Origin of the sequence: Agromyces allii (assembly GCF_009749385.1) — a bacterium.
Classification (GTDB): Bacteria; Actinomycetota; Actinomycetes; order Actinomycetales; family Microbacteriaceae; genus Agromyces; species Agromyces allii.
Map to the genome: position 1 here is coordinate 288358 of NZ_WBIN01000001.1, position 55094 is coordinate 343451.

Genomic DNA, 55094 nt, shown 5'->3' on the forward strand with positions numbered 1-55094 from the left:
TGCTGCCGCTGCCGCTGCCGCTGCCCGGCTACTTCAGCAACCGCGACAGCACGCGGTCGGCGAGCGGCTTGCCACCCGTCTGGCACGTCGGGCAGTACTGGAACGTCGAGTCGGCGAACCGCACCTCGCGCACGGTGTCGCCGCACACCGGGCACGCCTCGCCCGTTCTGGCGTGCACCTGCATGCCGCGCCGCTTCGCGTCTTTGAGGTCTGCGGGCGGGCGGCCGGATGCCGCAGCCACCGCCTCGGCGAGCGTGTCGCGCAGGGCGGTGAACAGGGTCTCGACCTGCTCGGGCGTGAGCTTCGCGGCGAGCGCGTACGGCGACATGCGGGCGGCGTGCAGGATCTCGTCGGAGTACGCGTTGCCGATGCCCGCGAACACGGACTGGTCGCGCAGCACGCCCTTGATCTGCGTGCGGCGCCCGTCGAGCACGGCCTGGAAGTCGGCGAGCGTGAAACCGGGCGCCGTGGGGTCGGGTCCGAGGCGCGCGATGCCCGGGACATCGTCGGGGTCGCGCACGACGTACACCGCGAGCGACTTCTTCGTGCCGGCCTCGGTGAGGTCGAAGCCCGCGCCGTCGTCGAGCTTCACGCGCAGTGCGATCGGACCCTTGCCCGGCTTCAGGATCGTCTTCGGCACCTCGTCGAACCATCGCAGCCAGCCTGCACGGGCGAGGTGGAAGACGAGGTGCAACGGCTCGGCGCCGACGGTCAGGTCGATGAACTTGCCGTGCCGTGCGACCGCCGTGATCGTGCCGCCGGCGAGCGCGTGCAGCGGAGGATCGAAGGTCTTCAGTGCCGAGATCGCGGTGACGGACGCCGACGTGATCGCGTGGCCGACCGCGCGCTCGCGGAGGAACGCGGCGAGCGCATCGACCTCCGGCAGTTCGGGCACGACACTCATGCTGCCACCGACCGGCGACGTCGGCCAGCGCCCGCGCGGCCGGCTGTGCCTCGGGTCGCCCGCGACTGTTCCCCTCGCACGCCGCCCCGATTAGGGTCGGAGCATGCCGAACGAGCAGAGCAGCGACATCCACGTCTTCACCCTCGCCGTCGAAGGCGAGCCGATCTCGACCGAAGACGACGCGATCGACCTGATCGGCAGCGTCTGGTCGCACGATGCGAAGACCGCGGCGGTGCCCGTCGAGCGACTCGATCCCGCATTCTTCGACCTGAGCACCGGGCTCGCGGGCGCATTCACGCAGAAGCTCGTGAACTACCGCGTGCGGCTCGCGATCGTCGGCGACGTGACCGGGTACACCGAGGCGAGCCGTGCCCTGAGCGACTACGTGTGGGAGTCGAACCGCGGCGACCAGGTGTGGTTCGTGCGCGACGACGCCGAGCTCGCGAAGCGGCTCGCCGCCGTCGGGTAGCGGCCGGGGAACGCCTGGGTGGCCGCCGGATGGCCGCCTGTCGCCCCTGGGATCGCCCGCGGCATCCGTACGGATGTTCGAATGTCGGTGGTTGGTGAGAAGCTCTCACTATGAAGACGATCGAGCTGCGGCAGGCCCGCCACCTCGAGGTGGGCGACACCCTCGTGAACGTCGCCGGTCATGTCTACGAGGTCACCAAGGTGACCCGCATCGGCCGGGGCATCCGCGTGCAGTACCTGACCTCCGAGGGGCAGCCGGGGCGATTCACCGCCGCACCCGAGTCGCTCAGCCGCGTCTACGCGGGCTCGTCGCGCAGCACGCCGATCTCGGCCTGATCCGAAGGGTGCCGGCCAGAGGCGGCCGGGCGGCCCTCACTCGCCCTTGAGCGGCAGCACCTCGCCGCCGGTCTGACAGGTCGGGCAGTACTGCGCGGTCGTGCTCGCGAACGAGAAGTCGGCGATCGCGTCGCCGCAGACCGGGCACGGCTCGCCCGTGCGTCCGTGTGCGCGCATCGCGGCGACCTTCTCGGCCTTGAGCCGGGCGATCGGCACACCGCGTCGCTCGGCGATCGCGGCCCCGACCACCCCGACCGTCGCGTCGAACAGCCGGTCGAGCTCGTCGCCGCCGAGCGTCGCGGCGTGCCCCACGGGCGAGAGCTTCGCCGCGTGCAGGATCTCGTCGGAGTACGCGTTACCGATGCCCGCGAGCGACTCCTGCTCCTGCAGCACGGCCTTGACCTGCTTGCGACGCCCGACGACCGCCGCGTCGAAGTCGGCTCGCGAGAACTGCGCCGAAGCCGGATCGGGGCCGAGCTTGACGACCGCGGGCACCTCGAGCGGGTCGTCGACCACCCAGCATCCGAGCGAGACCCACCCGCCGGCATCGGTCAGTTCGAGCGCCGGCCCGTCGTCGAACACGAGCGTCGCGAGCGTGGGCGGAGGCGGGTCGGATGCCGCGGCATCCGTTTCGGCGACGGACCCGGCCCAGCGCGCCCACCCGTGACGACCGAGCGACACCACGAGGTGCCCCGCTGGGCCGAAGCCCAGGTCGAGGAGCTTGCCGTGCCGGGTCACGCCGCTCACCCGCTCGCCGACGAGCGACTCGGGCGGGCGGCCGCGCGTCTTCGCGATGCGGAACTCGATCACGTCGACATCGACGAGCCTTCGACCCGTCAGACGGGCGTCGAGTTCTTCGGCGAGTGCCTGCACTTCCGGTGACTCGGGCATGCGAGAAGCCTTGCACAAGCAGGCGACATCGGGCAGGCGACATCGCGGCGGAGGCGTCGCGATGCCGATCGCGCGTCCGGGTTGGTGCCGTGTCCGCGGCGACCACTACGATCGCCCCGTGGACCCGAACACGGCGCGGCAGCTGCTGCGCATCTTCCCCGACGCCCCGCTCACCGTCGCTCTCGTCGAGCGCGCCTACGCCGGCGAGGCGTGGGCCCGCCACCCCTCGCGATATCCCGATCCGGCGCAACGCCAGGAGGCGGAGGCGTGGGCGGAGCGTCTCCGGGCTGCTCGGAGCACGCTGCTCGCCGAGGCCGCCACGGTCGGCGCCACGGCGTCGACCGGCCGCGCGCGACTCGGCCCGCTCGCCGTGACCGGCATCGTCGTCGCATCGGTCCTGACCCTGACGACGATCGTGGGCGGCGTCGTCGGGCTGGGGATCATCATCGCGCGGGCCGCTCCCGGGATCGCGGAGAGTTCCAGCCGGTGGGTGCTCGACGACGAAGGCGACGAGGCCGGCCCCGATCATGGCGAACGACTCACGGCACTCGAGACCGACTTCGAGTTCCCGGCCGGACTCGAGCTCTACACCGACGGCCGCTACGACGACCTCTGCTCGAACATCTACGAACGCGGCTGCTGGCAGCTCGACGTGATCCCGATCGCGGCCTGCGACGAGATGAGGATCGAGTCCGGGTACAGCAACGACGAGGCATCACCGGATCCCGAAGAGACCCGCGTCAGCTACGTCGACGATGTCGAGCCGTTCGAACGAGTGCCGATCGTCTACGGCGACGACGCCTACGAAGAAAGCTGGATCGTCGACGTCACGTGCACGACCGACGAAACCTGAACGACGGGTCGCAGCGGTGGTCCGAACCGAGCGTCAGCCGGCGAGCGTGAGCCGAACGCGCCGACCCGCTCAGGCGGCGGTCCGCTGCGCGACCTCCACGAGGTCGTCGAGCAGCTCGCGACCCTCCTGCCAGTCGCCGAGGTCGCTCGCCGCGTTGATGTGCCCGAGCGGTCCGACCGACACGAAGCCCGCGCCGAGGCGCTCGGCGAGCTCCGCGGCGAATGCGCGGCTTCCGTACGGGTCGTCGTCGCTCGCCACCACGAGGGCGGGCAGTCCGAGCGGGCGAACGCCGTCACGGGCGAACTCCCTCGCCTGCTCGGGGTAGTGCTCGCCGTCCGGGTCGGGCGGCGCGACGAGCAGCACGGCCGATGCGCCGCCGGGGTTGCGCGCGAGCCATTCGGCGACCGCGAGACATCCGAGGCTGTGCGCGACGATGACGGCGTCGGGCCCGGCCGACTCGCTCGCACGGTCGAGCGCGGCGAGCCAGTCGTCGAGGCGCGGCTCGTCCCACGACGTCGGCGCGATGCGCACGCTCTGCTCGAGGTCGCGCTCCCAGAGCGTCTGCCAGTGGGTGGGCCCCGAGCCGCCGATGCCGGGCACGATGAGGTGGGTCATGCCCTCATGGTGCCAAGGAGTGCCGCCCGCGGCATCCTGTGTGACTGCCGGTGTCCGCAGATTTCCTGCCGTTGCGCTCCGGATTGCGTCGGGATGGCGCGAGCGGGAGTCCGCGGCTCAGGCCTCGGTGACGCGCCCGCCCTCGACGTGCCAGCGCCGGTCGAGGTTCACGTGATCGAGCATGCGGCGGTCGTGGGTCACGAGCAGGAGGGTGCCCTCGTAGCCCTCGAGCGCCTGCTCGAGCTGCTCGATCGCGATCAGGTCGAGGTGGTTCGTGGGTTCGTCGAGCACGAGCACGTTGACCCCGCGCGACTGCAGCAGCGCCATGCCGGCGCGCGTGCGCTCCCCGGGCGAGAGGTCGTCGACGGCTCGCAGCACGTGGTCGGCCTTGAGGCCGAACTTCGCGAGCAGGGTGCGCACCTCGCCTGAGCTGAGCTCGGGCACGAGCGCCTCGAAGGCGTCGGCCAGCGGCATCCGCCCTGCGAGTTGCGATCGCGCCTGGTCGATCTCGCCGATCGCGACCGACGAACCGAGGCTCGCTCGCCCGCCGTCGGGCTCGATGCGCCCGAGCAGCAGCCCGAGCAGCGTCGACTTGCCGGCGCCGTTCGGGCCCGTGATGCCGATGCGGTCGCCCGCCTGCACCTGCAGCGACACCGGGCCGAGCGTGAAGTCGCCCCGGGTCACGGATGCCGCGGCGAGCGTCGCGACCACGGCCGACGACCGCGGCGCCCGGCCGATCGTGAACTCGAGCTTCCACTCCTTGCGGGGCTCCTCGACCTCGTCGAGGCGTGCGATGCGGCTCTCCATCTGGCGCACCTTCTGCGCCTGCTTCTCACTCGACTCGCTCGCGGCCTTACGGCGGATCTTGTCGTTGTCGGGCGACTTCTTCATGGCGTTGCGCACGCCCTGGCTCGACCACTCGCGCTGCACGCGGGCGCGCGAGACGAGGTCGGCCTTCTTGGCCGCGAACTCGTCGTAGTCCTCGCGCGCATGGCGGCGCACGGTCTCCCGCTCTTCGAGGTACGCGTCGTAGCCGCCGCCGTAGAGCCGGTTGGAGTGCTGGGCGAGGTCGAGTTCGAGCACCTTCGTGACCGTGCGGGCGAGGAACTCGCGGTCGTGGCTCACGAGCACCACTCCCCCGCGCAGTCCGGCGACGAACGCCTCGAGGCGTGCGAGTCCGTCGAGGTCGAGGTCGTTCGTGGGCTCGTCGAGCAGTACGAGGTCGAAGCGCGAGCTGATGAGCGCGGCAAGGCCCACGCGCGCAGCCTGGCCGCCGGAGAGTCCGGTCATCAGCGAGTCGGGGGTGATGACGGGGGTGTCGGATGTCGCGGCGTCGCCGCTCGCGCCGACCGAGAGTCCGAGCTCCGCCAGCACCGCGGGCAGCCGCTCGTCGAGGTCGGCCGCGCCGGCGGCGAGCCAGCGCTCGAGGGCGACCGAGTACTCCTCGCCGGGGTCGACCCCGTCGGGCACCTCGGTCGCGCCGAGCAGTTCGGCCGCGGCATCCATGCGGGCGGATGCCTCGGCGCAGCCCGTGCGACGTGCGACGTACTGCGCGATCGTCTCGCCGTCGAGGCGTTCGTGCTCCTGCGGCAGCCAGCCGACGAAGGCGTCGCTCGGGGCGAGCGACACGGTGCCCGCGAGCGCCGGGATCGCCCCGCCGAGGATGCCGAGCAGCGTCGACTTGCCGGCGCCGTTCGCGCCCACGACGCCGACGACGTCGCCCGGCGCGACCGTGAGGTCGAGGTCTTCGAACAGCGTGCGATGGGCGTATCCGCCGGCGAGGCCCTGGGCCACGAGTGTTGCAGTCACCGGACAACCCTAGTCAGCGCGGGGCTGTGAGGTCGCCGCCGCACGACCCCGAGGTCGATGGCGGTTCGCAGCGCCGCTCAGCGCCGCCAGAGGTACGGCGTCGTCGTCGAGACCTTGACGAGACCCGAGCGCTCGAGGATCGGCCGGGAGAACTCGGTCGAGTCGCTGTGGATCAGCGTCTTGCCGTGCGCGAGCGCCGACCTGGCGCGCGCCGCGGTCAGGGCGCGGTAGATGCCGCGTCCGCGCCACGGTTCGCGCGTGGCCCCGCCCCAGATGCCCGCAAAGTCGGTGTCCGCGACCGGCTCGAGCCGCCCGGCGCTGACGATCTCGCCGTCGGACGTCTCGGCGACCCACAGCTCCATGCCGTCGTCGAGCGCGAGGCGTCGCAGGAGCGCGTCGGCCATCGCATCCGACACGGGATCGCCGAAGACCTCGTCCTGCATGGCGCTCATGGCGCGCACGTCGGACTCCTCGCCGATGCGTCGCAGTGCGATGCCGTCGGGCAGCGGAACCTCGGCCGTGAGCCCGGCGGCCTCGCCGATCATGATCGACTCGGGCTCGTCGGCCTCGAACCCGTGCGCGAGCAGGGTCTCGTGCAGGCCCGGCGCCACGTCGTGGCCGCGGGTCTTCCACTCGAACCTCGTGATCTCGGGCGCGGCCTCGTAGTGCGCGACCGCTCCGGCGACGAGTTCGGCGATGCCGGCGGCATCCGCCCCGCCGAGGTCGCGGTACGTGACGAACCCGCGGCCGCCCGCGAAGGTCACGAGCCGCAACGGCCCGAGGCGTTCGACCGCGATGGCACTCGGCGTCTCGGCATCCGTTCGCAACTGGTCGTCGTAGGCCTGCAGCAGGCGCGCGCCGTCGGTCATCGCGCGAGTCACTCGAAGACGGGCGCGAGGAAGCGGCGCTCGTAGCGGCGGATGCACTTCGTCTCGACGGCGAACCGGTAGGCCTCGACGCACTCGGCGTCGGTGGCCGAGGCGATGCGGTACTGCTCGTAGTCGGCGAGCGACGGGAACGTGAACAGCGCGAACGCCTCGTCGCTGTCGCCCTCGCTCGGCAGGAAGTAGCCGTGGTGCGTGCCGCCGAGGCGGTTGACGAGGCGGATCCAGCGCTGCCCGTACTCGCGGAACTCCGCGAGCTTGTCGGCATCGATCTCGTAACGCAGGTGCACGGTGACAGGGTTGCTCATCCGAGACATCCTGCCCTATCTCCGCGGGTGTCGCGCCGACGGGGACGTCGTCGCCTCGCCGCACCGCCTGGCGATTCCGCGAGCATTCCGAAACGGACATATGCGGTCGCATACGGTTGCCGGGTGCTCCGACGACTCCTCTCCCGCGCGTATTGGGCCTGCAGCCGATGGACGCTCGTGAGCGAGGCGGCGCCCGGCCGCCCCAGCGTGCTGATCGGCGCACCGCACACGTCGAACTGGGACTTCGTGCTCATGCTCGGCATCGCATGGCGGCTCGGCATCGAGTTCCGCTGGCTCGGCAAGAAGAGCCTCTTCACGGGCTGGCGCGGCCCGATCATGCGCGGGCTCGGCGGCATCCCCGTCGACCGCGACGACCCGAGCCGGGTCGTCGGCGAGGTCGTCGATCGCATCCGCGGCGGCGAGGTCTTCGGCCTCGTCGTGACGCCCGACGGCACGCGCGGCAACAACACGTACTGGAAGTCGGGCTTCTACCGCATCGCCCGCGAGACCGGCATGCCGGTCACCCTCGGCTACGTCGACCGCACCACGATGTCGGCCGGCCTCGGCCCGACGATCGACCTCACGGGCGACGTGGCGGCCGACATGAGCACGATCCGCGCGTTCTACGCCGACAAGGCGGGGCTCCGACCGGAGTTCCGAACGGAGCCGCGCCTGCGCGACGAGACGGCCGAGGGCGTCTGACCCGGTCCGACGTGCGAAACGGCCCACGTCGACGGATTCGACGTGGGCCGTTCGACTACTCGGTCGGCGTCGAGAAGTCGAGCTTCGACTCGGCGACGGCGATGACCGACCACGTGCCGCCACCGGCATCCGTGAACTCGTAGGCCGGAACGATCAGCACGCTGCCGTCGGGCTGCCACTGGCTGGCGAGGCCGAGTCGTGCGCTCACGATCTCGACCTGGTTCACCGGCCACGAGATCGAGGCGCCGGATGTCGGCACCGCCGGCGGCTCGGTCGGCGGCACCCACTCCGTCGCCGCATCGGCGACGGCGCCCTCGCGGTACAGGATCGGCAGGGCCGTCATCTGCGCACCGAAGCGCGGGTCGGAGAGGCGTTCGAATGCGTCCTGCTCGCTGACGATCTCGTACTCGCCGAGCGGGACGATGTCGGCGAGCGCGCCGTAGGCGTTGAGCAGGCCCTTCTCGGTGACCTCGGCCGTCCAGCTCTGGTCGACCCGCTGGCCGTCGATGACGGGCCACGCCTGCGCGGTGCGCGTGACCGATCCCTCCCACGTCTCCGACGTGTACTCGAAGGCATCGGCATCGCGGCCCGTCGAGGTGATGAGCGTGCGGAGCGCGTCGATCGCGGTCGCCTCGCTCGGCGCCGAGCCGGTCGGCTGGCACGGCTCGACGATGCCGGGCTCGATGCTCGGGTCGGTCGCGGGGTCGACGGCGTCGCCGCCCTCCGACCCGTCGGAGCTGCCGGTGCCGTCACCCGTCGCGGGGCACGACCACGGGTCGAGGCTCGGGTCGTAGAACGAGAAGCCGAGCGTGCCGTCGAGGCCGACGGTGAGGCTGGCCGCCGTGCCGTCCTGCGAGCCGACGGTCCAGGCTCCGTTCGCCAGCTCGGGTGTGCCCTCGACGCCGAGTGCTGCGGCGAGCGCCGCGACCGTCTCGACGTTCGACGCCGCACGGGCGTCGTAGCCGTACCCGGCCGCGGTGCCGGCCGTCGTGCCGAGGCCCGACGAGCTGAACTCGTTGCGCCCGAAGCCGCCGTAGGGATAGCTCATGTCGGCGGACATCTTGTTCGACGTGCCCGCTCCCGCCCGAGCGTCGGCGCCCGTCGCCATCTCGGGGGCGGCCGCACCGCCCGAGACGCCCTGCAGCGAGATCGCCGGGGCCGCGTCGCTCGCGAGGTTCGAAGGCCCGCCGTTCGCCGCACCGACCGCGTAGCCCGCACCGCCGAACACGACGAGGGATGCCGCGACCGCCGCGGCGGGGATCCAGCGCGGGCGACGGCGCACCCGCTCGGCGCCCAGGTCGGTGACGGGGGCCGCGGGTGCGGCGGTCTCACCGGGTGCGGCGGTCTCCGTGGATGCGGTCGCCTCGCCCGTCGCCGCGGCGACGACCTCGTCGACGAAGCCCGCGCGCGGCTCGACGCCGGCGGCGGGGTCGGCGGCGCGCAGCCGCGCCTCGGGATCGAGTTCGTGGTCGTCGTTCATGGGGATCACCCTCCGGAGTGCGCGGTGCTGGGGTCTGTGGCTTCGAACGCCGTGGTGCAGAGATCCGCGTTCACTGGGAGATATGTCGTTCGGGGTCCGAACCTTGCACGGCGGCCCGCTCGGCCGCTCCGGCACCCGGTGCCGCTAGAACGACAGCCGCTCGCCCCACGCCTCGCGCAGGCGCTTGCGGGCTCGCGACAGCGCGGCATCCGCCCCGGATCGGGAGATCTCGAGCACGGCCGCGAGTTCTTCGCCGTCGAGGCCCTCCCAGGCGTGCAGCAGCAGGATGCGCCGGTCGCGCTCGCCCACGCTCTCGAGCGCGCCGCGCAGCTCGGCGTCGAACAGCACGCTCAGCTCGGGATCTTCGCGCACGCGCACGGCACCCGACTCGGGCACCTCGTCGACGGGCAGGTCGACGTGCTTGCGGCGGTGGTTCGCGAGCGTGAAGCCCGCAGTGCGGTAGAGCCACGGCAGCACGGCCTCGGCCGGCACGTCGGCGCGGCGGCGCCAAGCCGTGGCGAAGACCTCGGCGGCGAGATCCTCGGCGTCCTGACGGGGACCGCGGCGGGCGAAGTAGCGCACGAGCGCGGTCGAATGCTCGCGCACGACCGCGGTGAACCACGCGCGATCGGTGTCGGAGTTCACGGGTTCGGAGCTCTCGGCGGCGCTCACGGGTTCGGGGCTCGCGGGGTCGGCCACCGCCACCTCCTCGGTCGGGTCGGTGCTGGCGTCGGTGCTGGCGGTCGTCACGACATGATTGTGTCGGCCTGGCCGCGAGTCTTGCACGCGCACGAACCGATTTCGGGCCCGGCGCGCTCGAACGCCCGTTCCGCCTAGTCTTGAGAGGTGCCGCCCGGCCTTCCCGTGCGGCGCGGGGCATCGAAGAAGGGGTCACCGTGAAGATCGCGCAACTCGAGCGATTCGTCGCCATCGTCGATGCCGACGTGCACGTTCCACGCGCCGCAGAGGCGCTCGGCGTGCCGCTCGCCTCGCTCTACTCGACCATCGACAAGCTCGAGGAGGAGACCGGGATGCCGCTCTTCACCCGCGCCAAGTCGGGCTGGGGGCTCACCGAGGCCGGCGCGCTGCTGCTCGACGAGGCGCACCGTCGCATCGCCGAAGCCCCGGCCGTGCCCGATTCCAAGCCCGCCGTGCCCGCCGGCGGCAAGGCGAAGGCTTCGAAGGGCAAGGGCCGCGCGCCGATCGTGAAGGGCGAGCCCAAGCCCTACAAGAAGCGCCAGGGCCGCTAGGCCGCCCGCTCCCAGCGTTCTCCCCGGCGCCGCACAGAGTCGCCCCATCCCGCCGCGGTATCGTCGCGGCATGCAGAACGAGCAGCCGGATGTCGCCGCGAGCGACGATTCGACCCTCGGACTCACGCTTAGCGGCGGCGCGTCGTTCGGCGCCGCACACGTCGGCGTGCTGCAGGAGCTGGCCGAACGCGGCATCCGCCCCGGCATCGCCGTCGGCACGAGTTCGGGCGCGCTCGTCGCGGCCGCCTACGCGGCCGGATTCGACGCCGAGCAGATCGCGCGGGCCACGCTGACGTTCCGCTGGCGCGAGATCGCGACGTGGTCGTTCGCACCCCGCCTGGCGCTGCTCGACACCGGCGTGCTCGACGCGTCCGTGCGTCGCGTGTTCGGCCGCGATCCGCTGATCGAGGAGCTGCCGCGCCGATTCGCCGCCGTCGCGACCGATCTGCGCGCGCGAAAGGCCGTCACGCTCGACACCGGCTCGCTGAGCGCCGCCCTGCGCTCGACCATCGCCGTGCCCGGCCTGCTCTCCCCTGTGCGCCGCGACGGCGTGTGGCTCGCCGACGGCGGCATGATCGACAACGTGCCGGTCTCCGCCGCGCGCGAGCTCGGCGCCGCACGCGTCATCGTCGTGCGCCTGCACGCGAAGTTCGAGAATGTTCGCATGATGCGCACCGTCAACCGCACCGCCGACCTCGTGCGCGACCCCTCGGTCGTGCTCATCCAGCCCGAGATGCAGGGCATGGCGCAGTGGACGATGGCCGACGCGCCCCGCCTCATCGCCGAGGGGCGGCGGGCGGCCGCCGCCGCGCTCGATGCCGCCGCGCTGCGCGACGTGCCGTTCGAGTCGCCCGCGATGCTCGCACCCGCCCTCGCCTGAGGTTCCCCGCGGCCGGTCGACCTGCGACCATGGGCGCATGACGCGATATGCCATCGATGCGGAGGCCGCGCTGCAGATCATTCGCGACGACCTCGCCGTTCACCCCGGCCACCAGCTCGTCGCCCCTTCCGTGCTGCGCTCGCACGTGCTCTCGCAGCTCTACCGCGACGTGCGCGAGGGCCGACTCGAGGAGCGCGCGGGCCGCGACCAGCTCGAGCGGCTCGCCGAGCTGAAGATGCGGCTCCTCGGCGACCGGGTGTCCCGCTCCACCGCGTGGAAGCTCGCCGCGCGCCTCGACTGGAGCGACACGACGCTCGCCGAGTACCTCGCCGTCGCGACCCTCCAGGCCGACGCGCTCATCACCGCCGACCCCCGCCTCATCGTCGCGGCCGAGGGCCTGGTGCCGCTCGCGACGCTCGACGACCTGAGCCGCGCCTGACGGCCACGTCCGACCCGCTGCTCCGCCGACGCCGGCGTGCGCAACTCAGGAGATCCGGCAGCATCCCCAGCGTGTCGCCGGCAACGCACGGCGCGCCGCCCGCTTCATCCGGAGTTGTGCACGAACACGTACCGCCGCTCTGACGGGCGGTCGCGTCCGTCACCCTCGACCGGCTTCATCTCGGATCGTCGCGTCGACGCGCGCGACCATTTCAGATACGGCGGCGCGGCACAACCCCTTGGCCGTCGGGCGACCCTGCGCGTTGAATGACGGGATCGCCCCCGAAAGGTGGAACACCCATGGATTCGAGCATCTGGATCTGGATCGTCGTCGCGATCGTCGTGATCGCGATCATCGTCGTCATCGTCGTGATCACCACGTCACGTCGCCGGACCGAGGCCAAGGTCGAGGCGGAGCGTCGACGCGCGGCTGAACTGCGCGAGAAGGCGGAGAACACCGCCCGCGACGCGCGTGAACAGGCGGCCGCCGCCTCGCAGGCGGAAGCCGACCGCCTCGCCGCGCAGTCGAACGCCGCGCAGGCCGAGGCCGATGCCGAGCGCGCCCGGCTGGACGCCGACCGTCTGGCCCGCGAGAGCGCCGACCGCCGCGAGCGAGCCGCGAGCCTCCAGGAGGAGGCCGACCGCCACGCGAGCCGCGCGGCCGAGGTCGATCCCGACAGGCCTGCCGCCGCCGATCATGCCGCCGCGACGACACCGGCTGCGGCTCAGCCCGACACCACGCCTCGCGCGACGGGCGGCCACGCCGCCCCGCCCATCGACGACGGCCGCACGGAGGCCCGAGCCGCGGCATCCGATGAGAACCCGGCCACGCCCGTGAGCGCGCGCCGAGCCGATCGAGACCCCCGGACCGACACGGACACGGGCATCGACACCGGCGCCGAATCCCGAACCGGGACGCCGCGCAGCACGGACGGCTCCGGCATCTGAGCCCGGCCATGCCGGGGCCCGGTCACGCCCCGAGGGCCGAGGTCAGACGTTGAAGCGGAACTCCACGACGTCGCCGTCCTGCATGACGTAGTCCTTGCCCTCCATGCGGGCCTTGCCCTTGGCACGGGCCTCGGCGACCGAGCCGGTCTCGACGAGGTCGGCGAAGGAGATGACCTCGGCCTTGATGAATCCGCGCTCGAAGTCGGTGTGGATCACGCCGGCCGCCTGGGGGGCCTTGTCGCCCTTGTGGATCGTCCACGCGCGCGACTCCTTGGGGCCGGCCGTGAGGTAGGTCTGCAGGCCGAGCGTGTCGAAGCCGATGCGGGCGAGCTGGTCGAGGCCCGACTCCTCCTGGCCCGTCGAGGCGAGGAGCTCCGCAGCGTCTTCGGGGTCGAGGTCGATGAGCTCGGACTCGATCTTCGCGTCGAGGAACACGGCCTCGGCCGGGGCGACGAGCGCTGCGAGCTCGGCCTTCTTCGCGTCATCGGTCAACACGCCCTCGTCGACGTTGAAGACGTAGATGAACGGCTTGGCCGTCAGCAGGCCGAGCTCCTTCACGGGCGCGAGGTCGACGGATGCCGCGGAGAGCGGCGTGCCCTTCTGCAGCACCTCCTCGGCGGCCTTCGCGGCCTCGAGTACCGACGGGTCGAGCTTCTTGCCCTTGATCTCCTTCTCGTAGCGCGGGATGGCGCGCTCGAGGGTCTCGAGGTCGGCGAGGATCAGCTCGGTGTTGATGGTCTCCATGTCGGCCTTGGGGTCGACCTTGCCGTCGACGTGCACGACGTCGCCGTCGCTGAAGCCGCGCACGACCTGCGCGATCGCGTCGGCCTCGCGGATGTTGGCGAGGAACTTGTTGCCGAGGCCCTCGCCCTCCGACGCACCGCGCACGATGCCGGCGATGTCGACGAACGACACGGCGGCGGGCAGGATGCGCTCCGAGCCGAAGATGCCGGCGAGCACCTCGAGGCGCGGGTCGGGCAGGTTCACGACGCCGACATTGGGCTCGATCGTCGCGAACGGATAGTTCGCCGCGAGCACCTGGTTCTTGGTGAGGGCGTTGAAGAGGGTGGACTTGCCGACGTTGGGCAGGCCGACGATGCCGATAGTGAGAGCCACGGGGGTCTATCGTACCGGTGCTGCGCTCTGCGGCCTCATTCCGGGCGGTCGCGGCCCGATCCGAGCGGATGCCGCGTGCAGGCGCCTCCGCTTCAGCGCCGCGTCAGCGCGCCCGGCGTCCGACCTCGGCCAGCCCCTCGAGCTCCGCGAGGAGCACGCCCGAGTCGATCTCGGCCCGGATGCGTTCGCCGAGCGAGGCGGCCGCCTCGCGGTACGACGGCTCGAGGAGCACGTCGAGCACGGCCGTGGCGATCGCCGAGGCATCCGATCTCGGGGAGATCACCATCGCGGCGCCGTGCCGCGCTGCACGGGCCGCGTTCTCGGGCTGGTCGCGGCCGAGTGGGATGCAGAGGGCGGGAACGCCCGCGGCGAGCGCCTTGATGAGCGTGCCGTGCCCGGCGTGGGTGATCACGAGCGCGGCCTTCGGGATCAGCTCGGCGTGGGCCGCAGATCGCACCACGAGGACGTTCGGCGCGGACGGGATCTCCGCGGGGTCGATCGCGGGGCCCGTGGTGATCACCGCACGCACGGGCAGCGACGCGAGGGCACGGGAGATCCGCGCGAGCAGGTCGGCCTGCCGCATGTACGAGCTCGAGAGCCCGACGACCACGAGCGGTGCCTCGCCCGGCGGCAGCGCCAGGCCCGGGCGGTCGGCCGGGATGTCCTCGAGCACCGGCCCGACGTAGCGCACGTTGGGCGCGTCGGGCGGCGGGTCGTCGAACGCCGAGCCCGTGAGCACGAGCACGCGGTCTGCGTGATCCCACTGCTCGCCGGGGTTGCGGACCGGCGCGAGGCCGAGCTCGGCGCGGGCCGCGTTGACCGGGCCCATCCCGGCACGGGCGGCCGCCGTCATGAGCGCGTACGCCGCGCGGTCGCGCGTCCGGCCCAGCGCGTTGTGCGCGGGCGCGAGGCCGAGGCCGAACGGCGGGCGCGCGCGCGAGGGCTGCAGGTACACGCTCCCGACGAGCAACCCGGTCGGCATGCCGCGCGCCTCCGCGCCGATGAGCGCGCCGAGGAGCAGGCCGTCGACGAGGACCGCGTCGAACGGCTCGGCGTCGAGCGCAGCCACGACGTCTGCGGCGAAGCGGGCGGCCGGGCCGGTCATGAGGCGATCGCGCACCCGGAGCAGCGCACCGAGCTGCGTGCGGCACTCCCAGTCCTTCAGCACGTCGTCTTCGAGGGCCGTCGACCTGCGCTGCGGCGCGGTCGGCCAGGTTCGATGCACGGCCCCGGTGGCGGCGATCGCGTCGGCGAGGGTCGGATCGCCCAGGACCACGACCTCGTGACCTCGTTCGACGAGCAGGCGCGCGACACCGAGGTTCGGCGGGGTCGCTCCCCCGCCGTCCCAGACGGCGAGCAGGTAGCGCATGGTCGTCCTCCTTCGCACCGCCGCGATTCAGCCCAGCCGCGCCCTGAAGCCGCGGGTGAGGTACGGCACCTCGAGGTCGACGGCGCCCGCGACATCCGGATGCGTGTTCAAGAGCACCTCGAGCGCGGCGATGGTCGCCGCCTGCTCGTCGGACGACGAGGTGATGAAGTACGAGCGCGAGCGCACGAGTTCGAGGAACCTCGCGCGCGACATCCGCTCGGACCAGGCGACCGTGTGCTCCTCGATCGGCCCGAACGGGGCGCCGATGTTCACGTACGCCTCGAAGGTCGCGCTCGCGTCGTGCCGCTCGTGCATGATCTCGCCCGCCTCGCGCAGCCAGTCGGCGCGCAGGTCGCGGCTGTTCCAGACGAGGCCGAGCACGCCGCCCGGGCGGAGCACCCTGGCGATCTCGGGCAGCGCGCGCTGCGGCTCGAACCAGTGCCACGCCTGCCCCGCGACGACCGCGTCGAACGAGTCGTCGTCGAGCGGGATCTCCTCGGCCGTGCCGAGGATGCGCGGTACACCGGGCACGGCCAGCTCCAGCTCGTCGAGCATCTCCTCGACCGGGTCGACCGCGATGACGTCGCGATCGAGCGCGACGAGCGCCTCGGTCAGCTTGCCCGTGCCGGCGCCCAGGTCGAGCACCTGCTCGGCATCGCCGATCAGCCAGGCGACGGCCTCGGTCGGGTAGCCCGGCCGCGAGCGATGGTAGACGGATGCCGCGGCGCCGAAGGATCTCGCCGCCTCGACGGTCGCCGGGGCCGCCGGGTCTCCGAGGGGCGGCGCAGCATCGGGAGACTCGGTCATGCCGCCATTCCACGCCCGCGGCGAGGCATCCGTCAACCGTCGGAGGCACATGGCACGATGCATTCCGTGCCAGTGGACTTCACCGCGATCGACTTCGAGACCGCCAACCCGTCGAGCGCCTCGGCCTGCTCCGTCGGACTCGTGAAGGTCCGAGACGGCGTCGTGGTCGATCGCCTGCACCGCTACATCCGCCCGCCGTTCCCCCACGACGAGTTCTCGGAGTGGAACGTGCGCGTGCACGGCATCACGCGCGACATGGTCGAACGCGAGGCAGGCTGGGCCGAACTGCTGCCCGTGTTCCGCGACTTCGCGGGTGCCGACGTGCTCGTGGCGCACAACGCCGGATTCGACATGCGCGTCATCGCGGCGACCACCGAGGCCGTCGGCCTCGACGTGCCGGACCACCGCTCGCTCTGCAGCCTGCAGGTCGCGCGCAAGACCTACCACCTCGAGTCGTACCGGCTGCCGGTCGCGGCGATGGCCGCGGGCTTCGAGGGCTTCTCGCACCACGATGCCCTCGCCGATGCCGAGGCCTGCGCCGCCATCATGGTGCACGCCGCGGCCCGCCACGACGTCGACGACCTCGACCGGCTCGCCCACGTGACGCGGGTGGCGTTCGGCGCGATCGGGCAGGCCGCGACCGCCACGCGCAAGGCGACGCACGGCCCCATGGCGCTGCAGTAGCGCCCACGCCGAGCGCTGCGACGGGCGATGTCGGCGGCCGCTGTCACACTTGGCGGCATGGAGATCCTGCTGCTGGTCATCGGCCTCGTCGTCGGCATCGCGCTCGGCGCGCTCGCCACGTGGTTCCTCGCATCCAAGCGTGCGACGGATGCCGCGGCCGGCGTCGTCCCGACCGAAGACCCCGCGCTGGTCGAAGCCCGACACCAGGCCGCGATCGCCGCCCTCCAGGCCGGCGGCTCGGCCGAGCAGGCGCGCATCCGCGCCGAAGAGCAGCACGTCCAGGCGCAGCTCCGCGCCGAGCTCGCCTCCGTCGAGGCCACGACCGTCGGCCTTCGCGAGCAGATCGAGTCGGCACGCGCCCAGTACCGCGAGATCGTCGAGCGCCAGCGCGCCGAGCAGCAGCAGCGCGAGTCGCGAGAGGCCGCCGACAGCAAGGTGCTCCAGGCGCTCGCGCCCGTGAAGCAGACCATCACCGAGATGCAGGCCAAGGTCACCGAGCTCGAGACCCAGCGTCACCGCCAGCACGGCGAGCTCAGCCAGCAGCTGCGCATCGCGGCCGAGAACGAGGAGCGCCTGCGCTCCACGGCCGAGACGCTCGCGTCGGCCCTGCGTTCGAACAGCACGCGCGGCGTGTGGGGCGAGACCCAGCTCCGCAGCGTCGTCGAGGCCGCGGGCCTGCTCGAGCGCGTCGACTTCGACACCCAGCACTCGATCAGCACCGACGCGGGCGCCGGCCGCCCCGACATGGTCATCCACCTGCCCGGCGGCAAGAACATCGCCGTCGACGCAAAGGTGCCCTTCAACGCCTACCTCGAGGCCAGCCAGATCCCGCTCACGGCGGTCGGCGCCGAGGCGGCCCGACGAGAGTCGCTCATGAAGCAGCACGTCAAGGCCGTGCGCGACCACATCACCGCACTCGGCGGCAAGACCTACTGGGCCGGGCTCGGCGCCTCGCCCGAGATGGTCATCGCATTCATCCCGAGCGAGTCGCTCGTCTCGAGCGCGCTCGAGACCGACCCCGCCCTGCTCGACTACGCCTTCTCGAAGCGCGTCGCGCTCGCCTCCCCCGTCACGCTCTGGTCGGTGCTGAAGACCGTCGCGTTCAGTTGGCAGCAAGACGTGCTCACGAAAGAGGCGAAGACGCTCTTCGACCTCAGCCGCGAGCTCTACGCGCGCCTGTCGGTCACCGCAGGCCAGATCGAGAAGCTCGGCCGCACCATCGAGCGCACCGTCAAGGACTACAACGCGTTCGTCGGTTCGCTCGAGACCCGCGTCATGCCCACCGCGCGCAAGCTCAAGGCGCTCGACGAGACCAAGGTGCTCGCGCAGCTCGAGGGCATCGAAGAGAGTCCGCGCGAGCTCACCGCCTACGAGTTCACGTCGGCCGCCACGGCCGAGACGGCGGCGATCGAGACCGGGGCCGGCGAGGCGGACGTGATCGATGCCGAGCTCGACCTCGGCACCGACGACGCGAGCTTCATCGCCGACATCGATCCCGAGATCCGCTCGATCTGATCAGTCGCGCCGGTCCTTCCCGCCTCGATCGGGTCGACCGGTCGGCAGTCGCAGCGGTCGCAGGCGCACGACGTCGTCGACGACCTCGAGCTCCGCGGGGCCGTCGGCACGCAGCACGGCGGGCGCATCCGCGAAGCGCAGTCGACTCGCGTCGCCGTCACCGACCTCATCGAGCAGCACCCTGCGACGGGCCCGCTCGCCTTCGTGCGCCGAGCGTTCGTCGTCCTCGCCGACGAAGGTGTGGCCGTACACGGCCCGTCCGGTGTCCGGATCGAACAGCACGCTCGTGCGCTGGCGTTCAACGGTGTCGTCGCTGCTTGCGGTCTCATCGAACATGGTCCGGCTCCTCACCAGAAGTTCCGCGAGACGCGCCCGCGAGCGTACGAGTTGAAGACGAACATCCGCACGCTGACGCTCGTGACGCCGTCGCGTGCGACCACCGGCGGTCCGTTGTCGCCGAAGTCCTCGACCCCCGAGTCGCTCACGACCTGCGAGACGCCGAACCGCGCGAACGTCCCGTCGTCGTCATCGATGCTGTTGACCGAGGTGAGGGCGACCTCGACGATCGTCCGACCGGGGTGCGTGACCTGGTACGTCCAGGTGTGCGTGTACACGCCCCCGCTCGACGCCCACGGCGAGTTCAGCTTCTGTCCCAACATGCGGCCGGTCTACGCCTGATTTCGGCCGTCCGGCTGAGGGCTGTCCCTGAGTTCCGGCACGAACCTCGCCCGAGGTCTGGGCTTCAGCTCTGGATCAGGCTCAGCACGTTGCCCGCCGGGTCGCGGAACCAGCAGATGTCGGGGCCCTGGCCGGTCTTCGAACCCCACGCGATGCCCCGCTCGTCGGTGCCGAACGAATGCGGATCCGCGTAGATCTTGGTGACGACGCCCTGTGCGTTCAACGCGTCGACCGCGGCGCCGATGTCGGGCACCACGATGTTCAGGATGGTGAAGGTCGCGGGCTGGTGCTGGTCCTTCGGGTAGACGAAGACGCCCTGCCCCGACGGCAACGAGAACTGCAGGCCGCCCATCTCCTCGCGCACGTCGAACCCGAGCACGTCGCCGTAGAACGCCCGTGCGACACCGACGTCGTCGACGCTGAAGCCGGGGAACGCGTCGTTGATCTCCACCATGAGAACCCTCCCTGTTCGCGCCCACCCTCGCATACCGGCCCGCCGCCCGTCGAGGGGGTTGCGCACGATACGCGCACCGGCCCGTCGCGCGGCCGTCAGTCGCGCGACGGCTCGCCGTCTGGTGCGCGTGGATGGGTCTCGTCGACGGGGGCGGCGAACCCGGCCGCCGCCTCGGCCCCGGTGACGACGCCCACCGCCTCGGTCGGCGGCGACGAGTCGAGCGGATGCGCGAGCTCGTCCTTTCCGAGGCGGGCGATCGCGAGCGTGGCGAACGCGATGAACGGCGGCACGAGCCCGGCGATGAGGAACGCGGGCGCGAGCCCGATGGCCTCGCCGACCGGTCCTGCGACGGCCATCGAGACGGGCATCAGCGCGAGCGAGACGAAGAAGTCGAGACTCGAGACCCGACCGAGCATCGACGGCGGCACCCGGCGCTGCAGCAGGGTGCCCCAGACGACCTGCGCACCGTCGAAGAGCACCCCGACGAGGAACAGCGCGATCACCATCACCCAGAGTTGCGAGGTGTAGCCGATGATCGCGAGCGGGAGGCATCCGACCCCCCACGCCAGGATCATGAGCGTCAGGTAGCGCCGCGGCAGGCGGAACGAGGCCACCGAGAGCGAGCCGACGGCGCCGCCCACACCGAATGCGGCGAGCGCGAGCGCGAACGCACCGGCTCCTCCGCCGGTCTGGTCCTTCACCGCGAAGGGGAGCAGCACCTCGATCGGCCCCATGATGATGAACACGAGGATGATCGAGAAGACGAGCGTGGCCAGCAGCCACTTCGTGCGCACGAGGTAGCTGAAGCCGTCGCGCAGGTCGATGAACGACTGGCGCACGGGGTGCCGCACGACCTCGTTCGGGTCGCGACGCACGGGGGTCGTGCGCATGATCGCGAGCACGACCGCGGCGACGACCTGCATCACCGCAACGGCTGCGAACGCCAGCCACGGCCCCTGCAGCGCGATGAACGCGCTCGCGAGCGCGGGGCCGGCGGCCTGCATGACGGCGGGCCGCAGCACGCCCTCGATGCCGTTCGCGGCGAGCAGTTGGGATGCGGGCAGGAGCGCCGGCAGCCACGCCGAGTAGGCGGGGTAGAAGAAGCCGTCGGCGACGCCGAGCACGAAGGAGATCACGGCGATGTGCCAGACCTCGATGACGCCCGTCGCGGCGAGCACGGCGGCGGCCGCGAACGCGAGCCCCCGCACGACCTCGACCGTGATGAGGATGCGGCGCTGCGGGATCCGGTCGGCCGCGACGCCGCCGATCAGCACCGCGAGCACCAGGCCGAGACTCGAGCCGACGGCGACGAGCGAGAGGTCGATGGGCGTGCCGCCGAGTTCGACGACCTGCCACACCGCCGCCACGAGCCATGCGCCCGCCGAGAGCAGCGACGCCGCGAGGGCGAGCGCGAGCAACCGGTACTGCGCCCCCTCGAAGGGGCGCAGGGCGCGCGGCAGCGATCGGCTTCGGTCGGTCATGCCTCCATTGTCGGCCGCACCACCGGCATCGGCGAGCGCCGAACGGTCAACGGTCGGCGTCGTCCAGCCACTTCTCCACGAGGTGGTCCGCCACGATGCGGCGGATGGTGCCCGACTTGCCGCGCAGCACGATCGACTCGGTGCGGATGATCGGGCCCTTCTTGCGCACGCCCTCGAGCAGTTCGCCGTCGGTCACGCCGGTGGCCACGAAGAACGTGTTGTCGCCGCGCACGAGGTCGTCGAGCTCGTACACACGGTCGCAGTCGAGTCCGGCGGCCTCGCCGCGCGCACGTTCGGCGTCGTCCTTCGGCGCGAGGACGCCCTGCATGAATCCGCCGAGCGCCTTGATCGCGCATGCGGTCGTGATGCCCTCAGGGCTGCCGCCGATGCCGACGCACATGTCGATGCGCGACTCGTAGCGGGCCGCGTTGATGCCGCCGGCGACGTCGCCGTCGCTCATCAGGCGGGTTCCGGCCCCGGCCTCGCGGATGTCGGCGATCAGCTGCTCGTGGCGGTCGCGGTTCAGCACGGCGACGCGCAGCTCGCCGACGTCCTTGCCCTTGGCCGCGGCGAGGGCCCGCAGGTTCTCGCCGATGGGCCGGCGGATGTCGACGACGCCGATGCCCGTGGCATCGGTCACGATCTTGTCCATGTAGAACACCGAGGACGCGTCGAGCATGGTTCCGCGGTCGGCGACCGCGATGACCGAGAGCGCGTTGTGGCGGCCCGCGGCCGTGAGCGAGGTGCCGTCGATCGGGTCGACCGCGATGTCGCAGGCGGGCCCGCGCCCGGTGCCGACGCGTTCGCCGTTGAAGAGCATGGGTGCGGCGTCCTTCTCGCCCTCGCCGATGACGACGACGCCGTCGAAGTTGACCGTGCCGAGGAAGGCCCGCATCGCGTCGACCGCCGCCCCGTCGGCGCCGAGCTTGTCGCCCCGGCCGATCCACGGGTAGGAGCGGATCGCCGCGGCCTCGGTGGCCCGCACGAGCTCGAGCGCGATGTTGCGGTCGGGGTGCAGGTAGAGGCTGTCGTCGGCAGGGGTCATCATCATCGGGCGGTCCTCCGGTTCGTGCGCCCGGCCCTGGGTGGCCCCTCGCGAGCCGAGGATCCGTGCGCGCTCACCGTCAAGCCTAGGCACGCACCCCCGGTTTCCGGCGGTTTCTGCACGAACGTGCGCCGAAAGAACCTCGATTCTTAACCGTCGGTCAAGGCCGCGGTCACCAGGTCGGGGCTCGCGCCGTCGACGAGCACGAGGTCGGTGCGGGCGGGCGCGAGCGCGCACGCGGTCACGGGCGAGATCACGACGAGGGCGGATGCCGCGCACAGCCCGGCGAGCACGACTCCCCCGGCAGCGACGAACCCGCGCTCGACGGCGTCCTCGGCGAGCCCGGCCGTGTAGCCGGCGATGCGCGCCCGCTCGGCCGTGGACTGCGGCGCGAACCGTGCGAGCATGACGCCGCCGTGCGCGCGCACGATCGCCGCCTCGAGCAGCCCCTCGGGCGCACCGCCGATGCCGAGGAGCAGGTCGAGGTCGCCGCCGGGCGCTGCGGCGTGCGCGACGCGCTCGATGTCGCCGTGCTCGAACTCGTGCAGGCTCGCACCCGCCGCGCGCACGGCGTCGGCGACGGCCGTGTTGCGGGGGCGCCGCTGCACCGCGACGCGCAGAGTCGAGACCGGGCGCCCGTGCGCGGCCGCGAGCCGGTCGAGGTTCTCCTCGACGGAGCGGTCGAGCGCGAGGCCCGGGTCCGCGCTCGCCGCGCCCGCGGGCCGCTCGGACCTGGCGTGCACGAGCTTGTCGAGGTAGAAGGCCGGCCCGGGGTCGGCGTACGAGCCGCGCGGGGCGACCGCGAGGATCGCCATGGCGCCCGGGCGCCCCGCCGCCGCGAGACGAGTCCCGTCGACCGGGTCGACGACGAGGTCGAGCGCCGGGCCGACGCCGGTGCCGAACCGCTCGCCCGGGTGCAGCATGGGCGCGTCGTCCTTCTCGCCCTCGCCCGAGACCACGCGGATGTCGGCGGGCACGCCCGCGAGCGCGATGCGCAGCGCGTCGACGGCCGCAGCGTCGACCGCGTCGCCGTCGCCGCCGCCCACGAGCGGCCGGGCCGCATCGGCCGCGGCACGCACGGCCACGAGCAGTGCGTCGCGCAGGGCGGAATCGAACGGCGAGGGCGGGGAGAACCGGGTCACCGACCCATCATCGCCCAGCCCGCGGCATCCGCACGCCTCGTGACGCACGTGAGCACTCCTCGCGACCTCGGTAGACTCAGCATGAATCCTGTTGCCTTCCGAAGGAGCGCCATGCCCATCGCAACCCCCGAGCAGTACGCACAGATGCTCGACACCGCCAAGGCGAAGGCATTCGCCTTCCCGGCGTTCAACGTCTCGTCGACGCAGACCCTCAACGCGGTGCTGCAGGGCCTCACCGAGGCCGGCTCCGACGGCATCATCCAGGTCACTACCGGCGGCGCCGACTACTTCGCCGGCCACACGGTCAAGGCCCGCGCCACGGGCGCCCTCGCGTTCGCCGCCGCCGCGCACGAGATCGCGAAGAGCTACCCCGTCACGGTCGCCCTGCACACCGACCACTGCCCGAAGCCCGCGCTCGCCGACTTCGTGCTGCCCCTGCTCGAGGCGTCCGAGGCGGCCGTCGCGGCCGGCGGCAACCCGATCTTCCAGTCGCACATGTGGGACGGCTCGGCCGTGCCGCTCACCGAGAACCTCGAGATCGCGCAGGAGCTCCTGCCCCGCATGAAGGCGATCAACGCCGTGCTCGAGGTCGAGATCGGCGTCGTCGGCGGCGAAGAAGACGGCGTGAAGCACGAGGGCTCGAACGACGCGCTCTACACGACGCTCGACGACGCGATCGCGACCGTCGAGGCGCTCGGCCTCGGCGAGCAGGGCCGCTACATGGCCGCCCTCACGTTCGGCAACGTGCACGGCGTCTACGCGCCCGGCAACGTGAAGCTGCGCCCGTCGCTGCTGAAGGACATCCAGGACGGCCTCGCCGCCAAGTACGGCACCGGCCCGAAGCCGCTCGACCTCGTCTTCCACGGCGGCTCGGGCTCGACCGACGCCGAGATCGCCGAGGCCGTCGCGAACGGCGTCGTGAAGATGAACATCGACACCGACACGCAGTACGCGTACACGCGCGCGGTCGCCGACTACATGCTGAAGAACTACGACGGCGTGATCAAGGTCGACGGCAGCGTCGGCAACAAGAAGCTCTACGACCCCCGCGCCTGGGGCAAGGTCGCCGAGACCGCCATGGCCGCTCGCGTCGTCGAGTCGACCCGCCAGCTCGGCTCCGCCGGCAACTCGATCTCGGCGTAGGGCGCGATCAGATGACGCACGACGAGGCCGCTCGCACGACCGGAGCCGCAGGGCAGGATTCGCCCACGACTCCCCCGATCGACGAGCGGCCTCGTCCGCGGTACGGCGAGTACGCGCCCGAAGGGTGGACCTGGCAACCGCCGGTCGACCCGAAGGCGGTTCCGGATGCCGCGGCCGACGCCGCGACGACCGGACCGTCCGCGGCATCCGCCCCCGCACCCCTCGCGGCCCCCGTCGCGGGGCAGGCGACCGCCGCCGCCCCGCCGCGGGATCGCCTCTGGACCATCGCGCTGCTCGTCTTCGGCGTGTTCGGCCTGTTCTACAACATCATGGCGCTCGTGCAGCTGCCCGCGACGGCGCTCGAATCGGCGAAGCTCTCGTCGCAGATGCTCGGCATCGACGGGCCGACCTCGTTCACGCCGGGCCCTGCGGTGCCGTCGATCATCGCGACCGGCGTCGTGCTGCAGATCGTCCTCTGGCTCGGCGCCCTGCTCTGGTCGCGCGCACGCCTGCGCGCCCGGCGGCTCTCGTGGTGGATCCCGCTGGTCGCGGGCGTCGCCGCGTTCTTCGTCGTGACGATCGTCGGCATGCTCGTGTTCGCGAGCGACCCCGACTTCCTGGCCTCGCTCAGCACGGCGAGCGTCTAGACCCGGCCCTCCGGGCCGAGCACCCCGAGACAGCACGACGCCCGCGGCAGAACGGATCTGCCGCGGGCGTCGGTGTCTCTGTCGACGGATGCCGATCAGGCCGGCGGTGCCGTTCGGGTGCGCCCGCCGAGCGCGCGCTCCTCGCGGTTGCCGGCGAGATCGCGACGCAGCTCCTTCGGGAGCGAGAACATCAGGTCCTCTTCGGCGGTCTTCACCTCGGTGACCTCGCCGTAGCCGGCATCTGCCAGGGCCTCGAGCAGTTCGTGCACGAGCTCCTCGGGAACGGATGCGCCGCTCGTGACGCCGACCGTGGCGACGCCGTCGAGCCACTCCTGCTTGACCTCGCTCGCGTAGTCGACCCGGTAGGCGGCCTTCGCGCCGTACTCGAGGGCGACCTCGACGAGGCGAACGCTGTTCGAGGAGTTCGCCGAGCCGACGACGATCACGAGCTCGGCATCCTGCGCGACCTTCTTGATCGCGACCTGGCGGTTCTGGGTGGCGTAGCAGATGTCGTCGCTGGGCGGGTCGGCGAGGTTCGGGAACCGCTCGCGCAGGCGGCGCACGGTCTCCATGGTCTCGTCGACCGAGAGCGTCGTCTGCGAGAGCCACACGACCTTGTCGGGGTCGCGCACGTCGATGTTCGGCACGTCGTCGGGGCTGTTCACGATGGTGACGTGGTCGGGCGCCTCGCCCGCGGTGCCCTCGACCTCTTCGTGGCCCTCGTGGCCGATGAGCAGGATCTCGAAGTCGTCGCGTGCGAAGCGCACGGCCTCGCGGTGCACCTTCGTGACGAGCGGGCAGGTCGCGTCGATCGCGTGCAGCCCGCGGTCGGAGGCCGCGTTCACGACGGCCGGCGAGACGCCGTGCGCGCTGAAGACGATGTGGGCGCCCTCGGGCACCTCGTCGACCTCGTCGACGAAGATCGCGCCCTTGGCCTCGAGCTCGGTCACGACGTGGATGTTGTGCACGATCTGCTTGCGCACGTACACGGGGGCGCCGTAGTGCTCGAGGGCCTTCTCGACGGCGATCACGGCGCGGTCGACGCCCGCGCAGTATCCGCGAGGGGCGGCGAGCAGCACGCGCTTGTGTCCGAGGACGGGGATATCCTTGAGCCGGCCGCGCAGGCCGGGCACGCGGGGCATGCCGAGGCCGATTCTGGGGGTGGTGGTCGTCACCCGCCCAGTCTACGTGCGCACGGCTGGGCACCCGCCGACCACGGCCCCGTCGATCGCACGAACCCGAGCCACGCCGACCGAACCTGAGGAGAACACGATGACGGATGCCACGGCGACCCGCGACGCCCCGTGGCCGGTCTCGACGCTCTCGAACAAGCTGAAGGACTGGATCGAACGACTCGGCATGGTCTGGGTCGAGGGCGAGATCACGCAGTGGGGCGGTTCGGGCGGCAACGTCTACGGCAAGCTGAAAGATCTCGAGGCCGACGCCACGATCTCGTTCACGATGTGGTCGTCGGTGCGCGCGAAGCTCACCGAGCAGTTCAAGCAGGGCGACCACGCGGTGCTGCTCGTGAAGCCGACGTGGTGGGTCAAGGGCGGCTCGCTCTCGTTCCAGGTGTACGACATGAAGCACGTCGGCCTCGGCGACCTGCTCGAGCGCCTCGAGCGCCTGCGCGCCACCCTCGCCGCCGAGGGCCTGTTCGCGGCGTCCCGCAAGCGACCCCTGCCGTTCCTGCCCGGAGTCGTGGGCCTCATCACCGGGCGCGACAGCGACGCCGAGAAGGACGTGCTGCGCAACGCCCGCCTGCGCTGGCCCGCGGTCGAGTTCCGCACCGCCTACGCGACCGTGCAGGGCGACCGCACGCCGACCGAGGTGGTCGCGGCGATCCAGAAGCTCGACGCCGACCCCGAGGTCGAGGTCATCATCATCGCTCGCGGCGGCGGCGACTTCCAGAACCTGCTGGGCTTCAGCGACGAGCGAGTGGTGCGCGCGGCCGCGGCGGCGACCACCCCGATCGTCTCGGCCATCGGGCACGAGGCCGACCGGCCGCTGCTCGACGAGGTCGCCGATCTCAGGGCCTCGACCCCGACCGATGCCGCGAAGCGCGTGATCCCCGACGTCGGCGAAGAACTGGCCCGCGTCGACCAGGTGCGCGCGCGCCTCGGCATGCGCCTCTCGTCGATCCTCACGCGCGAGATCGACCGCATCGGGCACCTGCGCATGCGGCCCGTGCTCGCCGACGGCACCTGGATCGTCGACCGCCGGGCCGAGGAGCTCACCCGCTGGGTCGCCCGCGGCTCCGAGCTCGTCGACCGCCACATCGAGCGGCAGTCCTCGCGCATCGGCGAACTCCGCGGGCACCTGCGCGCGCTCTCGCCGCAGGCGACGCTCGACCGCGGCTACGCGATCGTGCAGGGGCCCGACGGGCACGTGGTCAGGGGCCCGGCCGGCGCGCCCGCCGCGACCCGGCTCACGGTCACGCTCGCCGACGGCACGATCGCGGCCGACTCGCTCGGCGCGCTCGACGCGGGGGCGACGCCGCACGCACCCGACGACGCGCTCGACGACGCGCTCGAGCCCACGACCTCCACCGCCGCCCGGCGCGTGACGGCGGCCGACGAACCTGTCAGCGGCGCCGAATAGAATGGCGCCCATGCCCCCCACCACGGATGTCTCCGAGCTGAGCTACGAGCAGGCGCGCGACGAACTCGTGCAGGTCGTCTCCGAACTCGAGCAGGGGTCCGCGACCCTCGAGCACTCGCTCGCCCTCTGGGAGCGCGGCGAGGCGCTGGCCGCGCGCTGCGAAGAGTGGCTGGTCGGCGCGAAGGCCAGGCTCGACGCGGCACGCACTGCGGCGGCGACGGGCGCGAACGGCCGCGCCGCGGCATCCGACGAGGGAGCGCTCTGATGGCCGAACCCGGCCAGGGGCCGATCGTCGCCGAGCTCGGCCGCCCTGAGACCCCGCAGGAGACGGCCGCCCGCAAGGCGAAGAACTCCCGCGAGTACCGCGAGCGCAAGACGGTCAGCAACCTCGTGTACGCGCTCGTGGCGTGCGTCGCGGTCGTCGTGGTCATCGTGCTCGCGGTGCCGCGCGGCGATCAGCCCCTGCACCCCGACATCGACGTCCCGGCCATCGCCGCGCAGGCCCAGGCGGGCAGCGACGGGCCGCTCGCCGTGCCCGACCTGCCCGACGGCTGGAGCGCGAACGCCGCCGAGCTGCGCCGCAGCCAGACCGACGGCATCACCGCCTGGTACACCGGCTACCTGACCCCGAGCGACGAGTTCATCGGGCTGTACCAGGGCCTCGACGCGAACGCGACGTGGTCGGCCGAGCTGCTCGCGCGCACGCTCGCGACGGGCACCGTGCAGATCGACGGCGTCGACTGGACCATCTACGACAACCGCGATTCGACCGACGACCTCGGCAACGCACGCTACGGCCTCGTCACCGAGGCGGGCAGCACGGTGTTCGTGCTCGTCGGCACCGCGACCGACGCCGAGTTCGCGACCCTGGCCGCCGCGATCGCCGACACCGTGCAGGCGCAGCAGTGAGCTGCGCCGACGGCGCCCGCCGCGCGGCACCCCGCACCTCCGCACGCACCATCCGCTGAGCACCGCCCCATCTTCACGAGGAGCCGCTGTGACCGAATCCCCCGCTCGTCCCACCTCACCGGCCGAGACCTGGCGCGAACTGCGTCGCGGCAACGTGCGCTTCGTCTCGGGCAAGCCCCAGCACCCGCACCAAGACGTCGAGCGGCGCGCCTCGCTCGCCGAGGGCCAGCGCCCGCTCGTCGCGATCTTCGGCTGCAGCGACTCGCGGCTCTCGGCCGAGATCATCTTCGACGTCGGCCTCGGCGACGCCTTCGTCGTGCGCAACGCCGGCCAGGTGATCTCCTCGTCGGTCGTCGGCTCGCTCGAGTACGCCGTGGGCGTGCTGAACGTGCCGCTGATCATCGTGCTCGGCCACGACGCCTGCGGTGCGGTGGGCGCCGCGATCACCTCGCAGACGGCCGACGCCGAGCAGCTGCCGCCGCACATCGCGAGTCTCATCTCGAGCATCATCCCCTCGGTGCGGCGCGTCGCCGGCGGCGACCCGGCGGCACCCATCGACTCCTCGAAGGTCGACGCGGGGTTCGTCGGCCGTGAGCACCTGCGCTCGTCGGTTTCGCGCCTGCTCGAGGAATCCGAGATGATCAGCGACGCGATCGCAGCGGGTACGCTGGCCATCGTGGGCGCGAACTACCGCCTCTCCGAGGGACTGGTCGACACCGACGTCGTCGTCGGGCAGATCTGACAGCCGTCAGAACCGCCGAGTCCGACCAGACGCCCGCCCGAGGCATCCGCCACACACATCCCGCCCGCTGCACGAGCTCCACGGGCACGCGAACCGGAAGGAACACCTTGGTCGACAACACCGCCGACTACCGCATCGAACACGACACGATGGGCGAGGTGCGGGTTCCCGCGGCCGCCCTGTACCGTGCGCAGACCCAGCGCGCCGTCGAGAACTTCCCGATCTCGGGCAAGGGACTCGAGCCGGCCCAGATCGCCGCGCTCGCGCGCATCAAGAAGGCCGCCGCTCAGGCCAACGCCCAGCTCGGCGTGCTCGACGGCGCGATCGCCGACGCGATCGTCGCGGCCGCCGACGAGGTCATCGCCGGCACCCACGGGTTCGTCGAGCACTTCCCGGTCGACACGTACCAGACCGGCTCGGGCACCTCGTCGAACATGAACATGAACGAGGTCCTCGCGACCGTCGCGACGCAGAAGCTCGGTGCCGAGGTGCACCCGAACGACCACGTCAACGCGTCGCAGTCCTCGAACGACGTGTTCCCGACCTCGGTGCACATCGCCGTCACCGCCGCGCTCATCGACGACCTGATCCCCGCGCTCGACCACCTCGCCGTGGCCCTCGAGGCCAAGGCCGAGGCGTGGGCCGAGGTCGTCAAGTCGGGCCGCACGCACCTCATGGACGCCACGCCCGTCACGCTCGGCCAGGAGTTCGGCGGCTACGCCCGCCAGATCCGCCTTGGCATCGAGCGCGTGCGCACCGCCCTCCCCCGCGTGGCCGAGGTCCCGCTCGGCGGCACCGCCGTCGGCACCGGCATCAACACCCCCGCCGGCTTCCCGCAGCTCGTCATCGAGATCCTGCAGCGCGAGACCGAGTTGCCGATCACCGAGGCGGCCGACCACTTCGAGGCGCAGGCCAACCGCGACGGCCTTGTCGACGCATCGGGCGCGCTGCGCACGATCGCCGTGAGCCTCACGAAGATCTGCAACGACATCCGCTGGATGGGCTCCGGCCCCAACACGGGTCTCGGCGAGCTGCACATCCCCGACCTGCAGCCCGGCTCGTCGATCATGCCCGGCAAGGTCAACCCCGTCATCCCCGAGGCGGTGCTCATGGTCGCCGCGCGCGTCATCGGCAACGACGCCACGGTCGCCTGGGCCGGCGCCTCGGGCTCGTTCGAGCTCAACGTGCAGATCCCCGTGATGGGCACCGCACTGCTCGAGTCGATCCGCCTGCTCTCGAACGCGTCGCGCGTGCTCGCCGACAAGACCGTCGACGGCCTCGAGGCCAACCTCGAGCGCCTCACGGCCCTGGCGGGCATGTCGCCGTCGATCGTCACGCCGCTCAACAAGCTCATCGGCTACGAGGCCGCGGCGAAGATCGCCAAGCACTCGGTGAAGCAGGGCATCACCGTGCGCGAGGCCGTCGTCGACCTCGGCTACGTCGAGCGCGGCGACCTCACCGAGGAGCAGCTCGACACCGCGCTCGACCTGCTCTCGATGACCCGCCCGCCCCAGGCGAAGTAGTCGCACGGGCGATTCGATCGAACCGGATGCCTCGGGCCGCACGTCGGCCCGAGGCATCCGTCGTCTCGTCCGCTCCCGAGGGCAGGCAGGCTCGAACCTTGCGGGTTCTGACCGGAGTTCGACGGTGGAGCCCGCGACGTGCGCAGAGGTCCGGGCGTAGGTTGGCGGTATGGATCACGGAGGCACGCCCATCACGTCGGTCGCCGAGCTCGAGGAGCTCGTCGGCACTCCGCTGCCGGCCGTTCGCGACAAGTCCCGACCGTTCCTGCACGACATCGACCGGCTGTGGCTCGAGGCCTCGCCGCTCTGCTTCGTGGCGACGGCCGATGCCGCCGGCAACCAGGACGTCTCGCCCAAGGGCGATCCGGCCGGATTCGCGATCGTGCTCGACGAGCAGACGATCGCGATCCCCGAGCGCCCCGGCAACCGGCGGGCCGACGGGTTCCACAACCTGCTCGAGAACCCGCGCATCGGCCTCATCTTCGTGATTCCGGGGCGCGGCGACACGCTGCGCGTGAACGGCACGGCGCGCGTCCTGCGCGACGCCCCGTACGCCGAGCACATGCGGGTACGCGGTCACGTGCCGAGCCTCGTCGTCGAGGTGGCCGTCGAGGAGGTCTTCTCGCACTGCTCGAAGGCGTTCCTGCGCTCGCAGGCCTGGGTTCCCGAGAGCTGGCACCCCGATGCTGCGCCGCCCCGTGCGGTCATCGCGAAGGCGCTCGAGCGCCCCGACGACGACCTCGCCGTCCTCGAGGAGTACTACGGCCCGTCGTACGCCGAGAAGATCTACGGCTGACGGTCGACCTTCACGGCGGATGCCGGTGGCAGGTCGCCCGCCACCGGCATCCGCCGTTCGAATCGAGGATTCGGCCGATTCGACCGATCAGGCGAGCTCGTTGCCGTCGAGCATCTCGCTGACGAGCGCCGCGATGGCCGAGCGCTCCGATCGCGTGAGCGTGATGTGCGCGAACAGCGGGTGCCCCTTCAGCGTCTCGATGACGGAGGCGACGCCGTCGTGGCGACCGACGCGCAGGTTGTCGCGCTGCGCGACATCGTGGGTGAGCACGACGCGGGAGTTCTGCCCGATGCGCGAGAGCACGGTGAGCAGCACGTTGCGTTCGAGCGACTGGGCTTCGTCGACGATGACGAACGCGTCGTGCAGCGAGCGCCCGCGGATGTGCGTGAGCGGCAGCACCTCGAGGATGCCGCGGTCGACGACCTCGTCGAGCACGTTGTCGGAGACCACCGAGCCGAGCGTGTCGAAGACCGCCTGCCCCCAGGGGTTCATCTTCTCGCCCTGGTCGCCGGGGAGGTACCCGAGCTCCTGCCCGCCGACCGCGTAGAGCGGGCGGAACACCATGATCTTCTTGTGCTGCTGCCGTTCGAGCACGGCCTCGAGTCCGGCGCAGAGCGCGAGCGCCGACTTGCCGGTGCCGGCTCGTCCGCCGAGCGAGAGGATCCCGATCTCGGGGTCGAGCAGCAGGTCGATCGCGAGGCGCTGCTCGGCCGAGCGGCCGTGCAGGCCGAACACGTCGCGGTCGCCGCGCACGAGCCGCACCTCGCGCTCCCCCACGACGCGGGCGAGCGCCGACCCGCGATCCGAGTGGATGACGAGCCCGGTGTTCACGGGCACGCCCTCGACCTCGGCGACCGAGAGGTGCTCGTGCTCGTAGAGCTTGGCCATGTCGTTGGAGCCGAGCGTGAGCTCGCTCATGCCCGTCCAGCCGGAGTCGAGCGCGAGCTCGGCGCGGTACTCCTGCGCGTCGAGGCCGATCGAGGCCGCCTTGACGCGCAGCGGGAGGTCCTTGGAGACCACGGTCACGGCGACGCCGTCGTTCGCGAGGTTCGCGGCGCACGCGAGGATGCGCGTGTCGTTGTCGTTCAGCTGCAGGCCGCTCGGCAGCACGGACATGCTGGAGTGGTTGAGCTCGACACGCAGCGATCCGCCCTCGCCGACCGGGATCGGGAAGTCGAGCCGCTCGTGCTCGATGCGGAGTTCGTCGAGGATCCGCAGCGCCTGGCGCGCGAAGTAGCCGATCTCGGGGTCGTTGCGCTTGGCCTCGAGCTCCGTGATCACGATCACCGGCAGCACGACCGAATGCTCGGCGAACCGGAACAGCGCCTTCGGATCCGACAGCAGAACCGAGGTGTCCAACACGTAGGTGCGCTCGTCCTGCGCGACGCCGTGGGGCGATGCGGCATCGGGTCGCTGCTGGCGACCGGTGGACGTTGCGTCGGACTGGGAGGTTTCGAGTGAGGCCACGACCGCTCCTGCCCCGAGCGTTTCCGCTCGGCTCTCGCGCCGGCCGGCGAATCCTCCTACACGAGCGCTTCACGAGCCGACTCGTTCGGGCACCTTGCCCGATGCCTGCGACGCTACGTCCGCGTCGCGGAAACCCCGAGAGCGACACGCGGCGAAATCTCCGCACGTCACGCACTGTTCACAATTCGACGCGAACGGATGCCGCGTGCGGGCGATGACCGCGCGGCAGCGACGCGCGATCGAGCACGCCCGGTCGAGCGGATACCGCTGGCGGGCGCCGGCCCGCCCTGCCTCAGTAGGTCGCGGCCGACCCGAACGACACGAACGCGGATCGCAGCATGTCGAGCGTCTCGGCATCCGTTCCGGCGTGGGCGCTGAGTCGCACCTGCCCGAGCCTCGTCGAAGCCGTGACGCCGTGGTTGTGCAGCGACGCGGTGAGCACCGAGAGCTGGTCGGCGGGCGGTTCGAGCACGACGATGCCGGCGCGCTCCTGCTCGTTGCGCGAGGAGACGACCGCGATCGCGAACTCGTCGGCGAGGTCGATGATGCGGCTGACGTTCTCGGCGATCGCGCTGTTGACGTTCTCGACGCCGACCTCGGCGAGCTCCTCCATGGCGGCCGCGAAGCGCGCCTGGGCGATCGGGTCGGGGTTGGAGACCCGGAACGCCTTCGCCCCCGGAGCGGGCGGCGGCACGAAGCCCCACGGCTCCGTCTCCTCGGTGGCGGCGAAGCCCGAGAACACGGGCGTCAGGCGGTCGATCGCACGATCGGACAGGGCGAGGAAGCCGGTGCCCCATCCGGAACGGCACCACTTCTGGCCGCCGGTGACGACCACGTCGGCCGCCTGCCACGGGGCGTCGACCACGCCGAAGCCCTGGATCGCGTCGACGATGAGCAGCCGGTCGCCGATGACCTGGCGGATGCCCTCGATGTCGCAGAGGTAGCCCGTGCGCGAGTCGACGAGGCTCACGGCGACGGCGCCCACGCCGTGCTCGAGCTGGTCGCGGATCTGCCCGGGCGTCACCTTGCCGTGGTCGGTCTCGAGCCAGACCGGCTGCACGACGTTCAGCGCCTCCTGTGCACGGACGGCGGCGATCGTCACGCTCGGGAACTCCTCCGCCGAGAGCAGCACGCCACCGGTGAGCCCGAACATCGCGTGCATGAGGCCCGTGCTGGTGTTGGGCTCGAAGACGATCTGGTCGGCCGGGAACCCCGTGAGCGCCGAGGCCGCCTCGCGTACCCTGGCATCCTGTTCGACGAAGATCGACGAGCTGCCGTGCCTGGCGCGCTCGAGCACGTGGGTGAGGGCGTTGCTCTCCTCGGCGGCGACGCGCGAGAGCGGACCGAACCGGCCGAAATCGAGATACCCGGGTTCCTCTCGGAACCCGTCGACGAATGCGTCGATTCCCATTCATGCCCCCTTCTTCGAGCCATATCATGGCAGACCGCGGCGAACCGCGTACGGCGGATCTCAGCTGCCGAAGCGCCGGTGCCGTCTCGCGTAGTCGCGGATGGCCCGCAGGAAGTCGACCTGCCGGAGGTCGGGGCCGAGCGCCTCGACGAAGTAGAACTCGCTGTGGGCGGCCTGCCAGAGCATGAAGTCGCTGAGGCGCTGCTCGCCCGACGTCCGGATCACGAGATCGGGGTCGGGCTGCCCGCCGGTGTAGAGGTGCAGGCCGATGAGCTCGGGCGTGAGCCGGTCGGCGAGGTCTTCGAGGCTGCCGCCCTCGGCGTGGTGCGCGGCGACGATCGAGCGCATGGCGTCGACGATCTCCTTGCGCCCGCCGTAGCCGACGGCGAGATTGACGTGCATGCCGCGCTTGTCGGCGGTGCGGTGCTCGGCGGCGTCGAGCGCGGCCACGAGCGGCTCCGGCAGGCCTGCATCAGACCCGACGTGCTGCACGCGCCAGTCGCGGTAGTGCGAGAGCTCCTCGGCCAGTTCGGCGATGATCTCGATGAGCGCCGCGAGCTCGTCGCTCGCGCGGTTGCCGAGGTTGTCGCTCGAGAGCAGGTAGAGCGTCACCACCTGGATGTCGAGGTCGTCGCACCACTCGAGGAACTCGCGCACCTTCGCGGCCCCGGCGCGGTGGCCGTGGGCGGCGGTGTCGTAGCCGAGCTGCTTGGCCCACCGGCGGTTGCCGTCGATGATCATCGCGACATGTCGAGGCAGCGACTCCTGCTCGAGTCCGCGTCGCAGGCGGCGCTGATACAGCCGGTAGAGGATGCCGCGACCGAGGGACGGATCGCTGGATTGCACGGGACTACGCTACCGCGACTGGGGCCCCGACACTCACAGCCGGTCGTGACCGGCAAGGCTCTACGCTGTCTGCATGACCCCTGAGCACCACCGCGACTCCGACGATCTCGTGCACGAGCTGTCCAAGCCCGTCGCCTCGGAGGACCCGGCGGATGCCGAGATCGACCGCGATCTGCACGGCCCCGATCTGCCCAACATCCCGCTGCTCGACGACTCGATGGCGCACCCGACCGAAGAGGTCAAGCCGACGTGGCGCGGGTGGATCCACGCGGGCACGTTCCCGTTCACGATCGCGGCCGGCATCGTGCTCATCGTGCTCGCCGAAGGCGCCCCCGCGAAGTGGGCGTCGGCCGTGTTCACGCTCACGTCGATGCTGCTGTTCGGCAACTCGGCCCTGTACCACCGCTTCAACTGGAAGCCGCGCACCAAGCTCGTGCTGAAGCGCATCGACCACGCGAACATCTTCCTGCTCATCGCCGGCACCTACACGCCGCTCGCGATCCTCGCGCTTCCTCCCGAGAAGGGCTGGACCCTGCTCGCGATCGTGTGGGGCGGCGCGCTGCTCGGCATCGGCTTCCGCGTGTTCTGGATCACGGCGCCGCGCTGGCTGTACGTGCCCATCTACCTGCTGCTCGGCTGGGCCGCGGTCATGTACCTCGGCGACCTGCTCGCGGTCAGCGTGGCGATGATGGTGCTCGTCGTCGTCGGCGGCCTGCTCTACTCGGGCGGCGCGGTCGTCTACGCGCTGAAGAAGCCGAACCCCGTTCCGGGCGTGTTCGGGTTCCACGAGATCTTCCACACCTGCACGGTCCTGGCCTTCATGTGCCACTGGACGGCGACGCTCATCATCGCGATCGCCCCGGCGTACCACCTGGGCTGAGCCCGGCGCCCGGCACCGTCGGCGCGAGCATCGCTCAGCGGGAGGTCTGGTCTCCGGATGCCGCGTCGGGACCGGTCGCGTCGGGGCCCGCTGCGTTCGGGCCGGCGTCGTTCGGCTCGGCGTCGACGATCGGGGTGCCGGATGCCGCGGCCTCCGCCTGCGCGATCTGCTCCAGCTTCGCCGCGTCGGCCTCGGCCATCTCGCGCGCGAGCTCCTGCTGCACCTCGGCGCGGTAGTTCGTGCGGCGGATGCGGCGGGTCATGTCGAGCACGAGCAGCACCACGGCGACCATGATCGCGAACGTGATGACGAAGCCCCAGACGCCCGGCGTGACGTCGTTGGGGTCGAACTCCTTGTCGTCGGCCGCGCGCACCAGCGGGGCGAGCGCGACCTGTGCGGCGAGCAGTGCCGTCGCCGCGCTCACAGACGAATCCGGCGGGGGGAACTGGCGGGCACGGAGCGCATCGGACTCTCTCTCACAGCGGATTCGGGCTTGACCCCTGCGGGTTAGGCTTGAAAGGCAAGCCTAGACGATCCGACCCGCGAGGAATCCGAGTGACCACCCCCGACACCGACCCGCTCGCCACGCGCTACGGGCGCACCCGAACGCGTCGACGCCGCGACGTCGGGATCATGATCGGCGCGGGCATCGCCTTCGCAATCGTGCTCGTCTCGTGGGTCGTGTGGGCCGGGCTCGACGGGCAGCAGGCGGTCGTGCAGGCCACCGACACCTCGCACGTCGTGCACAACGACGAGCGCTCCGTCGAGGTCACCTGGACCCTGTCGGTGCCGGCGGGCGAGACCACCGCCTGCGCCGTCAAGGCGCTCGACGAGGACTTCACCGTCGTCGGCTGGAAGATCGTCGAGATCCCGGCGTCCGAGCGCCATCTGCGCAGTCTCACGGAGTCGGTTCGCACCGCGCGCGACGCCGCGACGGGTTTGATTTCGAGCTGCTGGCTCACCTAACATGGGGCATTCGCCTCGACAGTCGTCGGGGCGTCACGTCTATTCGGACGCGTTCGCCAACGACGCGTCCCCGCAGGAGGGCACCATGGCGCAGGACGCCACCGTCACCTGGCTCACGCAGGATGCGTACGACCGGCTCGCCGCCGAGCTGGAGCAGCTCTCGACCACGGGTCGCGAGGAGATCGCGAAGCGCATCGAAGCGGCGCGCGAAGAGGGCGACCTGAAGGAGAACGGCGGCTACCACGCCGCGAAAGACGAGCAGGGCAAGATCGAGGCCCGCATCCGCCAGCTCAAGGGCCTGCTGAAGTCGGCCGAGGTCGGCGAGGCGCCCGCGTCGAAGGGCATCGTCGAGTCCGGCACGGTCATCACCGCGGTCATCGCGGGCGACGAGGAGACCTTCCTCATCGGCAGCCGCGAGATCGCCGGCGACTCCGAGCTCGACGTGTGGAGCGAGCAGAGCCCGCTCGGTGCCGCGATCCTCGGCCTGAAGGTCGGCGACAAGACCAGCTACACCGCGCCCAACGGCCGCGAGATCGCGGTCGAGGTCACGGCCGTCGACACCTGGGGCGGCCAGTAGCCGCACCCTCCGCGAACCGCGAAACGGCGCCGACCCGAGGGTCGGCGCCGTTTCGCGTTCCACGGCGCGGCTCGCGCGAGCGCGTTCTGCCGGGCGCTACTCCGAGACGATCTTGGGCTCGTACCCGGCGCGACGCAGCACGTCGACCACCGATGCCCGATGCGCCGGGCCGCGGGTCTCGACCGAGAGGCGCAGCGCCACTTCGGAGATCTGGAGGCCGTTGCCGTGCCGCGTGTGCAGCACCTCGATCACGTTCGCGTTCGCCTCGGCGAGCAGTTCGGCGATGCGGGCGAGCTGCCCGGGGCGGTCGGGCAGGCCGATCTCGAGCGTGAGGTAGCGGTCGGATGCCGCGAGGCCGTGCGCGATCACGCGCTGCATGAGCAGCGGGTCGATGTTGCCGCCCGAGAGCAGGGCGACGACCGGCCCGTCGGACTGGATGCGCCCGCTCATGAGTGCTGCGACCGAGACGCCGCCGGCGGGTTCGACGACGAGCTTCGCGCGCTCGAGGAGCACGAGCAGCGCACGCGCGATGTCGTCGTCGCTCACCGTGATGACCTCGTCGACGGTCTCGCGGATGATCTCGAGCGTGAGCTCGCCGGGCTTGTAGACGGCGATGCCGTCGGCGATCGTCGGCACGACGGGCACCTGCACGGCGTGGCCCTGCGCGAGCGAGGGCACGAACGGGGAGGCGTTCTCGGCCTGCACGCCGATCACGCGGATCGTGCGGCCCTCGAGGGCGGCACGCTGCTTCACCGCACTGGCGACGCCGGCCGCGAGACCGCCGCCGCCGATGGGCACGACGATCGTCGCGGCATCCGGAACGTCGTCGAGCACCTCGAGGCCGAGCGTGCCCTGCCCGGCGATGACGTCGGCGTGGTCGAACGGCGGGATCACGACGGCGCCGGTGTCGACCGCGAACGCGTTCGCCGCCTCGAGCGTCTCGCCGATCGAGTCGCCGTGGAGCACCACGTCGGCACCGTAGGCGCGGGTCGCGTCGAGCTTCGGCAGTGCGACGCCGACCGGCATGAAGATCGTGGCCTTGATGCCGAGCTCGCGGGCGGCGAAGGCGACCCCCTGCGCGTGATTGCCGGCGGAGGCGGCGACGACCCCCCGGGCGCGCTCTTCAGGACTCAGCGCACTCAGGCGGTTGAAGGCGCCGCGGAGCTTGTACGACCCGGTGCGCTGCAGGTTCTCGCACTTGAGGAAGACCGGGACGCCGAGCCGGTCGGCGAGGAACTGCGAGGACTCCATGGGCGTTCGGCGGACGGCCGCCGAGACGACCTCGCGCGCACGGGCGAAGTCGGCGAGGTCGGGTCCCGGGATGGTGCTGATCACGCGTTCATTCTCCTCGTTGATAACCGGGTCGTTGCGGGACGGTTCGCCAGAGCGGCGAGGACACGTCGCCGAGCACCGGTGGGGCGTCGTGCTTCCACGAACCGCTCGCGACGGAATTGATCATGACGTTCAGCACGGCGGCGAGCGGCACCGCGAAGAACGCGCCGGCGATGCCCGCGAGGAACGAGCCGGCCGCGACGGCGAGCACGACGCCGAGCGGATGCACCTTGACCGCGGTGCCCATGATGAGCGGCTGCAGCACGTGCCCCTCGAGCTGCTGCACGAGCAGCACGACGCCGAGCATGATGAGCGCGATCACCGGCCCGTTGTAGACGAGGGCGACGAACACCGCGAGCGCGCCGGTGGCGACGGCACCCACGATCGGGATGAACGACCCGAGGAAGACGAGGATGCCGATCGGCACCGCGAGCGGGACGCCGAGGAGGAACGCGCCGAGGCCGATGCCGACGGCGTCGATCGTGGCCACGAGGATCTGCACCTTGACGAAGTTCTGCAGCGTCGTCCAGCCGGCGATGCCCGCGCCGTCGACCGCGGCCCGCGCGCGGCGCGGGAAGATGCGCACGACCCACGCCCAGATGCCGCGGCCGTCGATGAGGATGAACAGCGTGGTGAAGAGCGCCAGCAGCATTCCCGTCAGGACGTGGCCGAGCGTCGTGCCGACCGAGAGCGCTCCCGTGACGAGAACGCCGCTGCCGGACTGCACGGTCTCGACGGCCTGCTTCACGAAGTCGTTCAGCTGCGCGTCGGTGAGGTGGAAGGGGCCTTCTTCGAGCCACTGCCGGAAGTCGTTCCAGGCGATGACCGACTGGGCCGCCAGCTCGTCGGACCCCCGCACGATCTGCCAGATGCCGAGCGTCAGCAGTCCGCCGACGACGGCGAGGGCGCTCAGCATGGCCGTCGTGATGGCGAGCCACTTGGGCCATCGATGACGCTGCAGGAAGCTCGAGAACGGCACCAGGAGGGCGCCGATGATCACGGCGACGAGCACCGGGATGACGATGAGCCGCAACTGGATGATCAGGAAGATCACGACGGCGACGACGCCGCCGACCAGCAGCAGTCGCCACGACCAGGCGGCCGCGAGGCGCATGCCGAACGGGATCGACGCGTCGACGTCGGGCTTCGGCTCGGGCGCGGCCCCGGATGCCGGCGCGAGCAGGCTGCCCTGGCGCTCGGGCGCGCGATCGACCGCGCGTCTTCTGCCGACGAACCTGCCCCGACCCTGGCCCATCGCTCCAGTCTAGGCGGGGGGCATGCGCCGCACGGCATGCACGATGTCGGCGGTGATCGATACAGTTCCAACACCATGGTCGAACGTGTCAGTCCCCCACTCGCCCGCCGCATCGCGCTCGCCGCGCAGGGGTTCGGGCGCCCAGCGCCCGCGGGGCCGGGCGTTCGTCAGGTGGGCGGTGTGCTCGACCGCCTCGGACTCCTGCAGATCGACTCGGTCAACGTGTTCGAGCGCAGCCACTACCTGCCCGTGTTCAGCCGCCTCGGCGCGTACGACAAGGCGACGCTCGACCGGGTCACCACCGGCAGGCGCGGCCGTACGCTCGAATACTGGGCGCATGAGGCGGCCTTCGTGCCGCGCGAGCTCTGGCCGCTGTTCGAGTTCCGCCGCGACGAGTACCGTCAGCGGGGCGAGGCCTGGGGCGGGTGGCTCGTCGAGAACCGTCAACTCGCCGACTGGCTCAAGGCCGAGCTCGCGGCCAACGGCCCGATGCGCGCGAGCGAGATCGAGCACGACGCCAACCAGCGCCGCGGCCCGTGGTGGGGCTGGTCCGCGGTCAAGCGCACGCTCGAGTGGATGTTCCGCGTCGGCGAGGTCGTCTGCATCGAACGCCGGCGCTTCGAACGCGTCTACGCCCTGCCCGAACAGGCGCTCGCACCCGAGCTGCTCGCAACGCCGCCCGCCGAGGCCGACGCCATCCGGGTGCTCGTCGAGCGCGCGGCATCCGCACTCGGCATCGCCACCGAGGCCGACCTCGCCGACTACTGGCGCATGAAGCGCGTGCAGGTGCGGGGAGCCGTCCGCGATCTCGAAGACGAGGGCGTGCTCGTGCCCGTCGAGGTGCCCGGTTGGAGTGTCGGCGGCCGCCCCGCACCCACCTGGGTGCATCGTGACGCCCGACGCCCGCGCCGTATCGAGACCGCGACGGTGCTCTCGCCGTTCGACCCCGTGGTGTGGTTCCGCCCGCGCGCCGAGCGCATGTTCGACTTCCACTACCGCATCGAGATCTACACGCCCGAGCCGCAGCGCGTGTTCGGCTACTACTCGCTGCCGGTGCTCATCGACGACGACGTCGTCGGCCGCGTCGACCTCAAGAACGACCGCAAGAACCGCGTGCTCCGCGTGCAGTCGGCGTGGAGCGAGGCCACGGCCCCTGCAGACACCGCGGCCCGTCTCGTCCCGGCATTGCAGCGCGCAGCCGCCTGGCAGGGTCTCGACGAGATCGTCGTGGCCGACCGCGGCAACCTCGCGCATGCGCTGCGACCCGAGCTCGCGGCATCCGCCTGACGCGCAGGAACCGCTAGAACGCGCCGCCCATGTTCTCGAGGCGCTTGACGCGTTCCTCGATCGGCGGGTGCGTGGCGAAGAGCCGGCTGAGCGCGCCGGGCTTCAGCGGGTCGGCGATCCAGAGGTGGGCCATCGACGAGTTCTGGCGCTTCATGGGCCGGCCGTACTGCTCGAGCTTCTCGAGCGCGCTGGCGAGTGCGTCGGGATGCCGCGTCGTCATCGCACCCGTCGCATCGGCGAGGTACTCGCGCTGGCGTGACACCGCGAGCTGCACGAGGCTCGCCACGAGCGGCGCGATGAGCATGGCGACGAGGCCGACGACCATCATGATCGGGTTGCCGTTGTTGTTGTTGCGGCCGAAGAACGCCATGCGCACGAACATGTCGGAGATGAAGCCGACCGCGACGACGAGCCCGAAGACGATCATCGACAGGCGGATGTCGTAGTTGCGCACGTGCCCCAGTTCGTGCGCCATGACGCCCTCGAGCTCGGCGTCGTCCATGATCTCGAGGAGGCCCGTGGTGGCCGCGACGACCGCGTGCTCGGGGTCGCGACCCGTGGCGAACGCGTTCGGCGCCGGATCGGAGACGACGAACACGCGCGGCATCGGCGTGCCCGTGGCGATCGAGAGGTTCTCGACCGTGCGCCAGAGGCGCGGGTGGTCGGCCTTGCTGTGCACCTCGACCGCTCCCGACATCGCGAGCGCCTGACGGTCGGCGGTGAAGTACTGGAACGCCGCGTACGCCGACGCGATGACCACGGTGACGACGACGATCGTGAGATCGCCGTAGATGACCGCGGCGAGCCACCCGAGCCCGCCGACGATGGCCAGGAAGAACAGGATGATGAAGAAGGTGTTGCGCTTGTTCTTGGCGATCGCTCGGTACATCAGCTGCCCCGGGGAGTCTCGATACGCTCCACGCTGCGCGCGGTGCTACTCGACCTTGATGGGCGCCTGACGGCCCCCATCAAAACTGCACGCGCGGCGGCTCGGCGATGGCCGCCGGCTCGGTGACCTCGAAGAAGTCGCGCTCGTTGAACCCGAGGCCGCGCACGAACAGCGTGTTCGGGAAGACCTTGATCTTCGTGTTGAGCTCGCGGACGCCGCCGTTGTAGAACCGGCGCGAAGCCTGGATCTTGTCTTCGGTGTCGACCAGCTCGGACTGGAGCGCGAGGAAGTTCTGGCTCGCCTGCAGCTGCGGGTAGGCCTCGGCGACCGCGAAGATCGACTTCAGCGCCTGCTGCATGTGGTTCTCGGCCGCGGAGGCATCGGCCGGGCCCTGCGCCTGCAGGGTCTCGGCACGCGCGCGCGTCACGTTCTCGAACACGGCCTTCTCATGCGCCGCATAGCCCTTGACCGAGTCGATGAGGTTCGGGATCAGGTCGGCACGGCGCTTGAGCTGCACCGTGATGTCGCTCCAGGCCTCGTCGACGCGCACGTTGAGCGTGACGAGGGAGTTGTACGTGGCCCACAGGTAGATGCCGATGACCAGCACGAGCGCGACGACGATGATGACGGGGATGAGCCATTCCATGGCACGGACTCCTAGCGCTGCTGCGACGATCTCGGATGCCCATCATTCTATCGATCGGCTGAGAGCGCGTCCGGGGTTCCCATGAGACTCGAAGCAAGCGGAGAGTCCCCTCTCGGTTGACGTTCGGATGTCGCGGCGCCCGTCTCGGCGGTTCTGCTCGACACGCGCCCCGCGCAGGCGAAGAATCACCCCCATGATGAACAGTGCGGACGCCGCCACAGGTGCGGCCGTCATCGTCGACGACCTGCATGTGAAGCGCGGCGGCACCGCCGTGCTCGACGGGCTCTCGCTCGCCGTGCCGTCGGGTGCGATCGTGGGGTTGCTGGGGCCGAGCGGCAGCGGCAAGACGACGCTCATGCGCTCCATCGTGGGCGTGCAGGTCGTGGCGTCGGGGTCGATCGAGGTGCTCGGGCTGCCCGCGGGCAGTGCGCCGCTGCGCACGCGCGTCGCCTACGTGACGCAGCAGGCGAGCGTCTACGACGACCTCACGGTGCGCCAGAACCTGGCCTACTTCCGCCGGGTGCTCGGCGCGCCGGCATCCGACGTCGACCGCGTCATCGAGCGCACCGACCTCGGCACGGTCGTCGACCGGCTCGTCGGCTCGCTGTCGGGCGGGCAGCGCGGACGGGTCTCGCTCGCGGCCGCCCTGCTCGGCGAACCCGAGGTGCTCGTGCTCGACGAGCCGACCGTCGGCCTCGACCCGGTGCTGCGCGTACAGCTCTGGGAGCTCTTCCGGAGCCTCGCCGACGACGGCGCCACCCTGCTCGTCTCGAGCCACGTCATGGACGAGGCCAAGCGCTGCGACCGGCTGCTGCTCATGCGCGACGGCGAACTGCTCGCCGACGACACGGTCGAGGGCCTGCTCGCCTTCACCGGCACCGACGACGTCGAGACGGCGTTCCTGCGGCTCATCGAACGCGGAGCGCCCGACCTGCCGTCACGGGAGCCGGACCGGCCGCGGCGCGCGCGACATGCCGCCGAACCCGAGGAGCCCGAGCACCTCGACGCGGCCGACGGCGAGGTCTCCCCCGGGACATCGCCCGGGACCTCCGCCGAATCCGGACCGGAGGCGACCCGATGAACCTCGCACGCACCTTCGCGACCACCGGCCGAGTGCTCTCGCAGATCCGCCACGATCCGCGCACCATCGGCCTGCTGCTCGTCGTGCCGAGCCTGCTGATCGGGCTCGTCGCCTGGATCTTCACCGACACCGACGTCTTCGACCAGATCGGGCCGGCGATGATCGCCCTCTTCCCGTTCATCGTGATGTTCCTCGTGACGAGCATCGCGACGCTCCGCGAACGCCGCAGCGGCACGCTCGAGCGCCTGCTCTCGATGCCCATGGGCCGAGGCGACTTCCTGCTCGGCTACGCGCTCGCGTTCGGCCTGCTCGCAGTCGCGCAGACGGCGATCGCCGTGTCGTTCGCGGTCTGGGTGTGCGGTCTCGACATCACCGGCTCGATCTGGCTGCTCTTCGCGGTCGCCGTCGCCGACGCCGTGCTCGGCACCGCGCTCGGCCTGCTCGCGAGCGCGTTTGCACGCACCGAGTTCCAGGTCGTGCAGTTCATGCCGCTGCTCGTGCTGCCGCAGATCCTGCTCTGCGGCATCTTCATCCCGCGCGACCAGCTGCCGCCCGTGCTCGAGACGATCAGCGAGTGGCTGCCGCTCAGCTTCGCGATCGACGCGCTGCAAGCCGTGGCCGCCGACTCCGAGAGCGCCGAGTGGATCCTGTCGAAGGTGCTCGTGATCGTCGCGTGGATCGTCGGCTCGATCGTGCTCGGCTCGATCACGCTGCGTCGACGGACGCCCTGACCCCGAGCACCCGGTCGAGGTACGGGTTGCGGAACACGCCCTCGGGGTCGAACTCGTCGCGGACCGCGACGAAGTCGTCGAACCGGGGGTACTTCTCGCGAAGCGTGGCATCCGTCTGCGTGTGCATCTTGCCCCAGTGCGGACGCCCGCCGTGGTCGTCCATGATCGCCTCGACCTCGGTGAAGTACTCGGTCGGGTCCTCCCGGAAGTAGCGGTGCACGGCGATGTAGCCTGTGTCGCGCCCATAGGCGGTCGAGAGCCAGTTCTCGTCGGCCGCCGCCGCCCGCACCTCGAGCGGGAAGCTCACGCGGAGGCCCTTGCGCTCGATGAGCGAGCGCACCGCGCCGAACGCCGAGGGCACGGCTTCGAGGGGCACGGCGTACTCCATCTCGCGGAACCGCACCGTGCGGTTCGTCGTGAAGACCGCGGGCGAGAAGTCGCTGAAGTCCCGGTCGCCCGTGAAGCGGTCGAGCTGGCGCGCGAAGAACGGCGTCGTCGAGGGCGCGACCTTTCCGAGCGCGCAGATGCCCCGGTACAGGCCGTTCGCGAGCAGTTCGTCGTCGACCCAGCGGGAGACCCGGCCGAGCGGGTCGCGCGGGGCGTCGCCGGGCAGGCGCGTGTTCGTCTTGGTCATGGCGGTGCCCGTGTGCGGGAACCAGTAGAACTCGAAGTGGTCGGCGCCGGCGACGCGCTCGGTCCATCGGCCGAGCACGGCGTCGAGCGGTTCGACGCGTTCGACGGCGTGCAGCACGAAGGCGGGCACGAGCTGGAGGGTCACCTCGACGAGCACGCCGAGCGCGCCGAGTCCGACGCGGACCGCCGGCAGCAGTTCGGGCCGGCTCGTCTCGCTCACCTCGACGAGCTCGCCCGTGCCCGTCACGAGCTTCGCGGCGACGATCTGGGTCGCGAGTCCGCCGAACCCGAGCCCCGTGCCGTGCGTGCCGGTCGAGGTCGCCCCTGCGATGGTCTGCTGGTCGATGTCGCCCATGTTCTGGAGGGCCAGCCCGTACGGTGCGAGCAGTCGCGGCAGGTCGTAGAGCCGCGTGCCGGCGCCGAGCGTGACCCGGCCGGTCGCGGGGTCGGCGGCGATGACCCCCGAGACGTCCGCGAGGTCGAGCTGCACGCCGGGCGCCACGGCGATGCCGGTGAAGCTGTGCCCGGCGCCGACCGGCTTGATGCGGAGTCCGGATGCCGCGGCCGCCGTCACGGCTCGCTGCACCGCACCGGTCGAGTCGGGTCGTTCGACCCGCACGGGCCGCACCGATTCGGTCCGGCCCCAGTTGCGCCAGGTGGCTCCGGTCGCCGTCACAGGAACACCTTGCCCTCGCCGCGGTAGGTGGGAAGCGCGTCGACGATGCGGTCGTCGTCGACGAGCTGGAACTCGTTCAGGTGCTCGGAGAGCTCGCCCGACTTCGTGTGGCGGAACCACACGCGGTCGCCGGCCCGGAGCTGCGCGGCCGCGGGGCCGGTGCCGGGGGTCTGCACCTCGCCGGCCGCCTCGCGCGGCAGCATCTCGAGGCCCTCGGGCCAGACGATGCGCGGCAGGCGGTCGGGTGCGGGCGGGCCGGAGGCGATCCATCCGCCGCCCAGGATCGTCGCGTGGCGCGAGCTCGGACGCCGGACGACGTCGAAGGCGAACGCGGCCGCCGGCGCGGGCGTGAAGTGCGCGTACCCGTCGAACAGGTGACCGCCGAAGAGTCCGGATCCGGCCGCGACCTCGGTCACCGAGGGGTCGGCCGAGGTGACCTCGAGCGAACCCGTGCCGCCGCCGTTCACGAACTCGAGGTCGGCGTGCTCGCGCACCGCGGCGACCGCCCGGGTGCGGCGTTCGACGAGTTCGGGCATCGAGCGCGACTGCATCCAGCGGTTGACGACGCCGTCGACGGGCTTGCCCGCCGGGCGGTTCGTGACGCCTGCGATCTGCGCCTCGTACCCCATCATGCCGACGAGCCGGAACCCCGGACGGGTCGCGATGTAGGCCGCGAGCGCACCCGCATCGGCGGGCTCGTGCACGGGAGAGCGGCGCACGCCGAGGTGGCCCAGCACCGGCGCGTTCCACGAGGCGTCGAGTTCGAGCGCGATGCGGATCGGTTCGCGCTCGCTCGGCGCGATGACCGCGTCGACGAGGTCGAGCTGCGCGATCGAGTCGACCATGAGCGTGATGCGGCCGGCGAGCTGCGGATCGGTCGCGAGACGGCGGATGCTGCCGCGCTCGGCGGTCGGGTAGCCGACGACGATGTCGTCGATCGTGTCGGCCAGCCAGATCGCCTCGGCGAGCGTGTAGGCGAGCACGCCGTGGTAACCGGGGAGGCGCAGCAGCGCCTCGATGACGCTCCGAACCCGGATCGACTTCGACGCGACGCGGATCGGCATGCCGTTCGCACGACGCAGCATGTCGTGCGCGTTGTGGCGCAGCGCCCCGAGGTGCAGCACGCCGACCGGGGTGTCGAGGTGGGCGGTCGCGGCGGTGAGCGCCGGCCAGTAGCGCGAGGGAGTCGCCCATGGCGCGGCATCCGTCGCCTTCGTGATCGTCGTCGTCTTCGAGGTCTGGCCCGTCTCGGGCCTCGACAGATCGAGCATCAGCGCACACTCCGAACCCGCGAGACCGCGATCGCACCTGCGAACGCGAACACCGCGCTCAAGACGAAGACCAGCACGAACGAGCCCGTCAGCACGACCGCGGCGGCGCCGATCAGCGGCGCGATCGCCTGCGGGACGGCCGTCGCGATGTTCATGATGCCGAGGTCCTTGCCGCGCGACGCGGCATCGGGCAGCACCTGCGTGGCGAGGGCCTGGTCGACCGAGAGGAAGCAGCCGTACCCGAGGCCGAGGATGCCGGCCGCGACGATCGCGACCGAGAGGTCGGGCACGAGCGCGAGCAGCAGCGCGGCGACGGCCTGCAGGGTGGAGGCGACGAACACGAACGCCTTGCGGCGCCCGAGCCGGTCGGAGAGCCGCCCGCCGAAGAGCGAGGCGCCCACCACGAAGACCATGTAGACGAGCGTGAGGATGATCAGGTCGTCCTCTGCGTTGTCGTCGCCGAGCCCGAACATGAGGAAGTAGAGCAGCAGGCTCGTGCCGAGCGCGTTGCCGACCGAGACGAGCACGCGGCTGAGCAGGGTCCAGCCGAAGTCGGGGTACTTCCGGGGGCTGATCCAGAGGCTCGCGATGACGCCCTTCGCCGTGACCCGGGTGCGCTCGGCGGCGGCGAGCGGCTGGTCGTGGCGCAGGAGGAACGGCACGGCGAGCACGAGCAGCACGACGCCGAGCACGACGTAGCCGAGCGCCTGGTCGGTGACGAGCTCGGTCACGAGCAGGAGGCCGACGATGATGCCGACCGCCTGCGGCGCCGACATCCACCCCGACACGAAGCCGCGCTGGCCGACCGGGACCTGGTCGGAGATCGTCGCGGTGAGCGCCGCGGTCATGATGCAGAAGCCGACGGATGCCGCGACCCACGCCGCACCGATGCCCCAGATGTCCGTCTGGAGTCCGAGCGCCGCGAGGGAGGCCGCGAACAGGACGGCGCCGATGACGATCCACGGGCGGCGGCGGCCGAAGCGCGAGGTCGTGCGGTCGGAGGCCGCGCCCGTGAGCGGGTACGCGATGATCGTCGCGATGGCCGCGATGCCCGAGATCACGCCGAACGCGACGACGCTGTCGACCCAGTTCTCGGGGTGCAGCGTCGCGTCGATCTGCGCGGGCAGGAGCAGCTGCACGGGCGTCAACTGCGCCATCCAGATCGCGAACCAGATGGTCGCGAACGAGGCGATCCACCCGGCGGGCACCCGCCGCGTGGGTTCGTCGAGCGCCGCGGGCGGCGTGAGGTCGAGGCTCGTCATCGGGGTTCGGCCATTCTCGAGAGGGCGTCGGCGGCCGCGTGGGCGACCGCCAGGGCTGCGGCGTCGTCGCGGTCGACGAGCCAGGTGACGGTGAGCCCGTCGGTGAACGCGACGAGCGTGCGGGCGACACGCGTCACGGGAACGGTCCACGTCGAGTGCGAGCGTTCGGCCGCGATCGCGAGCGACTGCTCGGCGAGCTCGACGTACCGCGCGTACTGCGCACGGGCCAGCGGGTGGCGTTCGGGCGACCGCAGCGCGTACTGGGTGAGTTCGAGCATCGCCTGCTCGTGCTCGGGGTCGGCCTTGAGGTGCTCGAAGTAGCGCACGATGCCGGCCTCGAGCACGTCGACGAGCGTGCCCTCGACGAGCACCTCGGGCATCACGGCGCCGCGCGTGCGGTCGATGACCGTCGAGATGAGTTCGTCGATCAGCTCGTCGCGCGAGTCGAAGGCGTAGTGGAAGCTCGCGAGGCTCATGCCGGCCTCGGCGACGATCGCGCGCGTGGTGGCCTGCGCGATGCCGTTGCGGGAGACGACGCGGAGTGCCGCCTCGATGAGCGCGACACGACGCTCGGGCGCGGGGATGCGGGTCACTCGGGCTCCTCTCCGACGACGCTGCCGATGCTCGGACGGGCGACCGAGCGAACTGGGACATGTGACCCAGTTCGAACAGTATGCACCACGCGCTACGCTCGCACCATGCGTCTCGGGGTCCTGGATGTCGGATCGAACACCGTCCACCTGCTCGTCGTCGACGCACACCCGGGCGCACGACCCATCCCGGCAGCCTCGCACCGGTCCGTCCTGCGCGTGATGCGGTACCTCGAGCCCGACGGATCGATCGGCTCCGACGGGGTCGAGGCGATCCTCACCGCCGTCGGCGACGCCGTGCGGGTCGCCCGCGAATCGGGCATCGACGAACTGCTCGCGTTCGCGACCTCCGCCATCCGCGAGGCGGCGAACGGCGAGGCCGTGCTCGCACGCGTGACCGCCGAGACCGGGGTCGAGCTGCAGGTGCTCTCGGGCGCCGACGAGGCGCGCATCACGTTCCTCGCCGTGCGTCGCTGGTACGGCTGGTCGGCCGAGCGCATCCTGCTCTTCGACATCGGCGGCGGCTCGCTCGAGATCGCGAACGGCATCGACGAGATCCCGGATGTCGCGCGCTCGCTCCCCCTCGGCGCCGGACGCTCGACGATCGCGTTCCTCCCCGACGACCCGCCCGCCCCCGAGCAGGTGCAACGACTCCGCGATCACGCCGCCTCGGTGCTGCGCCCCGCCCTCGAGGAGTTCGCGCATCTGCCGAAGCCGTCGCACGTGGTCGGCTCGTCGAAGACGATCCGCTCGCTCGCCCGCCTCGCCGGCTGGACCGAGGAGGGCGTCGGCCCGGACGAGCGCAGCATCATGCGCCGCAAGGGGCTCGACGACTGGATCCCCGTCTCGCGCGCATCCCCGCCGACGCACGACCCGCTCTGCCGGGCATCACCGCCGACCGCACGTTCCAGATCGTCGCGGGCGCCGTCGTGCTCTCGGAGGCCATGCGCGCGTTCGGCGTGAACGAGCTCGAGGTCTCGCCGTGGGCGCTCCGCGAGGGGCTCATCCTCCGGCGCCTCGACCGCATGTCCTGAGTCGGGCTCGCAGCCCTAGGAGGGCTCGGTCGCCTCGGCGGCCGCGCTGCCGGCATCCGGTTCGATGGGTGCCAGATCGAAGCCGACGGTGTACCTGCGCTTCGGATCGAGTTCGTCGATGAGTGCGACGAGCGCCCGCTGGATCTCGATGAGTCGACGATGGTCGCCCGCCGCGACGAGCTCCATGCCGCTGTCGACGGGCGTGAACCAGCCGCGGAAGTCGACATCGTCGCGGAAGCGCGCCGCGAACGACGCGTACCCCATGACCCGAGGGATCCGGGCGTTCGCGTCGGCCGAGTTCTCCCAACTGAGCATGAGCTCGCCGATCGCCCGCTGCTCGGTCGTGAAGAACAGGAACCCCTCGCTGTGCTCGCTCCGGCGCAGCGTCTGCAGCACCAGGTCGATCAGGCGCTGCACCGCGATGTCGCGACCGCCCTCGCCGCTCGACGAGAGCACCGCCTGCCGCCTGGCCTCGATCCAGCCGAAGTAGTTCGCGAACAGGTACGCCGTGCTCGTCACGGCGTAGTCGCCGTGGCTCTTGTAGCGCTGCACGAGCGGAACCCAGCCGGTCTCGACGATGTTGAAGATGCGCGACTGCAGTTCGGCGGCGGCCATCGCGAGCGGTTCGTAGACCCGCTCGGCGGCCTTCAACGCGGACTGCGTCTCGAGGCGCTGCTCGCGCTCGGCATCGAGCTCCGACGCGAGGCGGGCCGTGCGCACCGAGAACAGGCCCGTGACGACCACGCTCGCGCCGCTCAGCACGAGCGCGACGATCGTCAGGACGGCATCGATGCCCACAGTGCCGATGCTACTGCCGAAGCAGCCCGGCTACTGAGACATCCTCACCAGGTGCCGACGTAGTCCGAGACCGGCAGGACCGAGCTGCGCACCACCGGAAGGCCGCGCTCGATCGCCTGATCGATGCGGGCGCGCAGGTCGGCGGAGTCGACCTGGTAGTCGACGAAGTCGGTGTCGCTCGCGTAGACGCCGATCGGCAGCGTGAGCGCCTGGAAGAACGAGAAGAGCGGCCGGAACTGGTGCTCGAGGATCAGCGAGTGGCGGTCGCTGCCGCCCGTCGCCGCGAGCAGCACGGGCTTGTCGATGAGCGCGTACTGCCCCACGAAGTCGAACACGTGCTTGAACAGGCCCGTGAACGACGCCCGGTAGACCGGGCTCGCGACGATGAGCAGCGTCGCCGACTCGATGCGACGCAGCGCCTCCTCTGCGGCCGGCGGCAGCGCGTCGCGGCTCAACACGCCGGCGAACTCGGGGCCGATCTCGGACAGCTCGATGAGGTGCGTGTCGATCTCGAGATCGCGCCCGTTCCCCGAACGGAGCGCGGTCGCGAACCCCTCGAGGATCTCGCGCGTGAGGACGGTGGTCTTCGACGGCGCGTGCAGGCTTCCGGAGACGGCGACGATGTTGATGGTGGGCATGGGGCGACACTAACCCCGCATCCCGAACGCCGAAAACGACCGCGACTCCCGCGGTAAACGGGCGCAACACGCCTTCACAGTGCGTCGCCGGATGACGTCTGCCCACCCGCCGCCGACGCGCCGGAGACTCGACGCCCGACGTCTTCCCTGTGGACGGATCGCGGCTATACGATCAACCCGAGCGCCGTCGACGGCGCACCGTCGAGGGGGAATTCGGCATGAACGATCGACTCGAGAGCCTACGGCTCGCAGTGACATCCGCCCGCTCGAGGGGCGCGGTCGCATGACGACGACCGAGGGAAGCCCGCAGACGCAATCCGACGCGAAGCCCGAGACCGCCTGGTGGTCGCTCCCGCCGAGCGAGATCACGGCTCGGCTCGAGACCGACGACCGCGCCGGACTCGCGGCGACGGAGGCCGCCCGCAGGCTCGCCGATCTCGGTCCCAATGCGCTGCACAGCGCGCCGCCGCCGAGTGTCTGGCGCATCGCCCTCAGCCAGGTGCTCGAGCTGATGACGCTCATGCTCATCGCGGTGACGATCGTCTCGCTGCTGATCGGGCAGGTCACGACGGCGATCATCGTGGCGGTCCTCGTGCTCTTCAACGTCATCACGGGCACCCAGCAGGAGGTGAAGGCCCGCCGCAGCGTCGATGCGCTCGCGAAGCTGCAGACCCCGAAGGCGCGCGTCATCCGCGACGGGGTGCTGCTCCAGATCGATGCCACCGAGCTCGTGACCGGCGACATCGTCGATCTCGAGTCCGGCGACCTCGTGCCGGCCGACGGCCGGATCCTCCGCTCGGCCAACCTCGAGACGCAGGAGTCCTCGCTCACGGGCGAGTCGCTGCCGATCCCGAAGGGACCGGCCGAGAACGGGGCGGGAACGGCGCTCGCGGATCGCACGGCGATGGTGTTCCAGAACACCTCGGTCACCCGCGGAACGGCGCGCATCGTGGTCGTCGAGACCGGGATGCGCACCCAGATGGGTCGCATCGCGTCGCTGCTCACCGAGGTCGGCGACAAGAAGTCGCCGCTCCAGCTCGAGCTCGACGGCCTGACGAAGGTGCTCGGCATCATCGCATGGAGCGCCGTGCTCGTCATCGTGCTCATCGGCTTCGCGCGCGGGCAGAGTCTCGACGAACTGCTGTTCCTCGCGACGGCCGTCGCGATCTCCGCGATCCCGACCGGCCTGCCGGTCTTCGTGCAGAGCCTCCTCGCATGGGGCGCGTCGAAGCTCGCGAAGGAGCAGGCGATCGTCACGTCGCTGAACGACGTCGAGACGCTCGGCGCCACCAGCGCGATCTGCTCCGACAAGACCGGCACGCTCACGCTGAACATGATGACCGTGCGCACGGCCTGGTTCGGCGGCAGCACCTACCGGGTCACGGGTGAGGGCTACTCGTTCGACGGCCACGTGCTCGGCACGTCCGACGAGCCGATCGACGCGCCCACGCTCGGACTCGCCATCGGGCTGCCGAACGACGCGACGGTGTCGTCGGAGGGCGAGGTGGTTGGCGACCCGACCGAGGCCGCGCTCGTCGTGCTCGCCGCCCGGCTCGGCATCGACGCCGACCAGGCCCGCAAGGACTACCCGCGCATCGCGGAGGTTCCGTTCGACTCCGACTACAAGTTCATGGCCACCCTCCAGCGCATCCCGTACCGCGGCGAACAGCGTCTCGTGCTCATCGTGAAGGGTGCGCCCGATGTCGTGCTGGGGCGCTGCACGACGATGCTCAGCGAGACCCGCGAGGTCGTGCCCGTGGGGTCCGAAGCCGCGACGACGGAGCTCGAGCGCATGTCGGCCACGGGGCTCCGCACGCTCGCGCTCGCCGCGCGTTTCCTCGACGACGCCGATGAGGCCGGCGTCACGGCCGAGCCGATGTCGTGGGTCGACCAGCTGACCCTCGTCGGCATCGTCGGCATCGTCGACCCGCTGCGCACCGAGGCGAAGGACGCCGTCGCGGTCGCGCACAACGCGGGCATCGACGTGCGCATGATCACGGGCGACCACGCCGTGACCGCCGGCGCCATCGGCGCAGAGCTCGGGCTCGGCACCGGGGCGGTGAGCGGCGCCGACCTGAAGCGGATGGACGACGAGGAGCTCGCGCGCCGGCTGCCCGACCTGCACGTGTTCGGCCGGGTCACGCCCGACGACAAGCTGCGGCTCGTCCGCCTCCTGCAGGCCGACGGTGCGATCGTCGCGATGACGGGCGACGCCGTGAACGACGCTGCCGCGATCAAGCAGGCGAACATCGGCGTCGCGATGGGCTCCGGCTCCGAGGTGACGAAGCAGGCCGCGAAGCTCGTCCTGACCGACGACAACTTCGCGACCCTGGTTCACGCGGTCGAGATCGGCCGCATCGTCTACTCGAAGATCACGGCGTACCTGCGCTTCCAGATGACCCAGCTGCTCAGCCTGATCATGCTGTTCCTCGCCGCGAGCGCCTTCTCGATCGCCGAGGGCGTCGCCCTGTTCCCCGCCCAGGTGCTGTTCATCAACTTCTTCGTGGCCCTGTTCGCGGTGTTCGCGATCGCGGCCGACGCGAACCCGCCCGGCATCATGAACCACCCGCCGCGCGACCCGAAGATCGGCGTGGTCAATCCCGTGTCGCTCACGGAGTGGCTGGTGTACGGCGCGGTGATCTTCCTGATCGCCCTCGTGCCGCTGCTGTGGGGCCCTGACGAGCCGAGCCCCGTCGAACCGACCGCATCGATGACCATGGCGTACGTCGTGCTCGGCCTGGCCACCGTGCTCAGCGCCCTGCTGATGCGCCGCACCCCCGAGTCGGGCCTGTTCCCGCCGATCGCCGCCGTCGCGAAGATCCTGCTCTGGCCGGTGCTGCTCATCGTCGCGTCCACCGAGATCGGATTCCTCCAGCGCGCACTCGGCACGGTGTCGCTGACCGGCTGGCAGTGGCTGGGGTGCATCGGCCTCACCCTGGTCCTGCTCGTCGTCGTCGAGGGCGACAAGTGGTTCCGGCGGCGGCGTGCGGCCGCGCGCGCGAACCGCGTCTGACGGGTCGCGCGCACCGGAAGGCCCGCGGCGGGCCCTTCCGGTGCGCGTCGGATCAGGCCCGCGCGAGCGGCTCGGCGACCGCCGCGTGCACTGCGAGCAGCGGCAGCGTCGCCTCGGCCGGAGCACGGCCGATGCCGCACTCCGTCGCGACGCCGAAGCCGGCCACGTGGCGCTGCGCGGTCTCGATGCGGCGCTCGGCGCCCTCGACGCCGTCTTCGCGGTGCACGAGGCCGAGGTAGAGCTCGGTGCCCTCCGGCACGACGAGCGTCTCGAGCGGCGCGAAGTACGCGTCGTCGTCGCGCTCGATCGGCACGGGAAGGTGCAGCCAGTCGATGCGTCGGGGCGCCGCCTCGAAGAGGCGCTGCGCGAAGGACGCCAGGTTTGCGGCATCCA

Annotated in this window: 59 protein-coding genes and 1 pseudogene (1 of these 60 running past the window's edge); 27 read left to right on the plus strand and 33 right to left on the minus strand. The window is 71.3% G+C overall.

Annotation, left to right across the window (positions count from 1 at the left end; genetic code table 11):
* Positions 1 to 28: 28 nt before the first annotated feature.
* Positions 29 to 895: an Fpg/Nei family DNA glycosylase gene (locus tag GQR16_RS01245; protein ID WP_157413325.1), complete on the minus strand. Its 867-nt coding sequence runs from the start codon at positions 893 to 895 to the stop codon at positions 29 to 31.
* Between the two features lie 112 nt (positions 896 to 1007).
* Between GQR16_RS01245 and GQR16_RS01250 the strand changes: the two genes are divergently transcribed.
* Together GQR16_RS01250 and GQR16_RS01255 are read left to right on the plus strand one after the other, a co-directional pair.
* Entirely contained in the window at positions 1008 to 1373 is a 366-nt protein-coding gene (locus GQR16_RS01250) for a DUF4180 domain-containing protein (RefSeq protein WP_157413326.1), read from the plus strand.
* Positions 1374 to 1483: 110 nt separating this feature from the next.
* Positions 1484 to 1708: a hypothetical protein gene (locus tag GQR16_RS01255; RefSeq protein ID WP_157413327.1), complete on the plus strand. Its 225-nt coding sequence runs from the start codon at positions 1484 to 1486 to the stop codon at positions 1706 to 1708.
* A 36-nt stretch (positions 1709 to 1744) separates the two neighbouring features.
* Here GQR16_RS01255 and GQR16_RS01260 read toward each other — a convergent pair whose 3' ends face one another.
* Positions 1745 to 2599, minus strand: a complete 855-nt coding sequence (locus tag GQR16_RS01260; protein WP_157413328.1) for a DNA-formamidopyrimidine glycosylase family protein — start codon at positions 2597 to 2599, stop codon at positions 1745 to 1747.
* Positions 2600 to 2717: 118 nt separating this feature from the next.
* On the opposite strand from GQR16_RS01260, the gene GQR16_RS01265 reads away from it, so the two are divergent.
* Positions 2718 to 3452, plus strand: coding sequence for a hypothetical protein (locus GQR16_RS01265; RefSeq protein WP_157413329.1), 735 nt, complete (start codon positions 2718 to 2720; stop codon positions 3450 to 3452).
* A 69-nt stretch (positions 3453 to 3521) separates the two neighbouring features.
* Here GQR16_RS01265 and GQR16_RS01270 read toward each other — a convergent pair whose 3' ends face one another.
* The 4 genes from GQR16_RS01270 to GQR16_RS01285 all read right to left on the minus strand — a co-directional run bounded on the left by GQR16_RS01270 (position 3522) and on the right by GQR16_RS01285 (position 7068).
* Positions 3522 to 4067 (minus strand): RBBP9/YdeN family alpha/beta hydrolase, encoded by a 546-nt coding sequence (locus GQR16_RS01270; protein ID WP_157413330.1) that lies wholly within the window; start codon positions 4065 to 4067, stop codon positions 3522 to 3524.
* 117 nt (positions 4068 to 4184) lie between these two features.
* Positions 4185 to 5876 carry an ABC-F family ATP-binding cassette domain-containing protein gene (locus GQR16_RS01275; RefSeq protein WP_157413331.1) on the minus strand — a complete coding sequence of 564 codons (1692 nt, stop codon included), beginning with the start codon at positions 5874 to 5876 and terminating at the stop codon, positions 4185 to 4187.
* A 77-nt stretch (positions 5877 to 5953) separates the two neighbouring features.
* Complete coding sequence (locus GQR16_RS01280; protein WP_157413332.1) at positions 5954 to 6745, minus strand: GNAT family N-acetyltransferase; 792 nt, start codon at positions 6743 to 6745, stop codon at positions 5954 to 5956.
* 8 nt (positions 6746 to 6753) lie between these two features.
* A complete protein-coding gene (locus GQR16_RS01285) occupies positions 6754 to 7068 on the minus strand; it encodes an NIPSNAP family protein (protein WP_157413333.1) in 315 nt (104 codons plus the stop codon).
* Between the two features lie 123 nt (positions 7069 to 7191).
* On the opposite strand from GQR16_RS01285, the gene GQR16_RS01290 reads away from it, so the two are divergent.
* Entirely contained in the window at positions 7192 to 7770 is a 579-nt protein-coding gene (locus GQR16_RS01290) for a 1-acyl-sn-glycerol-3-phosphate acyltransferase (protein ID WP_157413334.1), read from the plus strand.
* A 55-nt stretch (positions 7771 to 7825) separates the two neighbouring features.
* Here GQR16_RS01290 and GQR16_RS01295 read toward each other — a convergent pair whose 3' ends face one another.
* Both GQR16_RS01295 and GQR16_RS01300 read right to left on the minus strand, forming a co-directional pair.
* Positions 7826 to 9250, minus strand: coding sequence for a hypothetical protein (locus tag GQR16_RS01295; RefSeq protein ID WP_157413335.1), 1425 nt, complete (start codon positions 9248 to 9250; stop codon positions 7826 to 7828).
* A gap of 144 nt (positions 9251 to 9394) precedes the next feature.
* Positions 9395 to 10000, minus strand: coding sequence for an RNA polymerase sigma factor (locus tag GQR16_RS01300; protein ID WP_246200388.1), 606 nt, complete (start codon positions 9998 to 10000; stop codon positions 9395 to 9397).
* Between the two features lie 146 nt (positions 10001 to 10146).
* On the opposite strand from GQR16_RS01300, the gene GQR16_RS01305 reads away from it, so the two are divergent.
* The 4 genes from GQR16_RS01305 to GQR16_RS01320 all read left to right on the plus strand — a co-directional run bounded on the left by GQR16_RS01305 (position 10147) and on the right by GQR16_RS01320 (position 12766).
* Positions 10147 to 10500, plus strand: a complete 354-nt coding sequence (locus GQR16_RS01305) for a LysR family transcriptional regulator (protein WP_157413336.1) — start codon at positions 10147 to 10149, stop codon at positions 10498 to 10500.
* Positions 10501 to 10570: 70 nt separating this feature from the next.
* The gene (locus GQR16_RS01310; RefSeq protein WP_157413337.1) at positions 10571 to 11380 is read left to right on the plus strand and encodes a patatin-like phospholipase family protein; all 810 of its coding nucleotides are present in this window, start codon (positions 10571 to 10573) and stop codon (positions 11378 to 11380) included.
* Positions 11381 to 11417: 37 nt separating this feature from the next.
* Positions 11418 to 11819 carry a PIN domain-containing protein gene (locus GQR16_RS01315; RefSeq protein ID WP_157413338.1) on the plus strand — a complete coding sequence of 134 codons (402 nt, stop codon included), beginning with the start codon at positions 11418 to 11420 and terminating at the stop codon, positions 11817 to 11819.
* A gap of 299 nt (positions 11820 to 12118) precedes the next feature.
* Complete coding sequence (locus GQR16_RS01320) at positions 12119 to 12766, plus strand: hypothetical protein (RefSeq protein ID WP_157413339.1); 648 nt, start codon at positions 12119 to 12121, stop codon at positions 12764 to 12766.
* 42 nt (positions 12767 to 12808) lie between these two features.
* On the opposite strand, the gene ychF is transcribed toward GQR16_RS01320, so the two are convergent.
* From ychF to GQR16_RS01335, 3 genes are all read right to left on the minus strand, one after another.
* Positions 12809 to 13882 (minus strand): redox-regulated ATPase YchF, encoded by a 1074-nt coding sequence (gene ychF, locus GQR16_RS01325; protein ID WP_157413340.1) that lies wholly within the window; start codon positions 13880 to 13882, stop codon positions 12809 to 12811.
* A 103-nt stretch (positions 13883 to 13985) separates the two neighbouring features.
* Entirely contained in the window at positions 13986 to 15251 is a 1266-nt protein-coding gene (locus GQR16_RS01330) for a glycosyltransferase (protein ID WP_157413341.1), read from the minus strand.
* A 27-nt stretch (positions 15252 to 15278) separates the two neighbouring features.
* Positions 15279 to 16058 carry a class I SAM-dependent methyltransferase gene (locus tag GQR16_RS01335; RefSeq protein ID WP_157413342.1) on the minus strand — a complete coding sequence of 260 codons (780 nt, stop codon included), beginning with the start codon at positions 16056 to 16058 and terminating at the stop codon, positions 15279 to 15281.
* Positions 16059 to 16124: 66 nt separating this feature from the next.
* On the opposite strand from GQR16_RS01335, the gene GQR16_RS01340 reads away from it, so the two are divergent.
* The gene (locus GQR16_RS01340) at positions 16125 to 16742 is read left to right on the plus strand and encodes an exonuclease domain-containing protein (RefSeq protein ID WP_157413343.1); all 618 of its coding nucleotides are present in this window, start codon (positions 16125 to 16127) and stop codon (positions 16740 to 16742) included.
* A gap of 57 nt (positions 16743 to 16799) precedes the next feature.
* The gene (locus GQR16_RS01345; protein WP_157413344.1) at positions 16800 to 18257 is read left to right on the plus strand and encodes a DNA recombination protein RmuC; all 1458 of its coding nucleotides are present in this window, start codon (positions 16800 to 16802) and stop codon (positions 18255 to 18257) included.
* Here the strand turns inward: GQR16_RS01345 and GQR16_RS01350 are convergent, their stop codons facing one another.
* The 6 genes from GQR16_RS01350 to GQR16_RS01375 form a co-directional block, all read right to left on the minus strand.
* Entirely contained in the window at positions 18258 to 18593 is a 336-nt protein-coding gene (locus tag GQR16_RS01350; protein WP_157413345.1) for a hypothetical protein, read from the minus strand. It abuts the gene before it with no gap.
* Positions 18594 to 18604: 11 nt separating this feature from the next.
* Positions 18605 to 18916 (minus strand): hypothetical protein, encoded by a 312-nt coding sequence (locus GQR16_RS01355; RefSeq protein ID WP_157413346.1) that lies wholly within the window; start codon positions 18914 to 18916, stop codon positions 18605 to 18607.
* 83 nt (positions 18917 to 18999) lie between these two features.
* Positions 19000 to 19389: a VOC family protein gene (locus tag GQR16_RS01360; RefSeq protein ID WP_157413347.1), complete on the minus strand. Its 390-nt coding sequence runs from the start codon at positions 19387 to 19389 to the stop codon at positions 19000 to 19002.
* Positions 19390 to 19484: 95 nt separating this feature from the next.
* The gene (locus GQR16_RS01365) at positions 19485 to 20870 is read right to left on the minus strand and encodes an MFS transporter (RefSeq protein ID WP_157413348.1); all 1386 of its coding nucleotides are present in this window, start codon (positions 20868 to 20870) and stop codon (positions 19485 to 19487) included.
* Between the two features lie 46 nt (positions 20871 to 20916).
* Positions 20917 to 21918 (minus strand): class II fructose-bisphosphatase, encoded by a 1002-nt coding sequence (gene glpX / locus GQR16_RS01370; protein ID WP_425482608.1) that lies wholly within the window; start codon positions 21916 to 21918, stop codon positions 20917 to 20919.
* A 146-nt stretch (positions 21919 to 22064) separates the two neighbouring features.
* Positions 22065 to 23057, minus strand: a complete 993-nt coding sequence (locus GQR16_RS01375; RefSeq protein WP_170298388.1) for a fructose-bisphosphatase class II — start codon at positions 23055 to 23057, stop codon at positions 22065 to 22067.
* 111 nt (positions 23058 to 23168) lie between these two features.
* Here GQR16_RS01375 and fbaA point away from each other — a divergent pair, with 111 nt between their 5' ends.
* Positions 23169 to 24200 (plus strand): class II fructose-bisphosphate aldolase, encoded by a 1032-nt coding sequence (gene fbaA, locus GQR16_RS01380; RefSeq protein ID WP_157413350.1) that lies wholly within the window; start codon positions 23169 to 23171, stop codon positions 24198 to 24200.
* Between the two features lie 11 nt (positions 24201 to 24211).
* Entirely contained in the window at positions 24212 to 24847 is a 636-nt protein-coding gene (locus GQR16_RS01385; protein WP_157413351.1) for a DUF6264 family protein, read from the plus strand.
* A 95-nt stretch (positions 24848 to 24942) separates the two neighbouring features.
* On the opposite strand, the gene GQR16_RS01390 is transcribed toward GQR16_RS01385, so the two are convergent.
* Positions 24943 to 25989 carry a 4-hydroxy-3-methylbut-2-enyl diphosphate reductase gene (locus tag GQR16_RS01390; RefSeq protein ID WP_157413587.1) on the minus strand — a complete coding sequence of 349 codons (1047 nt, stop codon included), beginning with the start codon at positions 25987 to 25989 and terminating at the stop codon, positions 24943 to 24945.
* 130 nt (positions 25990 to 26119) lie between these two features.
* Between GQR16_RS01390 and xseA the strand changes: the two genes are divergently transcribed.
* The 6 genes from xseA (at position 26120) to GQR16_RS01420 (ending at position 31418) form a co-directional block, all read left to right on the plus strand.
* Positions 26120 to 27448, plus strand: coding sequence for an exodeoxyribonuclease VII large subunit (xseA, locus tag GQR16_RS01395; protein WP_157413352.1), 1329 nt, complete (start codon positions 26120 to 26122; stop codon positions 27446 to 27448).
* Between the two features lie 10 nt (positions 27449 to 27458).
* Positions 27459 to 27713 (plus strand): exodeoxyribonuclease VII small subunit, encoded by a 255-nt coding sequence (locus GQR16_RS01400; protein WP_157413353.1) that lies wholly within the window; start codon positions 27459 to 27461, stop codon positions 27711 to 27713.
* Positions 27713 to 28357: a DUF4245 domain-containing protein gene (locus tag GQR16_RS01405; RefSeq protein ID WP_157413354.1), complete on the plus strand. Its 645-nt coding sequence runs from the start codon at positions 27713 to 27715 to the stop codon at positions 28355 to 28357. Before GQR16_RS01400 ends, GQR16_RS01405 begins: the two co-directional genes overlap by 1 nt.
* Before the next feature lie 88 nt (positions 28358 to 28445).
* On the plus strand, positions 28446 to 29099 hold the full coding sequence (locus GQR16_RS01410; protein ID WP_157413355.1) for a carbonic anhydrase: 654 nt from the start codon (positions 28446 to 28448) through the stop codon (positions 29097 to 29099).
* Between the two features lie 107 nt (positions 29100 to 29206).
* Complete coding sequence (locus tag GQR16_RS01415) at positions 29207 to 30622, plus strand: class II fumarate hydratase (protein ID WP_157413356.1); 1416 nt, start codon at positions 29207 to 29209, stop codon at positions 30620 to 30622.
* A gap of 169 nt (positions 30623 to 30791) precedes the next feature.
* The gene (locus tag GQR16_RS01420) at positions 30792 to 31418 is read left to right on the plus strand and encodes an MSMEG_1061 family FMN-dependent PPOX-type flavoprotein (protein ID WP_157413357.1); all 627 of its coding nucleotides are present in this window, start codon (positions 30792 to 30794) and stop codon (positions 31416 to 31418) included.
* Between the two features lie 87 nt (positions 31419 to 31505).
* Here GQR16_RS01420 and phoH2 read toward each other — a convergent pair whose 3' ends face one another.
* The 3 genes from phoH2 to GQR16_RS01435 form a co-directional block, all read right to left on the minus strand.
* Complete coding sequence (phoH2, locus tag GQR16_RS01425) at positions 31506 to 32885, minus strand: RNA 5'-3' helicase PhoH2 (RefSeq protein WP_157413358.1); 1380 nt, start codon at positions 32883 to 32885, stop codon at positions 31506 to 31508.
* A gap of 292 nt (positions 32886 to 33177) precedes the next feature.
* On the minus strand, positions 33178 to 34296 hold the full coding sequence (locus GQR16_RS01430; RefSeq protein ID WP_157413359.1) for an aminotransferase class V-fold PLP-dependent enzyme: 1119 nt from the start codon (positions 34294 to 34296) through the stop codon (positions 33178 to 33180).
* Between the two features lie 60 nt (positions 34297 to 34356).
* Positions 34357 to 35142 carry an isoprenyl transferase gene (locus GQR16_RS01435; protein WP_157413360.1) on the minus strand — a complete coding sequence of 262 codons (786 nt, stop codon included), beginning with the start codon at positions 35140 to 35142 and terminating at the stop codon, positions 34357 to 34359.
* A gap of 217 nt (positions 35143 to 35359) precedes the next feature.
* On the opposite strand from GQR16_RS01435, the gene trhA reads away from it, so the two are divergent.
* A complete protein-coding gene (gene trhA / locus GQR16_RS01440) occupies positions 35360 to 36022 on the plus strand; it encodes a PAQR family membrane homeostasis protein TrhA (protein WP_246200429.1) in 663 nt (220 codons plus the stop codon).
* A gap of 34 nt (positions 36023 to 36056) precedes the next feature.
* Here the strand turns inward: trhA and GQR16_RS01445 are convergent, their stop codons facing one another.
* Positions 36057 to 36446: a heme exporter protein CcmD gene (locus tag GQR16_RS01445; RefSeq protein ID WP_157413362.1), complete on the minus strand. Its 390-nt coding sequence runs from the start codon at positions 36444 to 36446 to the stop codon at positions 36057 to 36059.
* A 131-nt stretch (positions 36447 to 36577) separates the two neighbouring features.
* Here GQR16_RS01445 and GQR16_RS01450 point away from each other — a divergent pair, with 131 nt between their 5' ends.
* Together GQR16_RS01450 and greA are read left to right on the plus strand one after the other, a co-directional pair.
* Complete coding sequence (locus GQR16_RS01450; RefSeq protein WP_157413363.1) at positions 36578 to 36988, plus strand: DUF4307 domain-containing protein; 411 nt, start codon at positions 36578 to 36580, stop codon at positions 36986 to 36988.
* A gap of 85 nt (positions 36989 to 37073) precedes the next feature.
* Positions 37074 to 37565, plus strand: a complete 492-nt coding sequence (gene greA / locus GQR16_RS01455; RefSeq protein WP_157413364.1) for a transcription elongation factor GreA — start codon at positions 37074 to 37076, stop codon at positions 37563 to 37565.
* Positions 37566 to 37661: 96 nt separating this feature from the next.
* Here the strand turns inward: greA and ilvA are convergent, their stop codons facing one another.
* The gene (gene ilvA, locus GQR16_RS01460) at positions 37662 to 38900 is read right to left on the minus strand and encodes a threonine ammonia-lyase (protein WP_246200390.1); all 1239 of its coding nucleotides are present in this window, start codon (positions 38898 to 38900) and stop codon (positions 37662 to 37664) included.
* Between the two features lie 4 nt (positions 38901 to 38904).
* On the minus strand, positions 38905 to 40152 hold the full coding sequence (locus GQR16_RS01465) for an AI-2E family transporter (RefSeq protein WP_157413365.1): 1248 nt from the start codon (positions 40150 to 40152) through the stop codon (positions 38905 to 38907).
* Between the two features lie 75 nt (positions 40153 to 40227).
* Between GQR16_RS01465 and GQR16_RS01470 the strand changes: the two genes are divergently transcribed.
* Positions 40228 to 41439, plus strand: coding sequence for a winged helix-turn-helix domain-containing protein (locus tag GQR16_RS01470; RefSeq protein WP_157413366.1), 1212 nt, complete (start codon positions 40228 to 40230; stop codon positions 41437 to 41439).
* A gap of 13 nt (positions 41440 to 41452) precedes the next feature.
* On the opposite strand, the gene GQR16_RS01475 is transcribed toward GQR16_RS01470, so the two are convergent.
* Positions 41453 to 42328, minus strand: a complete 876-nt coding sequence (locus GQR16_RS01475) for a M48 family metalloprotease (RefSeq protein WP_157413367.1) — start codon at positions 42326 to 42328, stop codon at positions 41453 to 41455.
* Between the two features lie 79 nt (positions 42329 to 42407).
* Positions 42408 to 42974: a LemA family protein gene (locus tag GQR16_RS01480; protein ID WP_157413368.1), complete on the minus strand. Its 567-nt coding sequence runs from the start codon at positions 42972 to 42974 to the stop codon at positions 42408 to 42410.
* 193 nt (positions 42975 to 43167) lie between these two features.
* Here GQR16_RS01480 and GQR16_RS01485 point away from each other — a divergent pair, with 193 nt between their 5' ends.
* Both GQR16_RS01485 and GQR16_RS01490 read left to right on the plus strand, forming a co-directional pair.
* Entirely contained in the window at positions 43168 to 44055 is an 888-nt protein-coding gene (locus GQR16_RS01485; protein ID WP_157413369.1) for an ABC transporter ATP-binding protein, read from the plus strand.
* The gene (locus GQR16_RS01490; protein ID WP_157413370.1) at positions 44052 to 44786 is read left to right on the plus strand and encodes an ABC transporter permease; all 735 of its coding nucleotides are present in this window, start codon (positions 44052 to 44054) and stop codon (positions 44784 to 44786) included. The genes GQR16_RS01485 and GQR16_RS01490 overlap by 4 nt, the downstream gene beginning before the upstream one ends.
* Here GQR16_RS01490 and GQR16_RS01495 read toward each other — a convergent pair.
* The 4 genes from GQR16_RS01495 to GQR16_RS01510 are packed head-to-tail and all read right to left on the minus strand — an operon-like array spanning position 44761 to position 49221.
* Positions 44761 to 46095, minus strand: coding sequence for a D-arabinono-1,4-lactone oxidase (locus GQR16_RS01495; protein WP_157413371.1), 1335 nt, complete (start codon positions 46093 to 46095; stop codon positions 44761 to 44763). The two genes, GQR16_RS01490 and GQR16_RS01495, sit on opposite strands and share 26 nt — an antisense overlap.
* The gene (locus tag GQR16_RS01500) at positions 46092 to 47366 is read right to left on the minus strand and encodes an amino acid deaminase/aldolase (RefSeq protein ID WP_157413372.1); all 1275 of its coding nucleotides are present in this window, start codon (positions 47364 to 47366) and stop codon (positions 46092 to 46094) included. Before GQR16_RS01500 ends, GQR16_RS01495 begins: the two co-directional genes overlap by 4 nt.
* Positions 47366 to 48628 (minus strand): MFS transporter, encoded by a 1263-nt coding sequence (locus tag GQR16_RS01505; RefSeq protein WP_157413373.1) that lies wholly within the window; start codon positions 48626 to 48628, stop codon positions 47366 to 47368. The genes GQR16_RS01500 and GQR16_RS01505 overlap by 1 nt, the downstream gene beginning before the upstream one ends.
* Positions 48625 to 49221 (minus strand): TetR/AcrR family transcriptional regulator, encoded by a 597-nt coding sequence (locus GQR16_RS01510; protein WP_170298389.1) that lies wholly within the window; start codon positions 49219 to 49221, stop codon positions 48625 to 48627. Before GQR16_RS01510 ends, GQR16_RS01505 begins: the two co-directional genes overlap by 4 nt.
* Positions 49222 to 49440: 219 nt before the next feature.
* Between GQR16_RS01510 and GQR16_RS20120 the strand changes: the two are divergent.
* Positions 49441 to 49935, plus strand: a pseudogene (locus GQR16_RS20120) (Ppx/GppA phosphatase family protein); the annotation flags it as partial.
* Positions 49936 to 50105: 170 nt separating this feature from the next.
* The gene (locus GQR16_RS20125; protein WP_343032890.1) at positions 50106 to 50252 is read left to right on the plus strand and encodes a Ppx/GppA phosphatase family protein; all 147 of its coding nucleotides are present in this window, start codon (positions 50106 to 50108) and stop codon (positions 50250 to 50252) included.
* 15 nt (positions 50253 to 50267) lie between these two features.
* Here the strand turns inward: GQR16_RS20125 and GQR16_RS01520 are convergent, their stop codons facing one another.
* Together GQR16_RS01520 and msuE are read right to left on the minus strand one after the other, a co-directional pair.
* Positions 50268 to 51050 carry a hypothetical protein gene (locus GQR16_RS01520; RefSeq protein ID WP_157413375.1) on the minus strand — a complete coding sequence of 261 codons (783 nt, stop codon included), beginning with the start codon at positions 51048 to 51050 and terminating at the stop codon, positions 50268 to 50270.
* Positions 51051 to 51094: 44 nt separating this feature from the next.
* On the minus strand, positions 51095 to 51688 hold the full coding sequence (msuE, locus tag GQR16_RS01525) for an FMN reductase (RefSeq protein WP_157413376.1): 594 nt from the start codon (positions 51686 to 51688) through the stop codon (positions 51095 to 51097).
* Between the two features lie 283 nt (positions 51689 to 51971).
* Between msuE and GQR16_RS01530 the strand changes: the two genes are divergently transcribed.
* Positions 51972 to 54701: a cation-translocating P-type ATPase gene (locus GQR16_RS01530; RefSeq protein ID WP_157413377.1), complete on the plus strand. Its 2730-nt coding sequence runs from the start codon at positions 51972 to 51974 to the stop codon at positions 54699 to 54701.
* 52 nt (positions 54702 to 54753) lie between these two features.
* Here GQR16_RS01530 and GQR16_RS01535 read toward each other — a convergent pair whose 3' ends face one another.
* Positions 54754 to 55094: the 3' end of a uroporphyrinogen decarboxylase/cobalamine-independent methonine synthase family protein gene (locus GQR16_RS01535; RefSeq protein ID WP_157413378.1), read on the minus strand. It continues 727 nt past the right edge of the window; 341 of the gene's 1068 nt are visible here — the last part of the coding sequence; the start codon falls outside the window, past its right edge — the gene reads right to left on this strand; its stop codon occupies positions 54754 to 54756.

Bases quoted from the DNA above. Each gene is read 5' to 3' on its own strand.
- GQR16_RS01405 (WP_157413354.1), top strand. From the start codon at position 27,713: ATGGCCGAACCCGGCCAGGGGCCGATCGTCGCCGAGCTCGGCCGCCCT.
- GQR16_RS01345 (WP_157413344.1), top strand. From the start codon at position 16,800: ATGGAGATCCTGCTGCTGGTCATCGGCCTCGTCGTCGGCATCGCGCTC.
- GQR16_RS01280 (WP_157413332.1), bottom strand. From the start codon at position 6,745: ATGACCGACGGCGCGCGCCTGCTGCAGGCCTACGACGACCAGTTGCGA.
- GQR16_RS01355 (WP_157413346.1), bottom strand. From the start codon at position 18,916: ATGTTGGGACAGAAGCTGAACTCGCCGTGGGCGTCGAGCGGGGGCGTG.
- GQR16_RS01330 (WP_157413341.1), bottom strand. From the start codon at position 15,251: ATGCGCTACCTGCTCGCCGTCTGGGACGGCGGGGGAGCGACCCCGCCG.
- GQR16_RS01285 (WP_157413333.1), bottom strand. From the start codon at position 7,068: ATGAGCAACCCTGTCACCGTGCACCTGCGTTACGAGATCGATGCCGAC.
- GQR16_RS01260 (WP_157413328.1), bottom strand. From the start codon at position 2,599: ATGCCCGAGTCACCGGAAGTGCAGGCACTCGCCGAAGAACTCGACGCC.
- GQR16_RS01255 (WP_157413327.1), top strand. From the start codon at position 1,484: ATGAAGACGATCGAGCTGCGGCAGGCCCGCCACCTCGAGGTGGGCGAC.
- xseA (WP_157413352.1), top strand. From the start codon at position 26,120: ATGACGGATGCCACGGCGACCCGCGACGCCCCGTGGCCGGTCTCGACG.
- GQR16_RS01400 (WP_157413353.1), top strand. From the start codon at position 27,459: ATGCCCCCCACCACGGATGTCTCCGAGCTGAGCTACGAGCAGGCGCGC.
- GQR16_RS01505 (WP_157413373.1), bottom strand. From the start codon at position 48,628: ATGACGAGCCTCGACCTCACGCCGCCCGCGGCGCTCGACGAACCCACG.
- msuE (WP_157413376.1), bottom strand. From the start codon at position 51,688: ATGCCCACCATCAACATCGTCGCCGTCTCCGGAAGCCTGCACGCGCCG.
- GQR16_RS01295 (WP_157413335.1), bottom strand. From the start codon at position 9,250: ATGAACGACGACCACGAACTCGATCCCGAGGCGCGGCTGCGCGCCGCC.
- GQR16_RS01270 (WP_157413330.1), bottom strand. From the start codon at position 4,067: ATGACCCACCTCATCGTGCCCGGCATCGGCGGCTCGGGGCCCACCCAC.
- GQR16_RS01465 (WP_157413365.1), bottom strand. From the start codon at position 40,152: ATGGGCCAGGGTCGGGGCAGGTTCGTCGGCAGAAGACGCGCGGTCGAT.
- GQR16_RS01420 (WP_157413357.1), top strand. From the start codon at position 30,792: ATGGATCACGGAGGCACGCCCATCACGTCGGTCGCCGAGCTCGAGGAG.
- greA (WP_157413364.1), top strand. From the start codon at position 37,074: ATGGCGCAGGACGCCACCGTCACCTGGCTCACGCAGGATGCGTACGAC.
- fbaA (WP_157413350.1), top strand. From the start codon at position 23,169: ATGCCCATCGCAACCCCCGAGCAGTACGCACAGATGCTCGACACCGCC.
- GQR16_RS01470 (WP_157413366.1), top strand. From the start codon at position 40,228: ATGGTCGAACGTGTCAGTCCCCCACTCGCCCGCCGCATCGCGCTCGCC.
- GQR16_RS01385 (WP_157413351.1), top strand. From the start codon at position 24,212: ATGACGCACGACGAGGCCGCTCGCACGACCGGAGCCGCAGGGCAGGAT.
- GQR16_RS01250 (WP_157413326.1), top strand. From the start codon at position 1,008: ATGCCGAACGAGCAGAGCAGCGACATCCACGTCTTCACCCTCGCCGTC.
- glpX (WP_425482608.1), bottom strand. From the start codon at position 21,918: ATGATGACCCCTGCCGACGACAGCCTCTACCTGCACCCCGACCGCAAC.
- GQR16_RS01480 (WP_157413368.1), bottom strand. From the start codon at position 42,974: ATGGAATGGCTCATCCCCGTCATCATCGTCGTCGCGCTCGTGCTGGTC.
- GQR16_RS01530 (WP_157413377.1), top strand. From the start codon at position 51,972: ATGACGACGACCGAGGGAAGCCCGCAGACGCAATCCGACGCGAAGCCC.
- GQR16_RS01350 (WP_157413345.1), bottom strand. From the start codon at position 18,593: ATGTTCGATGAGACCGCAAGCAGCGACGACACCGTTGAACGCCAGCGC.
- GQR16_RS01335 (WP_157413342.1), bottom strand. From the start codon at position 16,058: ATGACCGAGTCTCCCGATGCTGCGCCGCCCCTCGGAGACCCGGCGGCC.
- GQR16_RS01360 (WP_157413347.1), bottom strand. From the start codon at position 19,389: ATGGTGGAGATCAACGACGCGTTCCCCGGCTTCAGCGTCGACGACGTC.
- GQR16_RS01320 (WP_157413339.1), top strand. From the start codon at position 12,119: ATGGATTCGAGCATCTGGATCTGGATCGTCGTCGCGATCGTCGTGATC.
- trhA (WP_246200429.1), top strand. From the start codon at position 35,360: ATGGCGCACCCGACCGAAGAGGTCAAGCCGACGTGGCGCGGGTGGATC.
- GQR16_RS01365 (WP_157413348.1), bottom strand. From the start codon at position 20,870: ATGACCGACCGAAGCCGATCGCTGCCGCGCGCCCTGCGCCCCTTCGAG.
- GQR16_RS01430 (WP_157413359.1), bottom strand. From the start codon at position 34,296: ATGGGAATCGACGCATTCGTCGACGGGTTCCGAGAGGAACCCGGGTAT.
- GQR16_RS01485 (WP_157413369.1), top strand. From the start codon at position 43,168: ATGATGAACAGTGCGGACGCCGCCACAGGTGCGGCCGTCATCGTCGAC.
- GQR16_RS01310 (WP_157413337.1), top strand. From the start codon at position 10,571: ATGCAGAACGAGCAGCCGGATGTCGCCGCGAGCGACGATTCGACCCTC.
- GQR16_RS01490 (WP_157413370.1), top strand. From the start codon at position 44,052: ATGAACCTCGCACGCACCTTCGCGACCACCGGCCGAGTGCTCTCGCAG.
- GQR16_RS01390 (WP_157413587.1), bottom strand. From the start codon at position 25,989: ATGCCCCGCGTGCCCGGCCTGCGCGGCCGGCTCAAGGATATCCCCGTC.
- GQR16_RS01315 (WP_157413338.1), top strand. From the start codon at position 11,418: ATGACGCGATATGCCATCGATGCGGAGGCCGCGCTGCAGATCATTCGC.
- GQR16_RS01500 (WP_157413372.1), bottom strand. From the start codon at position 47,366: ATGCTCGATCTGTCGAGGCCCGAGACGGGCCAGACCTCGAAGACGACG.
- GQR16_RS01475 (WP_157413367.1), bottom strand. From the start codon at position 42,328: ATGTACCGAGCGATCGCCAAGAACAAGCGCAACACCTTCTTCATCATC.